53 protein-coding genes and 1 riboswitch (1 of these 54 cut by a window edge) are annotated in these 56,079 nt (G+C 65.8%); of the genes, 25 read left to right on the top strand and 28 right to left on the bottom strand.

Annotated elements, in window-relative coordinates:
- The 3 genes from J6595_RS14140 to J6595_RS14150 form a co-directional block, all read right to left on the bottom strand.
- Nucleotides 1-784 carry the beginning of a flavin-containing monooxygenase gene (locus J6595_RS14140; RefSeq protein ID WP_209595219.1) on the bottom strand. It extends 1,043 nt beyond the left edge of the window, so only the first 784 of its 1,827 coding nucleotides appear in the window; it begins with the start codon at nt 782-784; its stop codon lies beyond the left edge, outside the window.
- Between the two features lie 346 nt (nt 785-1,130).
- A complete protein-coding gene (locus J6595_RS14145; protein ID WP_209595220.1) occupies nt 1,131-1,595 on the bottom strand; it encodes a hypothetical protein in 465 nt (154 codons plus the stop codon).
- An 86-nt stretch (nt 1,596-1,681) separates the two neighbouring features.
- Nucleotides 1,682-2,071, bottom strand: a complete 390-nt coding sequence (locus tag J6595_RS14150) for a septal ring lytic transglycosylase RlpA family protein (RefSeq protein ID WP_209595221.1) — start codon at nt 2,069-2,071, stop codon at nt 1,682-1,684.
- Between the two features lie 424 nt (nt 2,072-2,495).
- On the opposite strand from J6595_RS14150, the gene J6595_RS14155 reads away from it, so the two are divergent.
- From J6595_RS14155 to J6595_RS14165, 3 genes are all read left to right on the top strand, one after another.
- A complete protein-coding gene (locus J6595_RS14155) occupies nt 2,496-3,671 on the top strand; it encodes a phosphoserine transaminase (protein ID WP_209595222.1) in 1,176 nt (391 codons plus the stop codon).
- Nucleotides 3,672-4,084: 413 nt separating this feature from the next.
- Nucleotides 4,085-5,692 carry a phosphoglycerate dehydrogenase gene (serA, locus tag J6595_RS14160; protein WP_209595223.1) on the top strand — a complete coding sequence of 536 codons (1,608 nt, stop codon included), beginning with the start codon at nt 4,085-4,087 and terminating at the stop codon, nt 5,690-5,692.
- A 175-nt stretch (nt 5,693-5,867) separates the two neighbouring features.
- Nucleotides 5,868-6,539: a GNAT family N-acetyltransferase gene (locus J6595_RS14165; protein ID WP_209595224.1), complete on the top strand. Its 672-nt coding sequence runs from the start codon at nt 5,868-5,870 to the stop codon at nt 6,537-6,539.
- Nucleotides 6,540-6,830: 291 nt separating this feature from the next.
- Here J6595_RS14165 and J6595_RS14170 read toward each other — a convergent pair whose 3' ends face one another.
- Nucleotides 6,831-7,718: a tetratricopeptide repeat protein gene (locus tag J6595_RS14170; RefSeq protein WP_209595225.1), complete on the bottom strand. Its 888-nt coding sequence runs from the start codon at nt 7,716-7,718 to the stop codon at nt 6,831-6,833.
- Nucleotides 7,719-8,078: 360 nt separating this feature from the next.
- Nucleotides 8,079-8,306, bottom strand: coding sequence for a 30S ribosomal protein S21 (gene rpsU / locus J6595_RS14175; protein WP_209595317.1), 228 nt, complete (start codon nt 8,304-8,306; stop codon nt 8,079-8,081).
- A gap of 253 nt (nt 8,307-8,559) precedes the next feature.
- Between rpsU and J6595_RS14180 the strand changes: the two genes are divergently transcribed.
- Together J6595_RS14180 and J6595_RS14185 are read left to right on the top strand one after the other, a co-directional pair.
- Complete coding sequence (locus J6595_RS14180) at nt 8,560-9,414, top strand: hypothetical protein (protein ID WP_209595226.1); 855 nt, start codon at nt 8,560-8,562, stop codon at nt 9,412-9,414.
- Nucleotides 9,415-9,546: 132 nt separating this feature from the next.
- The gene (locus J6595_RS14185) at nt 9,547-10,509 is read left to right on the top strand and encodes a hypothetical protein (protein WP_209595227.1); all 963 of its coding nucleotides are present in this window, start codon (nt 9,547-9,549) and stop codon (nt 10,507-10,509) included.
- A 386-nt stretch (nt 10,510-10,895) separates the two neighbouring features.
- On the opposite strand, the gene J6595_RS14190 is transcribed toward J6595_RS14185, so the two are convergent.
- Genes J6595_RS14190 through J6595_RS14210 form a run of 5 tightly spaced genes read right to left on the bottom strand, consistent with a single transcriptional unit; the run spans nt 10,896 to nt 14,871 of the window.
- Entirely contained in the window at nt 10,896-12,680 is a 1,785-nt protein-coding gene (locus tag J6595_RS14190; RefSeq protein ID WP_209595228.1) for a hypothetical protein, read from the bottom strand.
- On the bottom strand, nt 12,677-13,141 hold the full coding sequence (locus J6595_RS14195; RefSeq protein WP_209595229.1) for a biopolymer transporter ExbD: 465 nt from the start codon (nt 13,139-13,141) through the stop codon (nt 12,677-12,679). The genes J6595_RS14190 and J6595_RS14195 overlap by 4 nt, the downstream gene beginning before the upstream one ends.
- On the bottom strand, nt 13,138-13,545 hold the full coding sequence (locus J6595_RS14200; protein WP_209595230.1) for an ExbD/TolR family protein: 408 nt from the start codon (nt 13,543-13,545) through the stop codon (nt 13,138-13,140). The genes J6595_RS14195 and J6595_RS14200 overlap by 4 nt, the downstream gene beginning before the upstream one ends.
- Before the next feature lie 39 nt (nt 13,546-13,584).
- Entirely contained in the window at nt 13,585-14,283 is a 699-nt protein-coding gene (locus J6595_RS14205; protein ID WP_209595231.1) for a MotA/TolQ/ExbB proton channel family protein, read from the bottom strand.
- Nucleotides 14,284-14,301: 18 nt separating this feature from the next.
- Nucleotides 14,302-14,871: a hypothetical protein gene (locus J6595_RS14210; RefSeq protein ID WP_209595232.1), complete on the bottom strand. Its 570-nt coding sequence runs from the start codon at nt 14,869-14,871 to the stop codon at nt 14,302-14,304.
- A gap of 267 nt (nt 14,872-15,138) precedes the next feature.
- Between J6595_RS14210 and J6595_RS14215 the strand changes: the two genes are divergently transcribed.
- Together J6595_RS14215 and J6595_RS14220 are read left to right on the top strand one after the other, a co-directional pair.
- Complete coding sequence (locus tag J6595_RS14215) at nt 15,139-15,588, top strand: DUF1036 domain-containing protein (RefSeq protein ID WP_209595233.1); 450 nt, start codon at nt 15,139-15,141, stop codon at nt 15,586-15,588.
- Nucleotides 15,589-15,807: 219 nt separating this feature from the next.
- Nucleotides 15,808-18,249 carry a M23 family metallopeptidase gene (locus tag J6595_RS14220; RefSeq protein ID WP_209595234.1) on the top strand — a complete coding sequence of 814 codons (2,442 nt, stop codon included), beginning with the start codon at nt 15,808-15,810 and terminating at the stop codon, nt 18,247-18,249.
- Between the two features lie 16 nt (nt 18,250-18,265).
- On the opposite strand, the gene moaB is transcribed toward J6595_RS14220, so the two are convergent.
- The 5 genes from moaB to J6595_RS14245 form a co-directional block, all read right to left on the bottom strand.
- Nucleotides 18,266-18,817, bottom strand: a complete 552-nt coding sequence (moaB, locus tag J6595_RS14225; protein WP_209595235.1) for a molybdenum cofactor biosynthesis protein B — start codon at nt 18,815-18,817, stop codon at nt 18,266-18,268.
- The gene (locus J6595_RS14230; RefSeq protein WP_209595236.1) at nt 18,814-19,764 is read right to left on the bottom strand and encodes a 4-(cytidine 5'-diphospho)-2-C-methyl-D-erythritol kinase; all 951 of its coding nucleotides are present in this window, start codon (nt 19,762-19,764) and stop codon (nt 18,814-18,816) included. Before J6595_RS14230 ends, moaB begins: the two co-directional genes overlap by 4 nt.
- 33 nt (nt 19,765-19,797) lie before the next feature.
- A complete protein-coding gene (locus J6595_RS14235; RefSeq protein WP_342453200.1) occupies nt 19,798-21,699 on the bottom strand; it encodes a tetratricopeptide repeat protein in 1,902 nt (633 codons plus the stop codon).
- 206 nt (nt 21,700-21,905) lie between these two features.
- Nucleotides 21,906-22,922: a polyprenyl synthetase family protein gene (locus tag J6595_RS14240; protein ID WP_209595237.1), complete on the bottom strand. Its 1,017-nt coding sequence runs from the start codon at nt 22,920-22,922 to the stop codon at nt 21,906-21,908.
- Nucleotides 22,916-23,275 carry a hypothetical protein gene (locus tag J6595_RS14245; protein ID WP_209595325.1) on the bottom strand — a complete coding sequence of 120 codons (360 nt, stop codon included), beginning with the start codon at nt 23,273-23,275 and terminating at the stop codon, nt 22,916-22,918. Before J6595_RS14245 ends, J6595_RS14240 begins: the two co-directional genes overlap by 7 nt.
- On the opposite strand from J6595_RS14245, the gene J6595_RS14250 reads away from it, so the two are divergent.
- From J6595_RS14250 to J6595_RS14270, 5 genes are all read left to right on the top strand, one after another.
- Nucleotides 23,262-23,489, top strand: coding sequence for a putative signal transducing protein (locus J6595_RS14250; RefSeq protein ID WP_209595238.1), 228 nt, complete (start codon nt 23,262-23,264; stop codon nt 23,487-23,489). The two genes, J6595_RS14245 and J6595_RS14250, sit on opposite strands and share 14 nt — an antisense overlap.
- Nucleotides 23,490-23,532: 43 nt before the next feature.
- Nucleotides 23,533-24,366, top strand: a complete 834-nt coding sequence (locus J6595_RS14255) for a tRNA1(Val) (adenine(37)-N6)-methyltransferase (protein WP_209595239.1) — start codon at nt 23,533-23,535, stop codon at nt 24,364-24,366.
- Between the two features lie 104 nt (nt 24,367-24,470).
- Nucleotides 24,471-25,346 (top strand): S49 family peptidase, encoded by an 876-nt coding sequence (locus tag J6595_RS14260; protein WP_209595240.1) that lies wholly within the window; start codon nt 24,471-24,473, stop codon nt 25,344-25,346.
- Between the two features lie 116 nt (nt 25,347-25,462).
- Nucleotides 25,463-25,645, top strand: a complete 183-nt coding sequence (locus J6595_RS14265; RefSeq protein WP_209595241.1) for a hypothetical protein — start codon at nt 25,463-25,465, stop codon at nt 25,643-25,645.
- A gap of 134 nt (nt 25,646-25,779) precedes the next feature.
- The gene (locus J6595_RS14270) at nt 25,780-26,949 is read left to right on the top strand and encodes a zinc-dependent alcohol dehydrogenase (RefSeq protein WP_209595242.1); all 1,170 of its coding nucleotides are present in this window, start codon (nt 25,780-25,782) and stop codon (nt 26,947-26,949) included.
- An 82-nt stretch (nt 26,950-27,031) separates the two neighbouring features.
- Here J6595_RS14270 and J6595_RS14275 read toward each other — a convergent pair whose 3' ends face one another.
- Complete coding sequence (locus tag J6595_RS14275; protein ID WP_209595243.1) at nt 27,032-27,463, bottom strand: winged helix-turn-helix transcriptional regulator; 432 nt, start codon at nt 27,461-27,463, stop codon at nt 27,032-27,034.
- A gap of 108 nt (nt 27,464-27,571) precedes the next feature.
- Here J6595_RS14275 and J6595_RS14280 point away from each other — a divergent pair, with 108 nt between their 5' ends.
- On the top strand, nt 27,572-28,417 hold the full coding sequence (locus J6595_RS14280) for an SDR family oxidoreductase (RefSeq protein WP_209595244.1): 846 nt from the start codon (nt 27,572-27,574) through the stop codon (nt 28,415-28,417).
- A gap of 97 nt (nt 28,418-28,514) precedes the next feature.
- Here the strand turns inward: J6595_RS14280 and J6595_RS14285 are convergent, their stop codons facing one another.
- On the bottom strand, nt 28,515-29,411 hold the full coding sequence (locus J6595_RS14285) for a DMT family transporter (RefSeq protein ID WP_209595245.1): 897 nt from the start codon (nt 29,409-29,411) through the stop codon (nt 28,515-28,517).
- Between the two features lie 139 nt (nt 29,412-29,550).
- Between J6595_RS14285 and J6595_RS14290 the strand changes: the two genes are divergently transcribed.
- The 5 genes from J6595_RS14290 (at nt 29,551) to J6595_RS14310 (ending at nt 33,900) form a co-directional block, all read left to right on the top strand.
- Nucleotides 29,551-30,129 (top strand): bifunctional transcriptional activator/DNA repair enzyme AdaA, encoded by a 579-nt coding sequence (locus J6595_RS14290; protein ID WP_209595246.1) that lies wholly within the window; start codon nt 29,551-29,553, stop codon nt 30,127-30,129.
- 73 nt (nt 30,130-30,202) lie between these two features.
- Nucleotides 30,203-31,129, top strand: a complete 927-nt coding sequence (locus J6595_RS14295; protein WP_342453202.1) for a class I SAM-dependent methyltransferase — start codon at nt 30,203-30,205, stop codon at nt 31,127-31,129.
- Nucleotides 31,126-31,866 (top strand): pseudouridine synthase, encoded by a 741-nt coding sequence (locus J6595_RS14300; RefSeq protein WP_209595247.1) that lies wholly within the window; start codon nt 31,126-31,128, stop codon nt 31,864-31,866. Before J6595_RS14295 ends, J6595_RS14300 begins: the two co-directional genes overlap by 4 nt.
- Nucleotides 31,867-32,070: 204 nt before the next feature.
- Nucleotides 32,071-32,682 carry a LysE family translocator gene (locus J6595_RS14305; protein ID WP_209595248.1) on the top strand — a complete coding sequence of 204 codons (612 nt, stop codon included), beginning with the start codon at nt 32,071-32,073 and terminating at the stop codon, nt 32,680-32,682.
- A gap of 225 nt (nt 32,683-32,907) precedes the next feature.
- Nucleotides 32,908-33,900, top strand: coding sequence for a glycine--tRNA ligase subunit alpha (locus tag J6595_RS14310; protein WP_209595249.1), 993 nt, complete (start codon nt 32,908-32,910; stop codon nt 33,898-33,900).
- A gap of 58 nt (nt 33,901-33,958) precedes the next feature.
- On the opposite strand, the gene J6595_RS14315 is transcribed toward J6595_RS14310, so the two are convergent.
- Both J6595_RS14315 and J6595_RS14320 read right to left on the bottom strand, forming a co-directional pair.
- Complete coding sequence (locus J6595_RS14315) at nt 33,959-34,387, bottom strand: type II toxin-antitoxin system VapC family toxin (RefSeq protein WP_209595250.1); 429 nt, start codon at nt 34,385-34,387, stop codon at nt 33,959-33,961.
- Nucleotides 34,384-34,635 carry a type II toxin-antitoxin system prevent-host-death family antitoxin gene (locus tag J6595_RS14320; RefSeq protein ID WP_209595251.1) on the bottom strand — a complete coding sequence of 84 codons (252 nt, stop codon included), beginning with the start codon at nt 34,633-34,635 and terminating at the stop codon, nt 34,384-34,386. The genes J6595_RS14315 and J6595_RS14320 overlap by 4 nt, the downstream gene beginning before the upstream one ends.
- Before the next feature lie 250 nt (nt 34,636-34,885).
- Between J6595_RS14320 and J6595_RS14325 the strand changes: the two genes are divergently transcribed.
- From J6595_RS14325 to J6595_RS14345, 5 genes are all read left to right on the top strand, one after another.
- The gene (locus tag J6595_RS14325) at nt 34,886-38,308 is read left to right on the top strand and encodes a helicase-related protein (RefSeq protein WP_209595252.1); all 3,423 of its coding nucleotides are present in this window, start codon (nt 34,886-34,888) and stop codon (nt 38,306-38,308) included.
- Nucleotides 38,298-38,747: an RNA-binding S4 domain-containing protein gene (locus J6595_RS14330; RefSeq protein WP_209595253.1), complete on the top strand. Its 450-nt coding sequence runs from the start codon at nt 38,298-38,300 to the stop codon at nt 38,745-38,747. The genes J6595_RS14325 and J6595_RS14330 overlap by 11 nt, the downstream gene beginning before the upstream one ends.
- Nucleotides 38,748-38,956: 209 nt before the next feature.
- A complete protein-coding gene (fdxA, locus tag J6595_RS14335) occupies nt 38,957-39,295 on the top strand; it encodes a ferredoxin FdxA (protein WP_209595254.1) in 339 nt (112 codons plus the stop codon).
- 524 nt (nt 39,296-39,819) lie between these two features.
- A complete protein-coding gene (locus J6595_RS14340; protein WP_209595255.1) occupies nt 39,820-40,431 on the top strand; it encodes a CarD family transcriptional regulator in 612 nt (203 codons plus the stop codon).
- Nucleotides 40,432-40,763: 332 nt separating this feature from the next.
- Nucleotides 40,764-41,630: an RNA polymerase factor sigma-32 gene (locus J6595_RS14345; protein WP_209595256.1), complete on the top strand. Its 867-nt coding sequence runs from the start codon at nt 40,764-40,766 to the stop codon at nt 41,628-41,630.
- Between the two features lie 245 nt (nt 41,631-41,875).
- Here J6595_RS14345 and J6595_RS14350 read toward each other — a convergent pair whose 3' ends face one another.
- From J6595_RS14350 to thiB, 4 genes are all read right to left on the bottom strand, one after another.
- The gene (locus tag J6595_RS14350; RefSeq protein WP_209595257.1) at nt 41,876-43,390 is read right to left on the bottom strand and encodes a M48 family metalloprotease; all 1,515 of its coding nucleotides are present in this window, start codon (nt 43,388-43,390) and stop codon (nt 41,876-41,878) included.
- A 205-nt stretch (nt 43,391-43,595) separates the two neighbouring features.
- On the bottom strand, nt 43,596-44,345 hold the full coding sequence (gene thiQ / locus J6595_RS14355; protein WP_209595320.1) for a thiamine ABC transporter ATP-binding protein: 750 nt from the start codon (nt 44,343-44,345) through the stop codon (nt 43,596-43,598).
- Nucleotides 44,346-44,374: 29 nt separating this feature from the next.
- Nucleotides 44,375-46,000, bottom strand: coding sequence for a thiamine/thiamine pyrophosphate ABC transporter permease ThiP (locus tag J6595_RS14360; protein WP_209595258.1), 1,626 nt, complete (start codon nt 45,998-46,000; stop codon nt 44,375-44,377).
- Nucleotides 46,001-46,253: 253 nt separating this feature from the next.
- Nucleotides 46,254-47,297 (bottom strand): thiamine ABC transporter substrate binding subunit, encoded by a 1,044-nt coding sequence (gene thiB, locus J6595_RS14365; RefSeq protein WP_209595321.1) that lies wholly within the window; start codon nt 47,295-47,297, stop codon nt 46,254-46,256.
- A gap of 80 nt (nt 47,298-47,377) precedes the next feature.
- Nucleotides 47,378-47,477, bottom strand: a riboswitch (TPP riboswitch).
- 109 nt (nt 47,478-47,586) lie between these two features.
- Between thiB and J6595_RS14370 the strand changes: the two genes are divergently transcribed.
- Both J6595_RS14370 and J6595_RS14375 read left to right on the top strand, forming a co-directional pair.
- Nucleotides 47,587-47,904, top strand: a complete 318-nt coding sequence (locus J6595_RS14370; protein WP_342453204.1) for a hypothetical protein — start codon at nt 47,587-47,589, stop codon at nt 47,902-47,904.
- On the top strand, nt 47,901-48,182 hold the full coding sequence (locus J6595_RS14375) for a type II toxin-antitoxin system RelE/ParE family toxin (protein ID WP_209595259.1): 282 nt from the start codon (nt 47,901-47,903) through the stop codon (nt 48,180-48,182). Before J6595_RS14370 ends, J6595_RS14375 begins: the two co-directional genes overlap by 4 nt.
- Nucleotides 48,183-48,225: 43 nt before the next feature.
- Here J6595_RS14375 and edd read toward each other — a convergent pair whose 3' ends face one another.
- From edd to J6595_RS14400, 5 genes are all read right to left on the bottom strand, one after another.
- A complete protein-coding gene (edd, locus tag J6595_RS14380; protein WP_209595260.1) occupies nt 48,226-50,043 on the bottom strand; it encodes a phosphogluconate dehydratase in 1,818 nt (605 codons plus the stop codon).
- 126 nt (nt 50,044-50,169) lie between these two features.
- Complete coding sequence (pgl, locus tag J6595_RS14385; protein WP_209595261.1) at nt 50,170-50,874, bottom strand: 6-phosphogluconolactonase; 705 nt, start codon at nt 50,872-50,874, stop codon at nt 50,170-50,172.
- 72 nt (nt 50,875-50,946) lie between these two features.
- Nucleotides 50,947-52,425, bottom strand: a complete 1,479-nt coding sequence (gene zwf, locus J6595_RS14390) for a glucose-6-phosphate dehydrogenase (protein WP_209595262.1) — start codon at nt 52,423-52,425, stop codon at nt 50,947-50,949.
- Between the two features lie 245 nt (nt 52,426-52,670).
- A complete protein-coding gene (locus J6595_RS14395; protein ID WP_209595263.1) occupies nt 52,671-55,286 on the bottom strand; it encodes an HWE histidine kinase domain-containing protein in 2,616 nt (871 codons plus the stop codon).
- Entirely contained in the window at nt 55,283-55,966 is a 684-nt protein-coding gene (locus J6595_RS14400; protein WP_209595264.1) for a biliverdin-producing heme oxygenase, read from the bottom strand. Before J6595_RS14400 ends, J6595_RS14395 begins: the two co-directional genes overlap by 4 nt.
- Between the last annotated feature and the right edge of the window lie 113 nt (nt 55,967-56,079).

Raw genomic sequence — 56,079 nt, forward strand, 5'->3', positions numbered from 1 at the left:
TCAGCTCCATCACCCGCGCATACATTTCCAGCCAGTCACCGATCTTGTCCTTGGGGGCGAAGACCGGCCAGTTCTTCGGAAACTGGATGTAGGGCAGGTGGTCGTACCAGACCGGATCGTGCAGGCAGAGCGACTTGTACCGCTTGCGCCAGGAATCGCCGGGCTTGTCGTTCTTTTCGACGACGATCGTCGGAACCCCGAGCTGGCGCAGCCGCGCGGCGAGCGCGATGCCGCCCTGGCCGCCGCCGATGATCACCGTGAAAGGCTGGGTGCCATAGCCGAGATCGCGCGCCTCTGCCTCGCGCTTTTCCAGCCAGCTCTTGCGGTTGGGATCGGAGCCGTGTTCGGCACCCATAGGCCGGCGCTCGCTCATCGGCTCCTCGAAGCCCTTGAGCTCGGTCATGGCGGTGAGGAAGGTCCAGGCCTTGCCGTCCTTCAGCCGCATGACGCCTTCGCCGCGGGCGACGTCGGTCTCGAAGGTGAAGAAGCCGGTGGCGACGCCGCCCTCTTCGCTCGGCTCCTCGGAAAGCTGGAAGTTTCGCGGCTTTACGCCGTCAAGGACGGCCGTGAGCATCTCCTTGATTCCATCGGGATTTTCGACGGTCTTGATATTCCAGGTAAACGCGATGAGATCGCGCCAGAAGCTCGTCGCCGCGAACATCGACGCCGCCTTGCCGGCATCTTTCGCGGCGAGGGCCGCCTCGAAATCCGAAAGCCAGGCTTCGGCCTTCGCACGCGCAGCACTCGCCGTCCCTGCGGACGGTCGTTCCAGGGTCTCGCTCATTTTTCCTCCCCTTTGACTGATGGTGGCGCGTGGATGGACGCGCCGATCACCGGCCGGATCCCTTTTGACCATCGCCGGACCTCCGCCTATGGCTGGCGGTTTCAGGGGCCCGGCTTCTCCCGGCCGAAGGTCTTCACGAGGGGAGTTTGCGCCGACGCAGGGGCGCGCGCAAGACGGCACCGTTTCGACGGCATCGGCCCGAAAACCGGAATCGGTTTTCTGACGAGTACGATGCGGCGCTTGAGACGCTGCGAGCAACGAGTCGCCGCTGCCGAAACGAAAAAAGCGCCGCGCAAGCAACTGCACGGCGCCTCGACGGACGGACTGTGTTGGTCTTTGGCGAAGCCTACTGGCGCTCTTCAGGGAAATACACCGGACCGACGATGCGAATGCCGGTGGCGGTGCGCCGGATCTTCGGATCGGGCGATGCAACGGCGTCGATCCCGCTCCTGGTGTCTGCTCCAGAACCGATCGCCTCGGCGCGAGATGTGGGAATGGGCAGGCTGTCCAGCCGAAGACTTGAGACCTCGAAGCTTTCCTGCGAGCTTGCATCCTGTGCGTGGACGAAAGACGAAGTCGAAACCAGTACAGACGCTGCGGCAAAAAGCGTAAAAATCTTCGTATTCACTGGTAACCCCTGTTTCGTCACGGCGATGATGGACGATCGTCTTGGGGTATAAAGGCGCGTGGCGGAAGTCTGGTTCCCGCGAAAGATTGAAAGTCGGTAAAAATCGGCTCTGGAACGGCGGGCCGTGAAATTTCGGCGGTTCCAGTCGGGCGACTGGCGGGTGGGGAGCCACGGCTCACCCATCCCCCTCATGTCTCAAGAAAGACGACACCGTCGTCTCACCCCCTTTTTTCTCGGTCCTCTCGGACCGACCCCTCAGTCGACAGGTCTTAAAGAATGTCGATCTTGACCGGCGCGGTGCCGGAACGGACCATGCCGATGCGTGCGGCGGCCGCCTTCGAAAGGTCGATGACCCGGCCATGGGCATAAGGCCCGCGATCGTTGATCCTGACGACGACGGACTTGCCGTTCCGCCGGTTGGTGACGCGCACCTTGGTTCCGAACGGAAGCGATTTGTGAGCCGCCGTCATGGCGTTCATGTTGAAGCGCTCGCCATTGGCGGTGCGGCGGCCGTGGAATCGGGCGCCATAATAAGAAGCATTGCCGGCGCGGGCCTTCTTGGCCCCGGCGAAGGCCTGATCGGCGACCATCGGCGCATGGGTGATTGCCGGGGCTGCAAGGAGCGCGACCGCCAGGGCGAGGGATTTCGCGATTTTCATGGATGTCCTTTGCTGCGTTGCGTTTCCGCTGGCGGCTCTTTCGGCAACTCCTTTGACGAAACCGTGATCGAAACCCGGCGAGAGGAAGATTATTTCTGGGCAGAAGGAACCTTTTCCAGTTTGGCTCCAACTTCCTGACTTTTTGGAGAAAATTTCGCCCCTCTTTGGGCGCGAATGCGACAGGGACGTCGCAATTTGGCGAAATGTGGCAGGGTGGATGAGGGCCGGGATGGGGGGTCGGCCGTTCCGTTGACAACCATTATGGCGAGCGCATTTCGGGGCCGGCGAGCCCGCCGCCCTATTGCCGGGTATTTTCGTTTCGCACCACTTTCGAGCGCTTGCCGTGCCCCGCGCTTTGGTCTATCTGCCGCGGTGGGACACCTCTCCCCAACGAGAGGCGCCTATCTGAAAGGGTAGCTACAAGATGGCTCATATCTCCAAGCCGGACATGCGTCCGGCCAATCCCCGCTTTTCGTCCGGACCTTGCGCGAAACGACCCGGTTGGTCGCTTCAGGCGCTTGAAGATGCCGCGCTCGGTCGCTCGCATCGCGCCAAGATCGGCAAGTCCAAACTTGCCCAGGCGATCGACGAAACCCGTGAAATTCTCGGCGTTCCCGCCGACTATCGCATCGGCATCGTGCCGGCGTCGGACACCGGCGCGGTCGAGATGGCGATGTGGTCGCTGCTCGGCGCGCGCGGCGTCGATATGGTGGCCTGGGAGTCCTTCGGCTCCGGCTGGGTTACCGACGCGATCAAGCAGCTGAAGCTCGACGACGTGCGCAAGCTCGAAGCGCCCTATGGCGAGATCGTCAACTTCGCCGAGGTCGATTTCGACCGCGACGTGGTCTTCACCTGGAACGGCACCACCTCCGGCGTCAAAGTGCCGAGTGGCGACAACATTCCCGACCACCGCAAGGGCCTGACGATCTGCGACGCCACCTCGGCGGCGTTTGCCCAGGATCTGCCCTTCGACAAGCTCGATGTCGTCACCTTCTCCTGGCAGAAGGTGATGGGCGGCGAGGCGGCCCACGGCATGCTGATCCTCTCGCCGCGCGCCGTCGAGCGGCTAGAAAGCTACACCCCCGCCTGGCCGCTGCCGAAGATCTTCCGCATGACCAAGGGCGGCAAGCTGATCGAGGGCATCTTCAAGGGCGAGACGATCAACACCCCCTCGATGCTCTGCGTCGAGGACTATCTGGACGCGCTCGCCTGGGGCAAATCGGTCGGTGGCCTCGAAGGCCTGAAGGGCCGGGCCGACGCCAATCTCGCCGTCATCGAGAAATTCGTCGCGGCGAATGACTGGATCGGCTTTCTCGCCAAACGGCCGGACATCCGCTCCAACACCTCGGTGTGCCTGACCTTCACCGATCCGGACCTCGTCGCCCAGCCCGAAGACGCCCAGAACGCCTTCGCCAAGGGTGTCGCCTCGCTGCTCGAAAAAGAGGGCGTTGCCCTCGACATCGGCGCCTATCGCGATGCGCCGGCAGGCCTGCGCATCTGGTGCGGCGCGACCGTCGAGGCGTCGGACCTCGAAGCGCTGATGCCCTGGCTCGCCTGGGCCTACGAGACCCAGAAGGGCGAACTCGCCAAAGCGGCTTAAAGGCCGCGGGGCGTTTCCTCATCCCTCATCCTGAGGTGCCACCGCAGGTGGCCTCGAAGGGCGAGGGATGACGGGCGCCGAGGCTCGCCTCTCGCCCTTCGAGGCTCGCTTCGCTCGCACCTCAGGATGAGGGGCTCAGGCCTGCCGTAGTTTGCATCAGGTTTTCGCGCTTCGGCCTCCGGCCCCCAGCGACCTCCAACGCTTCGTCATCCCGGGCTTGACCCGGGATCCATGCCAAATCGCCGAACATGAACCGATCGGGCCGAGATCACCCCCGGCCGGACTGCCCGCCGAAAAGGCCGCGGAATGGATCCCGGCTCGAGGCCGGGATGACGACCAGGTTCATCGTTCGCACCCGTCATTCAGCCGGCGCTGCCTAAAGGCCAAGCGCCGCAGACAAAAGGACCAAACCCATGGCACCCCGCGTACTCGTTTCCGACGCGCTTTCCGAAACCGCCGTGCAGATCTTCAAGGATCGCGGCATCGAGGTCGATTTCCAGCCGCAGCTCGGCAAGGACAAGGACAAGCTCGCCGAGATCATCGGCCAGTATGACGGCCTCGCCATCCGCTCGGCCACCAAGGCGACCGAAAAGCTCATCGAGGCGGCGACCAATCTGAAGGTCATCGGCCGCGCTGGCATCGGCGTCGACAACGTCGACATCCCGGCGGCAAGCCGTAAGGGCATCATCGTGATGAACACGCCCTTCGGCAATTCGATCACTACCGCCGAACACGCCATCGCGCTGATGTTCGCCGTCGCCCGCGAGCTGCCCGCCGCCGATGCCTCGACCCAGGCCGGCAAGTGGGAGAAGAACCGCTTCATGGGCGTCGAGATCACCGGCAAGACCCTCGGCATCATCGGCTGCGGCAATATCGGCTCGATCGTCGCCTCGCGCGGTGTCGGCCTGAAGATGCGCGTCGTCGCCTTCGATCCGTTCCTGTCGGCCGAGCGCGCCGCGCAGATGGGCATCGAGAAGGTCGAGCTCGACGAGCTCTTCAAGCGCTCCGACTTCATCACGCTGCACACGCCGATGACCGACAAGACCCGCGGCATCATCAACAAGGCGGCGATCGCCAAGATGAAGGACGGCGTGCGCATCATCAACTGCGCCCGTGGCGGCCTCGTCGTCGAGGCGGATCTCGCCGAGGCGCTGAAATCCGGCAAGGTGGCGGGTGCCGGTGTCGACGTCTTCGAGACCGAACCGGCCAAGGAGAGCGTGCTCTTCGGCCTGCCGAACGTCGTCTGCACGCCGCATCTCGGCGCTTCCACCTCGGAGGCTCAGGAGAACGTCGCGCTCCAGGTCGCCGAGCAGATGTCCGACTATCTCCTTCGCGGTGCCGTTTCCAACGCCATCAACATGCCGTCGATCACCGCCGAGGAGGCGCCGATCCTGACGCCCTTCGTCAAGCTCGCCGAGTGCCTCGGCGCCTTTGTCGGCCAGGTCACGGAAGAGCCGATCAAGTCGGTGGAGATCGTCTATGACGGCACCGTCGCGACGATGAACACCAAGGCGCTGACCTCGGCGGCGCTCGCCGGGCTGATGAAGAGCCAGGTCGCCGACATCAACATGGTCTCGGCGCCGGTGATGGCGAAGGAGCGGGGCATTCAGGTGACCGAATCGCGCCGCGACCAGTCCGGCGTCTTCGAGACCTATATCCGGCTCCAGATCACCACCGAGAAGCAGACCCGGGACGTTGCCGGCACCGTGTTCTCAGACGGCAAGCCGCGCTTCATCCAGATCAAGGGCATCAATCTCGACGCCGAGATCGGCCGCTACATGGTCTACACCACCAACAACGACGCGCCCGGTATCATCGGCCTGCTCGGCACGGTGTTTGGCCAGGCGGACGTCAACATCGCCAACTTCCAGCTCGGCCGCAACCGGCCCGGCGGCGATGCGATCGCGCTGCTCTATGTCGATTCTCCCGTGTCGGAAGAGGTGCTCGACAAGGTCCGCTCGCACAAGGCGATCGCCAGCGCCAAGCCGCTGGTCTTCGACGTGGCCGAAGCGACGGCCTGAGCCGCCGAAGTCTCTGACATCGTCCTCCCATGACGACCTTGTGCCGGCGACATTCCTTCGTGTCGCCGGCACATTTTTATGCATGCGGCCTGCCGGGTCGGTTGCTATCCGTCATCGTGACCGGGCTGCCGGTCTGGCAGCCGGGGTTTTCGGCGAGAGGCACAGGATGTCCAGCATGACCCGATCAGGCGAGCTCCCCATCCGCGTCCCGGCGACGATGCCTGAGCGAACCGTGCTCGACGGCCGGTATGCCCGGCTCGAACCGCTCGATCCGGCCCGCCACGCCGACGCCCTCTTCGCGGCGATCCGCACGGACGCCGAGGCCCGCCATCGCTATCTCTTCGACGTTCCGCCTTTGAGCGCTGCGGCCCTGCGCGAATGGGCCGAGGGCGCCGTAGCCGCGGCCGATCCGTTGTTCTTCGCCGTCGTCGACAAGGCGAGCGGGCGTGCCGGGGGCCGGCAGTCGCTGATGCGGATCGCGCCCGAACACGGCGTGATCGAGATCGGCAACATTCTCTGGGGCGAGGGCATCGCCGGGACGCGGGTCGCCGCCGATGCGCTCTTCCTCACCGCGGCCTATGTGTTCGAGACCCTCGGCTATCGTCGCTTCGAATGGAAATGCAACGACGCGAACGTGCCCTCGAAGCGCGCGGCGATAAGGTTCGGCTTCACTTTCGAGGGCGTCTTTCGCCAGCACATGGTGGTAAAGGGAGAAAACCGCGACACGGCCTGGTTCGCGATGCTCGACCGCGAATGGCCACGGCTGAAGGCGGGATATGAGGCATGGCTCGACCCGGACAATTTCGACGGCGGGGGGAGGCAGAGGACGCCCCTGCGCTTCATGTGAGCATTTGCGCCGAGGCGACGACGCTCCGTTCCTGAGAAGCCGTCGCCCCGCGGCGCTTCTGCGGGACCCGCCGTCATCCTAGGCCCCCCGTGCCGAGGGTCTACCTTCTGTCGTCCCGCCCGGTCCGCAGGCGGAAATGCGTCATCGGCATCGGTCCATCGCCTCACTGGCAGGAGATCCTCGACACAAGGCCGAGGATGAGAGGGCGTGGCCGTCTTTGGATGACGCGGCGGGGCCAACGTATCGATGCCAGCCGCGATGCGTCTGCCGTCTATGCGCGGGCCGGCTGCATCAGCCCCTGGTGCGGGCCATGCCGTCCTTGGCCGGCTGGTATTTCGGGTTGAGCTGCGCAGCGCGCGCATAGGACTTGAAGGCCCGGCTTCTGTCGCCCTTGCGCTCATAGGCGAGCGCCTGGTTGGTCCAGTATTCGGCCTTGGTGTCGTCGAGCCGGAGCGCGGTGTTGAAGTCCTCGAAGGCGTTGTCGTCGTCGCCGGTCGCCAGATAGGAGACGCCCCTTGCCGAATAGGGCTCGGCGGCGTTCGGCTGCAGGGAGATCGCGCGGGAAAAATCCTCGATCGCCAGCTTGTGCTGGCCGTCGAGCTGATAGAGCAGGCCGCGATTGTGATAGGCGCGCGGATCGGAGGTGCCGAGATCGATCGCCTTCTGGAAGTAACCCAGCGCTTCCCGGTTTCGTCCCGCCACCCGGTAGACGTTGCCAAGGCCGATATAGGCCGAGGCGTAATTCGGATTGATCTGGATCGCCTTGTTGTAGTCGGCGGCGGCCTTGGCCGGATCGTTGATCTGCCGGTAGATCAGCGCCCTGTTGGCATAGGCCTGATAGAAGTTCGGATCGAGCTGGATCGCGCGGTTGAAATCGGCAAGGGCGGCCTGATAGTCGCCCGCCCGGCCATAGGCGGTGCCGCGAACGTTGTATCCCTCGGGGTCTGACGGGTTGGCGTTGACCGTCGCCGTCAGGGAATCGATGTTCTGCTCGAGGCCCTGGTTCTTGTCGAGGGAGATCGCCTGGATGGCCGCGATGTCGTCTCCGGTCTGACATCCGGCGATCGCCGTCATGCCGCAAAGCAGAGCCGCGAATGTGCCCGAACGGCGCTTGGCGGGAGACAGCGGGAAACGCGGCAGGCGGATGGCGACTGTCGGGAGGCGATCGGTGATCGGCATATCGGTGGTTATTCGTCCGGCTGTTTCAGGAGATATCTCGCCTCTATCTCGCACAAGCGGCCAGAATTTGAAATCATTCAAGTCACAGAGCGCGACATGAGGTCCGCAGCTGGTGCTTTTGCGCCATGAAAGGCGTGAGATGCGATGCTTTCGGTGCTGCAAAGACCGTCTGCGACGCGATGCAAGACCTGATCGGTCGCAGCGAGAGGCGAGTGGGCGGGCCAGCAACGGCAAACCGCCTTTGTCGCAGTCATCACGCGAATGTCATCGGTACTGCAGGGTCAAGTGGCAGTTTGCCGGTGGCGGTGCCGGCCGTCCTGAAGATCTGCGTCGTCTGGTTTGCAGGCCTGCGGCGCTTCGTCAGCTCGCGACGCGCCCGCCGCTTGCCAGGCCTTCGCGCTGCGCACGCTTGCGGGCGAGTTTGCGGGCCCGTCGCACGGCCTCGGCCTTTTCGCGAGCTCGCTTCTCCGAAGGCTTTTCGTAGAAGTTCCGCATCTTCATCTCGCGGAGAATGCCCTCGCGCTGCATCTTTTTCTTCAAGGCACGCAGCGCCTGATCGACGTTGTTGTCGCGGACGAGTATCTGCACCGAGTTTTCCGTTCGTAGTGCTTGGAAAGCGGGGTTCCGAAAGCAGTTTCTCTCTCGCGAAGCGCCGTTGCCTGCAAGATGCGTCCCGTTATCAGATTGCAGTCTTCTTGTCGAGGTGCAAAGCAGCCGCCGCCGCTGCGTTTTATCAGCAAGCCATGGTCGGTTGCTGGCGTTTCTCACCCGAACTCGCTAGTCACAGTGGCAAGAACTTGAATGACGTCAACACACTGGACTTGGTGGGCCGTTGAGACAGGTGAAGAGTTTAGCCGGGCGAAGGGGCGCTGCCTTAATTGCGCCGCGCGCGATCGACTGGGAGGCCATCGCCGCCGGCGCGTTCCTCGCGATCGTGATCGAGTTCGCGGCGTCGCTGGCGGGTTTCGGCCTGTTCGAGCAGCTTTCCAGCGTCCCTCTCGGGGCGATCTCGGGGCCGGTTTTTTCGGCGGCCGGACTTTTCGCGGTTGCCGGCACGGCGGTTGCGCTCTTCGTCGGCGGTTTCGCCAGCGCACGTCTGGCCGGGACGAGAGAGGCTGGCGATGCGGTTCTGTGCGGCACGCTGACATTCTGCCTTGCTTCGCTTGTCACCGTCGTCCTTCTGACCGCGAACCCGCCGACGCTCCTCGATCGTGGGCTTGGCCCGGTCAGCGCCGCCGTCTCGGCGCTTTCGGCGGCGAGGGACCGCTCGCCGCAGCCCCGGAGCGGCGAGCGCCAAACGACGCGCGACGAAATCCAGCGCTTCCTGGACGATGCGGATGCCTTAAGGGGCGGCGGGCGCAGCCAGCGGGACATGGCGAGCGACCTCGCCGCGATCCTTCGAGGCGTCGACGAGACGGCAAGCCCCGACGCCGAGGGCCGGGCCCTGGAGGCAATCACCACGGCCTCCGGCGTGACGGAGCCTGTCGCAGAGCGCCGGCTGATCGAATGGCAGCGGGCGAACGATCTTGCCCTTGCCGACGCCCGCCGCGCCTCCGGCGCCGTTGCGGGCGATCTTGCCGCCAGCTGTTTTGCCGCCTTCGTCGCCCTCTTTGCGGCCCTGTTGGCCGCCATGGCGGGGGCGATCGTCGGCAGGCCGCGCCGTGAGCTGCCGGGCCTTCTTCCCGCATGGCGCTGAGCGGGCGGAACGCGTGTCGCGCGCGGTGAGCGACCGGGCCGCGAGCTTTCCGGTCGTGGATGCCGCAGGCGCTCAGTGGATCAACCGTTGCGCTCTCGGCCCAATGGTATATTGCACCAGCCAATTCATCGAATGGAGGCAGGCATCGCCGATCTGTCAGGAACCGGCCGGGAGAAACGTCTCGCCGACAGCCGCATCGCCGAACTCGGCCGTGACCGCGCGTCCGCGCCCGCAGCGACCCTGAAACGGATCTCCTGGGGCGGGATTCTCGCCGGGGCGATCCTGGCGCTGATGATCCAGTTCATGCTCGGCCTGTTCGGGCTCGGCATCGGATTGTCGTCGCCGATGGGCGGATCGGCCGGTGTTTTCTCGGTCGCTGGCCTGTGGGCCGTCCTCGTCGTTCTCGTCGGCGTCTTTGCCGGCGCGTTTGCGGCCGCCCGCTTTGCCGGCATTCCCTCGCGGATCGACGGCGTTCTGCATGGCGTCGTCACCTGGGCGGTGACCGGCCTGCTCGCGCTTTACCTCCTCACCAGCGGTGCGGCGGCACTTGTCGGCGGCGCCTTCGGCGTTCTCGGCCAGTCGGTCGACGACATGACGCGGGCAGCGCAAGCCCTGACCTCGAACGCGTCCTCGCTTGGGCAGACCCTGAGGCCCGGATCCGGCCGCCTGTTCATGCCTGCTCCCGCCAGCAATGCTGGCGAGGCAGCCGGGCAGGTATCGTCCGACACGCCGGCTCCCGCCGCGCCGGCTGCTCCCGCACCCTCTGCCGCCGATCGCGACGCCGCCTATGCTCAGGTCGTTGCGGGCGCGGCGAAGGACGCCGAGCCCGAAGCGCGCGCCGCCGCGGTGGATGCGATCGCCGAGACCGCTGGCGTTGCAAGGCCGGAAGCCGAACGCCGCTTCGATACCTTTGCCGAGCGCTACGCCAAGGCGCGGAGCGATATGGAAACGAGCCGCGACGCCGCCGCGCGCGACCTCGGCCGAGCCTCCCTTGCCGCCTTCGTCGCCATGGTGCTCGGCATGCTCGTCGGCGCCGTTGGCGGGCTTCTGGGAACGCCGGGCCGATTGGCCGAGGCCAGAGCGCCGCGCCATTAGAGCGCCCCCGCGTCCGATTGGACGCCATGGTGGACGACAGATTCATCGAACGGCGGATATTGAGGGCGCGGCAATCAGAGATCAGGCGTCCGCTTTTTCGCGCTCGTCATGCTCGGGCCCCGTCCCGAGCATCCAGTGCGCCGTTTAAGCCTTTGTTGTGTCGAGTGTTTCTAGATTCTCGGGACGGGGCCCGAGAATGACGAAGCGTCGAATGGTGCGCCTTCTCGATCAAGCCGTGGCCGGCCCGAGCATCGTTTGGTGCACACTGATTGCACGCAGAAAGAACGCCCTCACTCTCTGAATCGACACATCGAGCTTTCCGAAGATCGATTCCGGTTCTCGGGCCGATGTCGTAAGCGTCGGGAAACGGCGCCTCGCACCATCGATCAGCGGGCGATGTCGACGAAATGGGCGATGGCGGCTTGGCTTTCGATGCGCTGAGAGGCCAGGGCATCGGCGAGAGCCGTAAAGAACGGGCCTGCCGGTTCGCCGCCGCGACCATCGGCATGAATGAGCGCTTTCGGCAGCGCCAGCGCAATTAGGAGCTGCGCGCTGCGAACCTCGTCGCCGGCGGTATTGACGGCGAGAGCGAAGCGGGCCGCCGAGCCGTCCCGCGTGAGGAAATTCGAGAGCGACTGCACCAGACCCTCGTCGTCGACGAGGAGGAGGTCGAGTTCGTCGCTCTGCGAGAAGCCTTCTATCGTGCCGCTCAGCGTTCCACCGTTTCTCACCCTGCGATCATCGACCGTCAGTTTCAGCCGGTAAGCCGGATAGCCGGAGAGGCCGCGCAGGAATTGCAGGGCATGGCATTGCGCTTCGACGACGGCGCCGCTGTCGATCGCGATCGTCTCAAAATCCGCTGCCCGTGCGTTGCCGGTCAGCGTTTCGGCAAGACCCTCCAGCCGTTCCGGCTCGTCCGACAGCGCGGTGATGCGCACCTCGCCTAAGGCCGTCTCGGGCTGGGTGAGCGCGGCGAAGCAGTTGCCGGCGTCGTAGGACGCGACGAGTTCGGCGACCGTTTGGCGGGGGAGATCGTCTTGGCTCTCGAAGCTGTCCTCCCCGGGGATTTCCAGGCTTTCGGGCGTCATGCCGGCGATCGTTTCCGACCGGCGCGGCGAGAGTGCGGCGATCTCGCTCTTCGCGGCGTCTGCGGCGGGATCGGCCTCGATCGGGGCGACCCGGCTGATCGGAGCAGGGGGGATGGCCGCCGGTTCGGCGCTGGAGGAGCTGAGCGCAGCGCCCGTTGTCGCGGCCGTTGCCGTGCCCGGTGTCGTATTCGCGGGCGCAGCCTCGTCTCGTGAAGCCGGTCGGAGAGCAGGGCTCGGCGCGACGGCCTTGGCCGCTGCGCGTGACGGCGCGGATGATGTGCCGTTGGTTCCGACACGGCCGGTGATCGTCCACGGCTTTGCGGCTGTCGGAGCCGTGCTTTTCGGCGAGACGGTGGCGCCGGCAATGTCCGGCTGAAGCGGCGGCGCGATCACCATGCGCTCGGGTGCGGCGGGTGTCGCGATCCCGGGTGCCCTTTCGGCTTTGGCGGGCGGTGCCGGTTCGATCGCGCGTGGCGCCACCGGCGGGGCCGCTGTCGCCATCTTGGCGGGGCCGGGCGATGACCGCGCCGGTGTCGGACGCGGGGGTGTGTCGGAAGACGGGGCCAGTGGCAGCGGGCGAACGGATGTCGTCGCCGTCGCCGGTGTCGGTGTCTGTGTCGGCGGCCGTGGTGTGACGGATTGCGGCTCGGACGGTCCCTGCCCGCGCGATGCCGGGGACGCGGCGAGGGCCGCCTGTGCCTTGCGGGCGGAGAGGGCGGTCGCCGGCTCGCGCGTTTGCGGCGCTTCGATCGGGTCGGGCTGCCGGGCCGATGGCTGCGGATTTTGCGGCCGGGCATCACCGGCCGCAATCGGCTCCGGCGTCTCGAAGACTGGCGCGGTGGGGCGTTGCGGCGCGGGCTCGGCGGTCCTGGCCGAGACGGCGGCGACCGCCTCGGGGCGGGCAGGGGATGGGGTCGCCACTCCGGCCACGTCCATCTGAGCCATCTCGACGGTGATCGCGGTTTCCTGAGCTTTACCGCTGTCGCGGTCGGGCAGCGCCACGACGAGCAGCGCGCCGAGCCCGGCATGGGCAAACAGCGAGGCAAAGCCGGCAAGGATCCACAGCCGCGTTCCCTGTTTCATGGCCGCGTCCGCTCGCCCGGCCTGTCGGCCTTGAGCACGACGAGGCTCGTTGCGGCACCGGCGGCGGATATCTCACCGAGCGCCCAGACGAGTGTGTCCGCCGGCAGGTCGCGCGCGGCAAGGACGTGGATCACCGGTCTTTTCCCATCGCTCTGCCGCGCGAGCTCCGCCACGGCGGCCCCGAGCCCGTCGCGGGATATGCTTTGACCGTCGAGCCCGAGCGCTGCGTCCGTCGTGATCGTCAGAAGCGGGCGCGGGAGGCGGCCGCCGGGGCCGTCGCCGGTCCTTGCGGGATCGATCGCGGCCTCCTGCGGCGCGGTGACCGTGCCGGCGAGTATGAAGAAAAGAAGCAGCAGGAAGACGACGTTGATCGTCGGGATCGCCGGATCGCTGCGCGGCCTCCGGCGCTTTCGGGACAGGGACAGGCCGCCGCCCGCCGCCTTCGCACGGCGGGACATCATGGCGAGGCCCCTGTCTGGCTCGTCGCGGCGCCGGAGGGCCGGCCGACGAGACGGACATTGCCGATGCCGGCGAGCCTCAGGGCGTTTAGCGCTTGCGCCACATCCTCGGCAAGCGCCCTGCGCGAGGTGACGACGAGGACGGAGCCGGTGCCGGCCTCGCGCATCGAGGTGGCCGCCGGCGCGAGGTCACCCAGAGCGATGATGCGTGAGCCGGCCCGAACCGTGCCATGGGACAGGACGAGCACCGTCTGCGCGTCTGACGCGCGCCGTTCGGCTGCCGCTTCGCGATCCGCCGGTGCCTCCTGATGGCCCGAGACGGGGATCAGTCCGAAGGGCGCGATGCGCGATGAGAGCGCGAAGAAGATGACGAGCAGGAAGATGACGTCGACCAGCGGCGTCAGCACGAAGCGGCGCCGCAACTTCCGCCCCGCGCCCCGCATGGTTCAGCGCGGCCGCGCCAGCGTCCCGCCCGCGAGGCCGCCGGCGGTTGCGGGAAGAGGGGCCGCCTCCGGCCGGTTCGCCGGCGCTGCCTGCGTGGCGCGAGGCGGCTCGCCATGGATCGTTCTAAGGATCATCGCTTCGATCGCCCTTGTCTCGCTGTCGAGGGCGGCATCGAAATAGGCGGCTATGAAGAAGAACGGAATGGCGACGACGAGGCCGGCGGCCGTCGTCAGCAACGCGGCGAAGATGCCCCCGGACAGGAGCGCCGGATCGATCGCCCCGTCCGTGCCGGACATGGTGGAGAACACCTCGATCATGCCGAAGACCGTGCCGAGAAGGCCGAGCATCGGCGCTGCCTGGACGATGGCGTCGAGAAGCGGCAGATGGCGCGACAGGCGGCCAAGCCCTTCGATCGCGGCTTCCTCGGCAAGGGCGCCTGCCCGCTCGCGCGCGTCACGCCCGCCGGCTCCGGCGGCGAGCGCATCCCTTGCGACAGCGCGAATGCGCGCGCGGATCGGCGCCGGGCCGCCCGGCCTGTCGCGGCCGGGCGACGTCCCGCCGGCCGCACGGCCGACGCCTTGGCCGCGAAACTCGGTGAACTTGACGATGGCGACGGCAAGGCCGGCAATCGACAGGAGAAGCAGCGCGAGGAGGATGGGGCCGGCGCTCGAGCGCAGCTGGGTGTCGACGATGTCCCACATGATGCGCCGCCCGCCTGTCTAGGTGTCGAACTTGATCGTGGTCCGCGATGTCGGCTGCAGCGCATCCATGCAGATCGTGGCGCTGCCGGCCGCCGTCTCGCATTCCGAAACGTCGTTGACGAGGATCCGCGAAATTCCAGAGCAGGGCTGGTCGGCGAGATCGAACTGCACGACCTTCGTCTTGCCTTCGGGCAGTTGCCCGAACTGCAGCACGAGGAAGCTCGAGACCCGCCCCTCGCCGTCGAAGACGACGACATCGTAGGAGACTTTTTCCAGTGGCTCGCCCGTGCCGTTCACCGCGACATAGGACAGCCGGCAAAGGCCGGTCTCGTCCACGGCGTTGTTGAGTTCGAGGCCGAGACCGCCGCTGCCGCCGGCCGGCCGTTGCATCTGGCTGCCGCCAGTCGATCCGCCGGCATCCTGGCCGGAGGCGGGCCGGGGCGCATTGCAAAGCCCTGCGAAAAGCGCCAGCGCAGCCATGGCGGCAGACAGGCTGTGCTTCACGGGGCGATAAAGCGATGCGTCGTTCCTCGTCCGCATGGTTTTCGAAGGGGCCGAAACGCTCTTGGGAATGACGATGCTCTGCATTCTGCCGCTACTGCCTCTCAGATGATCCGATTGCACCTTGTGCGTTGGGACAATGCCAGAGGCAATTGCCTGACGCAAAGGACGGCTCGCAGGGACCAAAGGGCTTTCAATTCGCGACCGGCCTTTCGCGGGAGGGGAGACAGATGGCCGGATCGACGGATCACTAGCCATGACGATGCAATCTTTGGTAGAAACATCTATCACGATGGCTGCGGCTGGTACAGGGAGGCGATGGCGCTGTTGCGGGCTGGAAGGAGACGATCCCCGATGCCGTGGCGCATCATCCTCGGCCGGTGGCCCGGGCGGGCCATTCGCGCATCCTGCGCCGCCCTCCTCTTCGCCCTCGCGCTCCTCGCGGGCCGGGGTGCCCAGGCCCAGTTCGTCGTCTGCAACCAGACCCTCGACGTCGTCAACGTGGCGATCGGCAGCGACGGCGGTTCCGGCTTTACCACCGAAGGCTGGTGGATCGTCGGGGCGAATCGCTGTGCGACGACCCTTCGGGACGAGCTTGAGGCGCGATACGTCTATGTCTATGCCAACGACGTTTTCGGCCGATCGGTGCTCTACGGCTCGACCCCCATGTGCGTCGGCCAGAAGGGCTTTCGCATCGTCGGCACCGATGCCTGTTACCAGCGGGGATATCGGCCGGCGAAGTTTCTCGAGGTCGATACCAGGGCCGTTTCCCGCTGGACGCTGTTCCTGTCGCCGCGATCCTGACTGAGCCGGGTTTGCTCGCGAATTGCAATCAAAGGTAGAAAATCGCTCGCACCCGGCATAAAATGGCATCCGGCTTCAACGCCGCGGATCGGCAGGATGGGAACGCGCGAAGGATGAGCCCGGCGACGATATGTCCGGCAAAGGCAGGCCGAACGGCCGTTCCGCAAGGCGGCGCAGCCCTCGTGGCGCGCGCCGCTCCGGCGTGCTGAGGCGGCGGCGATGGCGACACCCGACGAAGCGACATCGGGCGAAGCCGGGTCTCACCGCATCGACCCGGCATTTCGCGCCGATCGCCAGCGCCTCGCCAGGCGGCGGGGTGCGCGGCGGCTCCGGCAGCGCATCGTCGCCGGCGGGTTCGCGGCAGCTGCCGCGATCGGGGCCGCCTGCTATGTCTGGCTTTCGCCTCAAGGATCGATCCCGATCGATGCCGAGCTTGCCGCCGTCGCCGTCGACGAGGCGGCCCGGGCGGAAGTCGAGAGCGGGCTCGCCGCAGCCGAGATCGCCAGGCCGATGATGCTCGACCTGCCGGGCGATCCCTTGATGGTGACGCTGGGGGGCGGCGCGGGACGTACGACCCGGTTGCGGGTGCTCGACCGGCCGGAGGGCCTGAAAGAGACCGTGGCCGCATCACGGCTCGCGCTTTTGTCCGATCGCCTCTTGAGCGCTGGCGAACGCCTGATGGTGCAGATCCCGTCGAGCCAGGCGGATTTTGCCTTCTTTCAGGCCCAGCGCTTGGACCCGGCGGGCGAGGGCGGGATGAATTCCGCCGAAGAAGCCGAGGCAGTTGTCGGCGACCTGTCGGCCGCGTCCGGCGAGGCGACGGAGATCGAAAATTCCGAGGCGGCGGGCTGGGGCGAGACCGTCGAGGCGGGAGCCTCGCCCCTGCCGGAGTTCGAGAAGACCGCGATCGAGGATACGACGAGCATCGCCCGGCTGCGGCCGGAGGACGAGCGGTTCACCGAAACCGAGAGTCTGGTCGAGCGCCTTCTTGCGCCGGTGCCGCTCGCCCGCATCTTGATCGAGCGCGGGCTTCAGCCCGAAAGCGCCAAAGCCGTCGCCGATGCCGCCCGTGATCGCCTCGGCGTCGAAGGGCTGGCGGCGGGGATGGTCATGGGGGTGAATGCCCGCCGTCCAAGCCGCGATGCCGGGCTCGAGGTCGCCCAGCTGTCCCTTTACGCCGGCGAAAGATATCTCGGCACCTTGTCCCGGAACGAGGCCGGCGTCTTCGTTCCCGGCGCCGATCCCTTTGCCGGCCAGGACCTCCTGTCGAGAACCGGGGCGCAACAGACGCAAGGCCGGCAGTACCGGCTTCTCGATGCGGTCTATTCGGCGGCCATGCGCAACGGCGTGCCGATGCAGGTGGTGGGAGAGGCGATCATGCTTCTGTCCCGCGATCACGATCTCGACGCCATCGCAACGCCGGAGGACCGTTTCGACCTTCTCTACGAGGCGCCTTCGTCCGGCGGTTCCGCCGGGGGGGAAGCGCCCCGGGTTCGCTATGCCGCGCTTCGTCGCCGTGAGGGGCCGATCGCCTGTTTCGTCTTTGATCCGTCATCGCAGACGCCATCCTGCCACGGCAAAGACGCGGACTCCGGCGGCGGCGCCGCTTCCGCGGCAGGGCCCTCCGGAATGATCGTGCCGGTCAAGGGCGTTCTGACCTCGACCTTCGGCCCGCGGCGCCATCCGATCTTGAAGAAAGTCCGCATCCACAAGGGCGTGGACTTCGCCGCGCCGATCGGCACGAAGGTGCATGCCGCCTTTGCCGGCACGATCGTCTATGCCGGCGACGGCAAGGGCTATGGCAACCTCCTGCGCATCGATCACGGCGGCGGCCGCGAGACGCGATACGCCCATCTCGACCGCTTCGCGCCGGGCGCCAAGCCAGGCCGCAAGGTCGCCGCCGGGGAGCTGATCGGCACGATAGGAACGACCGGGCTTTCGACCGGGCCGCATTTGCATTTCGAGATGTATCTCTCCGGCAAGGCCGTCGATCCGTTGGCCCGCGAAGCGCAGGCCGCGCCCGCAAAGCTCTCGGCGACCGGCGGGTCGGCGGTGTCAGGCGATGGCGCGGTGGACCAGCTGGTCGGCTGGATCGTCAGGGTCGAGAGCGGCGGCAATGCGCGGGCGAAGAACCCGCTGTCGAGCGCGACCGGGCTCGGGCAGTTCATCTCATCGACATGGTTGCGGATGGTCCGCGACTACCGACCCGATCTTGCGACGAGCCTGTCCAGGACGGAGATCCTCGATCTGAGATACGATCCGACCCTGTCGCGCGAGATGATCCGCCATCTCGCCCGGGAGGGCGAGGCCTATCTCGTGCGTCGCGGCCACCGGATCACCGCCGGCCGCCTTTATCTGGCGCATTTCCTCGGCATGGACGGCGCCCACAAGGTGTTGTCGGCGGATGAGGACGCCGCGGTCGTCGACGTCGTCGGCGCCGGGGTGATCAGGGCCAATCCGTTTCTGGCAGGAAAGAACGTGCGCAACGTCATCGACTGGGCCGAACTGAAGATGCGGTCAGCCGGGCGCGGGGGGCGCTCGCGCTCGGAACCGGCCGTCTCCACCGTTCGGCCGGCGGTGGCGAACAAGCCGGATCCGGCTTTTGCTGCCTATCGCAAGGCGATCCTCGCTTTCCTCGAGGCGAACGGCGTTCCGTCCTGATCGGTGCGAGGCGCCGTCAGGCGCTGCCGCCGCCGCCCCGGCGCAGATGCTCGTCGAGACGCGGCATGATCTCGACGAAGTTGCACGGCGCATGGCGATAGTCGAGCTGGTCCTTCAGGATATGATCCCAGCCGTCCCGGCAGGCGCCGGGCGAGCCGGGCAAAACGAAGACGAAGGTGGCCGCGATCACGCCGCCGGTCGCCCGGGACTGGATCGTGGAGACGCCGATCTTTTCGAAGGACACGCGGTGGAAGATCGCGGAAAAGCCGTCCATCCGCTTTTCGAACAGCGGTTCCAGCGCTTCCGGCGTCACGTCGCGACCGGTGAAGCCGGTCCCGCCCGTGGTGATGACCACGTCGACGTCCGGCCGCTCGCACCAGGCCGTCACCACCGCGCGGATGGCCTCGACGTCGTCGGCGACGATCCTGCGGTCGGCAAGGTGGTGGCCGGCGACGGTCAGCCGGTCGCTCAGGGTCTGGCCCGAGCGGTCATCCTTAAAGCTGCGGCTGTCCGAGACCGTGAGGACGGCGATCGAAAGGGGCACGAAGGCGCGTTCGCCTTGGCTCATCGGGTGGTCCTTTGCGTTTCGGTATCGGTGTTTCGCGACAGCCACCAGCCCGGCTCGTCGCGGGCGATTCGCCGGCCGGCCTCATCGCGCGCATCGTCGTCGGCAAACAGCCCGAACACGGTGGCGCCGGAGCCGGACATGCGGGCAAACAGCGCGCCCGCCTCGATCAGCCTTCCCCGGGCCCTCTCGATTTCGGGCGCGAGCGACCCCGCGGCAAGGGCGAGATCGTTGCGGCATTCCGACAGAAACGAAACGAGGTCGTCGAGACCGGCGAAGCCATGGCCCGGAAGCGAGGGCATCGCAGGGTTCTCGCGGCTCGCCAGCATCCGGAAGACCGAGGCGGTCTCGACCGCGATGCCGGGATTGACGAGCAGCATCGAGAGCTTCGGCATGCCGGCAAGAGGGGTGATCGTCTCGCCGATGCCGGTGACGAGCGCCGGCCGGTTGGCAAGACACATCGGCACGTCCGCGCCCAGACGCACCGCTTTTTCGCCGAGAGCCGCCCGCAGATCTTCTGAAGCGCTGGCCGAAACCAGGCCGAGAAGAGCCGCCGCGTCGGCCGAACCGCCGCCGATGCCGGCGGCGACGGGCAGGTTCTTCGAAAGCCTGATGTCGAGGGGGGGCAGATCGATCCCGAAACCGGCGAATTCCTCCCGGGCGAGAGCTGCCGCCTTCAAAAGGATGTTGTCCGCGCCGAGGGGAACGCTTTGCGCAAATGGCCCGTCGACGCTCAGCCGGTCCGTTGCCCCTTGCGCAGGGGCGCCAGGATCGGAGGATGGCTGATCGACAAGCGGTGAGGCCATGACCGTGTCGCCCGCCGTCTCGTCAAAGACGACGAGACTTTCGAGGCGGTGGTAGCCGTCGTCCCTCTGCCCGACGATGTGCAGCGCGAGATTGACCTTGGCGGGGGCAAAGCGCGTCCTGGACCCAACGGTGGCGGCATGCATCGGGCAGAGAACCCCGTTCGTTCGCTGCGATGGTCAGTTGGTCGTCTGCGGTGCCGTGTCAGGCTCGGCCGCAGGCGTTTCGGCCTCGGGGGTCTCGGAAGCCCCCGCCGGCGTTCCCGCGGGCATCTTGTCGGCGTCCGCCTTGGTGCGGGGCGCACTCTCGCCGCTGTCCGCCTCGGCCCTGATGGTCGTCGCCGAAGGATCGTCGAGACCATTCTTCAGCTTGGCCTCGATTTCCTTGCGCTGCTCCTCAGTGGCCTCGGGCTTGCCGACGAGCGCGCGCTCCCACTGGAATCTCGCTTCGCGACGGCGGCCGACATGCCAGTAGGCATCGCCCAGATGGTCGTTGATGGTCGGATCCATCGGAGTGATCAGAACCGCCCGCTCGAGCTGCTCGACGGCGTCCTCGTAGCGGCCGAGGCGGTAATAGGCCCAGCCCAGACTGTCGATGATGTAGCCGTCATTGGGCCGCAGTTCGACGGCCCGCTTGATCATGTCGAGGCCCTGATCGAGATTGCGGTTCATGTCGACCCAGGAATAGCCGAGATAGTTCAGAACCTGCGGCTGGTCGGGCGAAAGCTCCAGCGCCTTCTTGAAGTCGGGCTCGGCCTTGTCCCACATCTTCTGCCGCTCGTAGGCGATGCCGCGCTGGTAGTAGAGGTTCCAGTCGGCCGAATTGTCGGCCTTCGCAAGCTCGATCGCCTTGTTCAGGGCGTCGGCCGCCTCGGCGTAGTTCTTGTCGGCCGACAGGACGTCGGCAAGGGCGGTGTAGGCTCGCTTGTCGTTCGGATAGTCGCGCACGGCGCGGCGAAGATGCGTCTTCGCCTCGTCCTTCTTGTCGGCGTACCACAGATCGAGGCCGATCTGCAGATCGGCCGTCCGCCGGTAGGCCGAGTTTTCGGGCACTTCCTTGTAGTAGGAAATGGCGAGGTCGAGCTGGTCCGCCTGCTCGGCGATTCCCGCCAGCGCGATGAGGAGCGCGGGGTTGCGCGGCGACAGCGACCGCGCGAGCTGGAAATACAGAAGCGCCACGTCGCGGCCGTCGCCGCGATTGATCGCCTGGCCGAGCACGTAGAGGGTTTCGGACGCGCCTTCCTGGACGGACGCCGCCGCAGGCTCGATTGTCTCGCCGCGATCGATCCGGTCGCGCAGGAAGGACAGGGGCGTATAGTTCGGCGCAATGGCGAGCCCGGCATCGACAGCCTTGAGCGCGGCGTCCTTGTTGCCCTCTCTCGCCTCCAGGCGGGCCAGCGCGGAGGCTGCTCCGAGATAGGCGTCCGGCGAGGTGCGGGCGAGCGTCTGATCCTTCAGGATGCCTTCCAGCGAGGCGCGAGCCACCTCGGGACGGCCGCTGACGTCCGCGAGCAGACCCTTCTGATAGGCGTTGAAGATCTGATACCAGGGCGCGCCCTTGGTCTGGTCTATGCGCGAAAGCGCTTCGTCGATCCGGCCCGCGCCGACTTCCGACCATGCGGTCAGATGCGCCAGGAGAAGCGCGTCGAGGTCGCTCGGATTGACGATGTCGAATTCGGCGATCGCGGCATCGAAGTCGCCCTTGCGCAGCGCATCGACGCCCAGAGTGATGCGGGCGACCTTGGCGACGCTCGCCTCGTCGCGCAACTTGGCGGCCAGATCGACGCCGTCCTTGAAGCGGCCATCCGCCAGATAGGCGAACATCGCATCCTGCTGCAGGGTTTCGGAGGTCGGATCGATCGACAGGGCCTGGGTGTAAAAATCCGTCGCCGTGTCGAGATCACCCGCAGCCTGGGCGGTCTTGGCCGCGAGATAGGCGCCGGACAGCGAACCGGCGTTGGCGACGGGCGGCTTCGGCACCGGCGGCATCGCGTCCTGGCCGGCCGCAAGGGCCGCTCCGGCGCTCGACAGCGCGATCGCGGCCGAGGCCGACAGGGTGATGAGAAGGCGCGAAAGCGTCACGATGGATCCTTTCCTCCGGCATGAGCCGGTGCGGTTGTCCTTACAGGCGGCCCGATTGCGGCGCCCTTGCCCGAATGTCTTCGCGAGGTGAAGCGAAGCAGGCGCACTATGCAAGTCTCTTCGGCGTGTTGCACAAAGACATTGTTCGCATTGCGACGCGGCGGCGGCTGCGAGTCGTGGTCTCACGCAGCCGTGTCCGCATCGCGTCAATTCAACCGATCGATGCAGAAATCCACGACGCCGAGCATCGCCTCGCGCGCCGGCGACGGCGGCAGGCTGGCAGCAGCGCCATAGGCGGCTTCGCCATAGGTCCTTGCGCGCCCGATCGTCGCCTCGAGGGCGCCGTGGCGCTGCATCAGCTCCTTGGCGTGGAGGAGAGCCGCGTCGTCGTTCTGGCCGGTTTCCATCGCAGCCTGCCAGAAGGTCCGTTCTTCCTCGTCGCCCTTCTCATAGGCGAGGATCACCGGCAGGGTGATCTTGCCCTCGCGAAAGTCGTCGCCGGTGTTCTTGCCGAGATCGGCGGCGTTGCCGCCATAGTCGAGGACGTCGTCGACGAGCTGGAAGGCGAGCCCCAGCGAGCGGCCGTATTCGCGCATCGCCCGGCGCTCGGCCTCGCCCTTGCCGGCGATGACCGGGCCGACTTCGGTGGCGGCGGAAAACAGCGCGGCGGTCTTGGCGTCGATGACGGCGATGTAATCGGCCTCGCTGGTGGTCATCTTCTTGGCGGCGGCGAGCTGCCAGACCTCACCCTCGGCGATCACCGCCGAAGCTGCGGACAGGATCGCCAGAGCATCGAGCGAACCGACCTCGACCATCATCTTGAAGGCCTGGCCGAGAAGGAAATCGCCGACGAGGACGCTCGCCTGATTGCCCCAGATCGTCCGGGCCGTGCTCTTGCCGCGGCGCATGTCGCTCTCGTCGACGACGTCGTCATGGAGCAGCGTCGCGGTGTGCATGAATTCGACGGAGGCGGCGAGCTTGACGTGGTCCTCGCCCGAATAGCCGTGGGCCAGCGCCGAGGCGATGGTCAGCATCGGCCGCAGGCGCTTGCCGCCCGAGGAGATCAGGTGCTCGGCGATTTCCGGGATCAGTTCGACATTCGAGCCCGCCATCGCCAGGATGAGATCGTTGACGCGCGCCATGTCGTCCTTGCTCAGCGCGAGTATCGGATCGATCGACCCTCGGGTCTGCCGCTGTGCGGCGCGGATGGCCAAGCTCACCATGCTTCTCCGTTGATTCGAGCACTCAGCGCCGGTTCTGGTGCGCTGCAATAGGGCCTTGACGCATCGTCCGGCAAGTCCGGTTTCAGCCCGATGCCATCATTGGCGGCCGGACGGTCTTTGAAGGCGAAGATGGCACGATCGGGCCACACGTCCATTCGATCCGTTCGGGGCGAAGCAAATGTACCGCCGCAAGCGGCCGTCGCGAAGGGCTCACCGCTTGATGCATATGGTCGCTTGAGCGCCGTGTCGAAGCATTCGCCCTCGACAAGCGGCGCAGCCACGCCGAAAGATGGCGGGTGTTTCGCCCGGCCCGGCGAAGACGAGCGGGAGAATATTTCCATGAAGGAACTCATGCGGTCCAATGATGCGGTTCTCATATCCTTCGTTGACGCGTTGCTCAACGACGCGGACATCCCGCATTTCGTCGCCGATTCGCATATGAGTATCCTCGACGGCTCGATCGGCGTCCTGCCGCGCCGGGTTCTGGTCGATCCCGACCACGTCGACCAGGCGCGCCGGATCCTGCGCGATGCCGATCTCGGCCACGAACTGCCCGAGGCCAGCTGAAGCGGTGGAACGTTCGGACGCCGAGACGGAGAGGCTGGCAGGAATGAGCGAAACGCCGGCAACGAAAGCCGAGGCGGTCGCGCCGGTCACAGCTCGGATCGACGGCCGGCCGGTGCGGCTCGACGCCTTTTATGACGGGGCTTTCGCCGTTTTCCAGCCGCAGGGCTGGGGTTACCGGTCCGGGCTCGATGCGCTTCTTCTGGCCGCCTGCGTTCCCCATGAAAGGGCCGGCCGCATCGCTGATCTCGGCGCCGGGTCGGGCGTCGTCGGCTTTGCCGCGGCCCACCGCGCGCCCGGCGCCGCGGTGATGCTCGCCGAGGCCGAGCCGGTGATGGTCGAACTCTGCCGCAGTTCGATCGACCAGCCGCAAAACCTGAAGCTTTCATCGCGTCTGTCAGTTGCGACGATCGACATCGGCGCGCCGCGAAAGATCCGGGAGGCCGCCGGCCTTCCCGATTCGGCCTTCGACCTCGTCCTCACCAATCCGCCCTTTCACCCGGCCAATCATCGCCGGACGCCCGATCCGGTGCGCGACCGCGCGTTGTTCGCTTCCGCCGACATGACGCTCGATCGATGGGTTGCCGTTGCGGCCGCACTCCTTGCTCCGGGGGGACGGCTGGTGACGGTGTTGCGGGGCGATCTCCTCGCCGGCGCGCTGAAAGCGCTGAGGGGAGGGCTCGGCGGGCTGACGATCCTGCCCGTCCACACCAAGGAAGGCGCCCCCGCCGAGCGGGTCGTGATCGCTGCGAAGAAGGGCTCACGGGCGCCTTTGAAGCTGCTTGCCGGCATCGTCCTCAATGACGCGGCCGGCCGTCCGACGGCACTCTGTCAGGATATTTCCAAGGGCACCGCGACGCTCGATCTCGCGCGCAGCTGAGCGGCGTTCGGTCGCAACCCGGGCGCTCTGCCGGCAGCCGGCGTTTGCGAAGGCCCGGCGAGTGCTTAGATGGATGGGACCTATCGTCGAACCCAACCGAAGGCATGGCCTTGCGAAACCTCTTCAAGAAACTCGTCCCGAAACGCTTCCGCAAGGAGGGCGTGACAATTCCGGTCGTCAGGCTTTCCGGCATGATCGCCGCCTCCAGCTCGCCGCTTCGGCAGGGTCTTTCCATCGCCACTGCCGCGCCGCTTCTCGAAAAGGCCTTCGGCGAGAAGAGCGCGCCGGCCGTCGCCATCGTTGTCAATTCGCCGGGCGGCTCGCCCGTCCAGTCGCGGCTGATCTTCAAGCGGATCCGCGATCTCGCGGCGGAGAAGGAAAAGACCGTTCTCGTCTTTGTCGAGGACGTGGCGGCGTCCGGCGGCTACATGATCGCCTGTGCGGGCGACGAGATCATCGCCGATCCCTCCTCGATCGTCGGCTCGATCGGCGTGGTTTCCGGCTCCTTTGGCTTCGTCGAGGCGATCGCCAAGCTCGGGATCGAGCGCCGCGTCCACACGGCCGGCCAGAACAAGGCGACGCTCGATCCGTTCCAGCCCGAGAAACCCGAGGACGTCGCCCATCTGAAATCGCTGCAGCTCGAGGTGCACGACACCTTCATCGATCTCGTCAAATCCCGCCGTGGCGCAAAGCTCAAGGAAGACGACCAGATGTTCTCCGGCCTGTTCTGGTCCGGCAAGCGAGGCCTCGACCTCGGGCTCGTCGACAGCCTGGGTGATCTGCGCGAGACACTGCGTTCGCGCTATGGCGAGAACGTCCGGATCGATCTCGTCTCACAGGGCCGCTCGCTTTTCGGCCGCAAGCCGAAGGGGATCACCGCCGGCTTCGAGCCGGATCTCGCCGGCATCGGCGCCGGCTTCGCCGATCGGGTGGTCTCGATCGCCGAGGAGCGGGCGCTCTGGGGCAGATACGGGCTCTGACGAGTTGGGCGCAAGATCTGCAGTGGAGCAGCCTGCGCCGCAGATGGTGAATTGCCGCAACCGGTCCGAGAGCGCATAATGATCGATGAAGGTGCTTTTCGGAGATGATGGAAGCGATGCCCCAGCTCATTCTTCTGGGCCTCGTCAGTGCAGCCGCCTGGCTCGGCTACAAGCAGATGGCGAAGGATGCCGAGAAAGTGTCCGAACGCAATCGGCAGTCGGAGGCGGAGGTGCGCAACGGCGCACAGGGCACGCTCGTGCGCGGGCCGGACGGCATTTATCGTGTCCGAAAGGACTGAGGGTTTCCTGAAGCTGCCTTGCCTGGTAGCCGCCCACCCGTAGCCGCCTGCACAAACAGCAGGGACAATAGGGGAACATGACGGTTCGCCTTGGGATTGCTCTTCCCGGATATTGAAACCCCCGGAGTTGAGCAATGAAAGCTATTACCTGGCACGGCAAGCACGACATGCGCTGCGAGACCGTTCCCGATCCAAAGATCGAGGATGGGCGCGACGTCATCATCAAGATGACGGCCTGCGCGATCTGCGGCTCGGACCTGCATTTTTACGACGGCTTCATGCCCGGCATGGAATCGGGCGACATCGTCGGCCATGAATTCATGGGCGAGGTGATCGAGACTGGCCGCGATACCACGAAACTGAAGGTCGGCGACCGCGTGGTCGTGCCCTTTACCATCGTCTGCGGCGAATGCGACCAGTGCAAGCGCGGCAATTTTTCCGTTTGCGAGCGGTCCAACCGCAATGCCGAGATGGCGGCAAAGATGTTCGGCCACCCAACTGCCGGCCTGTACGGCTATTCGCATCTGACCGGTGGCTATTCCGGCGGACAGGCTGAGTATGTCCGAGTGCCCTATGCCGATGTCGGCCCGGTGAAGATCCCGGACGGACTGTCGGACGAGGAGGTGCTGTTCCTCGGCGACATCCTGCCGACGGGTTGGCAGGGCGCCAAGAACTGCGACATCAAGCCGACCGACACGGTCGCCATCTGGGGTGCCGGCCCGGTCGGCCTGTTTGCCCTGCAAAGCGCCATTATTCAGGGAGCGAGGCAGGTCGTCATGATCGATGAAGTGCCCGAGCGCCTCGCGATTGCCCAGCGGATGGGCGCGATCACCATCGACTTTCAGAACGAGAGCACGGTCGAGCGGCTAAATGAGTTGACCGGCGGCAAGGGGCCGGACGCCTGCATCGACTGTGTCGGCATGGAGGCCCATTCAGGCTACGAGGCCGAGCATCTTTACGACCGTGCCAAGCAGATGATCATGGCCGAGACCGACCGGCCGCATGTGCTGCGCGAGATGATCTATGTCTGCCGTCCGGGCGGAGTCATCTCGGTGCCGGGCGTCTATGGCGGCCTGGTCGACAAGATCCCCTTCGGTGCGGCGATGAACAAGTCGCTGACCTTCAGGATGGGACAGACCCATGTCAACAAATGGGCGGACGATCTCCTCGGCCGTATCCAGGAAGGCCAGTTCGACACGACCTCATTCATCAGCCATCGCGGCACGCTGGAGGACGGGCCGGAGCTCTACAAGACTTTCCGGGACAAGACTGACAACTGCACCAAGGTAGTGCTGACGGCCTGATCCGTCGAAGCTCATCGATTGCAGGCAAAAAAGCGGCGGATGCCCCACGTGTCCATCCGCCGCTTCGGTTTTTCACTACGATCTACTCGGCCGCGAACGTCTGATCGCCCCTCATCGCGGCGATCTTCGGCATCGCCGTCTCGATCCATTCGGCCAGCGCCGTCACCCGCTCCGATGCCTCCTGGCCGAGCGGCGTCAGGCTGTATTCGACATGGGGCGGCACGACGTCGCGGGCGACACGGTCGATCATTCCATCCGCTTCCAGCCATTGCAGTGTCTGGGCCAGCATCCGTTCGCTGATGCCGCCGATGGCGCGGCGCAGCTCGCTGAAACGGTGAGTGCCCGTACCCAGAACCATCAGCACCAGGACGCCCCACCGGCTGGTGACATGTTTCAGCACCTCTCGGGAGGGGCAGGCTGCGGCAAGGACGTCGCCACGCATCAGGCGCTCGGCCAGCGGCCCGTCGCTCGCAGCGTGAGCAGTTGGCGGTCGGTACTGGACAGGGCGGGACATCCGGAAAGCCTTCAAGGAAAAAATTGACGCTTACAGAAATGTACGTACTTACGAAAAATTAGCAAGGCGACTATCTCGGCTCGATCGTCAACGAAGGAGATCGATCCCATGACCCTCGCAATCACCGGCGTCACTGGCCAGCTCGGCCGTCTGGTCGTCGCCGCCCTGAAAAAGAACGGTGTGTCAGAGCCGATCGTCGGCATCGCTCGCTCGCCGGAAAAGGCCGCCGACCTCCCGGTCGAGGTGCGCGCCGGCGATTACGGCGACAAGGAAGCGCTTGAGGCAGCCCTTGCGGGCGTCGACACCCTGCTCCTGATCTCGTCGAGTGAAGTCGGCAGCCGCGTCGCGCAGCATCGCAATGTGATCGAGGCGGCCAAGGCCGCCGGCGTCAAACGCATCGCCTATACCAGCATCCTCCATGCCGACACCTCGCCCCTGGGCCTGGCCGAGGAACACCGCGCGACGGAGGCTTTGATCCGGGAATCCGGCATGGCCTACACCTTGCTCAGAAACGGCTGGTACACCGAGAACTATGCCGCCTCGATCCCCGGGGCTCTTCAGGCGGGTGCTTTTGTCGGAAGTGCCGGCGAGGGCCGGATCGCCTCGGCGGCGCGGGCCGACTATGCCGAGGCCGCTGCCGCCGTCCTCGCCGGCCCGGGCCACGACGATGCGGTCTACGAGCTGGCGGGTGAGGGCGCCTATACGCTCAGCGAATTTGCCGCGGAGATCTCCCGCCGAGCCGGCCGCGAAATCCCCTATCGCGACCTGCCCCAGGCCGATTATGCGGCGCTGCTCGTCTCGGTCGGGCTGCCGGAGCCCCTCGCCGCGATGCTCGCCGACAGCGATGCCGGCGCGGCGAAGGGCGGCCTTTACGGCAACGAGCCCGACCTCGCGCGGCTGATCGGCCGGCCGACGACACCGATGGCCAAGGTCGTCGAAGCGGCGATGGCCTGACGCGGCCAGCCGAAGACATCGCTGGAAACAAGGCGGCGGCGGCAGAAATGCCGCTGCCGGCCGGTAATGACGCAGCGGATTTCGTCGATCGGCATTGTCAGGGCCTGCCTCGAAGCCTCGCCAGAACAGGCTCGAGCAAACCGGCCGACGTGATCAGAGCGACGCCGCCAAACTCGCGCAAGCCGAACGGCTCTCTTGCCCAGATGGCAGCCGTCACGGTGCCGGCGCTGATCTCCGTCATGAACAGGATCGCCAGAAGGCCCGGGCTGAGAACGGTCGCGCCCCACATGATCGCGAAGGCCGGGGGAATGACGAGGACGAGGACGACCGGAACGATCCACGGCAGGACCGCGCGGATCGACTGCCAATCGGGAAAATGCGTTGATCCTTCGAGAGGCAGCGCGGTCAGGGCAAGCGCCGCGACGCTTCCCCAGATGAAGTAGGACAGAGCGAAATCGATGCCGTTGCCGCCTTCGTCCGACTTCATCCAGACCGCGGCGATGGCCCAGACGACACCAGATGCCAGGCCCATGAAGTCGCCGGGTCCGAGCGTGACGGCAAATCCCGTGTCGACCTTCAGAATCAGGAGGAGGCCGATCAACCCCAGGCCGATCGTGCCCCAGCGCGCCCCGGTGATCGCCTCGCCGATCACGATCCGCGCCAGGAGCGTGCTCCACAGCGGCGTCAGATAATAGAAGAGCAAGGCCCGGACGACATCCGTGAAGACGAGCGAAGCCGCATAGAGGACCAGCGCGGAGCCGGCGAACATGCCGGCGAGATGCAGCGACCATCCGCCCGCCATCAGCCGGCGCCGACGCCACAGGATGATCGGCGCCACGAGGATTGTCGGCAGGAGATAGAACAGGACGATCGCCCAGACGCCCGCGATCCCGTTCTGATCGAGGGCTCTCAGCGGAATCCAGAAGCTCCCCCAGACGAGGCCTGACAGGGCGACGGCCAGCATCGCCAGATGTTCGGTGCCGGATCTTGTCACGAAGGGCAGCTCCACGGATCGTCACGCAACGCGGTTCGGTTCGTCTGTTCGCATGGATGGGCCCCGCAAGCTGGCGGTTTTCGGACCTTGAAATCGATCGGGTTTCGACAAGCCGGCAGTGATCGGATAGCCATGTGCCATGCTGGATTTTCAGACCTGCGAGGCAGCGAGGCTTTCGCGCGATCCAAGGTTCGACGGGGTGTTCTTCGTCGGCGTCAAGACGTCGAAGATCTACTGCCGCACCGTATGTCCGGTCCGGCAGCCCTTGGCGAAGAATGTCGTCTATCTGCCGACGGCGTCGGCGGCCGAGGCCAAAGGCTTTCGGCCCTGCCGAAGATGCCGGCCGGAAACGGCGCCCCGATCTGCCGCCTGGAACGGCACTATGTCGACCGTCGCGCGCGCCCTGAAGCTGATCGAGGAGGGGGCGCTGAACGAGGCGGGTGTCGCGGCGTTCGCGGAGCGGCTCGGCATCGGCGAGCGGCATCTGTCGCGGCTGTTTGCCCGGCATGTGGGGGCAACGCCGCTTCAGGCGGCCAGAAACTCGCGCCTCAAACAGGCCAAGCGGCTGTTGGACGAAAGCGACCTGAAGATCGCCGAGATCGCCTTTCAGGCCGGGTTCGGCAGCGTTCGCCAGTTCAACGCGACTTTTGCGGCAAAATACCGTTGCTCGCCATCGAGGTACCGGAAGGAGCGCGGCAACGGGTCTCGCACGGGCTGAGAACGCTATGAGCAATCGTCCGTCGATGGTGACGGGCTTTTTGCAAAGCCGCCAAAGCTGCTATGGCAGGCGCGTGACCGAACTTGCCCCCAATCCCTCGCCCCGCAGCGCCGTTTATGGCGCGCCGCCCCTCGACCTCGTGGACGTCCCCGACGGCGCCGTGCAGCTCTCGCCGCTGAGGCCCGGCGCGGCGGCGCTGGAGAGCCTGCCCGACGGCAGCATCGATGACCTCGTGATCGCGGCACCCGCCGGCTCGATCGAGCGGCGCTTCGTGCTCGCCCATGGGCTGCGCGCGCTTTCGGCCGGCGGCACGCTGACGGTCTCGGCGGCGAAAGACAAGGGCGGCCAGCGCCTTCGCGCCGAACTCGAAGCCTTCGGCTGCGACGTCGCCGAGCGCTTCAAGGCAAGGCAGCGCATATGCTCCGTCCAGCGTCCCGAGGCGCCGCAAGGACTTGCCGAGGCGATCGCAGCGGGCGCGCCGGTCACGCTTGAGGACATCGGCCTTCGCTCCCAGCCCGGCATCTTCTCCTGGAACCGGGTGGATCCGGGCTCGGCCCTGCTCGTCCGTCACCTCCCGGAACTGGCGGGTCGCGGCGCCGATCTCGGCGCGGGGCTGGGCATCCTGTCGATCGCCGTCCTGAAATCTGCGGCCGTCACGGAACTGACCCTCGTCGAGATTGATCGCCGCGCCGTCGAGGCAGCAGGGGCGAATGTCACCGATCCTCGGGCAAAATTTGCCTGGTCGGACGCGCGCGAGACGCCGCTCACCGAGCTTGATTTCGTCGTCTCCAATCCTCCGTTCCACGCGGAGGGGATCGAGGATCGCGGCCTTGGCAAGGCCTTCATCGCCGCCGCCGGCCGGATGCTGCGCCGCTCCGGCACGCTCTATCTCGTCGCCAACCGGCACATGCCCTATGAGGAGGGCCTGCGCGCCGCCTTCCGGAGCGTGACCACGGTGGCGGACGAGGCCGGCTACAAGATCTTCGAGGCCCGCAAGTGACGAAGACGCCGACCTCGCGGCTCGACAAGCTTCTGGCCAATATGGGCTACGCCTCGCGGCGCGAAATCCAGATGCTCGCCAAAAACGGCCATATCCTGCTGGACGGCGCTCCCGTCGCGAAAGCCGACACGCGCATTGCTCTCACGCCCGACCTCGAAACCCGCCTTGTGGTCGACGAAGAGCCGCTCGATCCCCTGCCGGGCTTTGCCCTGATGGTGAACAAGCCGCTCGGCGTCACCTGCTCCCACAAGGAGGCGGGGCCGTTGATCTACGATCTCCTGCCGCCCCGTTGGCGGCGGCGCGACCCCGCCATCTCGACGGTCGGCCGGCTCGACAAGGGGACCTCCGGCCTCCTGTTGATGACCGACGACGGCGCGCTGCTCCACCGCATCATTTCGCCGAAACACCATGTCGCCAAACGCTACCGCGCCCGTCTCGCCCGGCCGCTGACCGGCTCGGAAGTCGACCTCTTCGCCGCCGGCACGCTGATGCTGGAGGGCGAGGAAAAGCCGCTCGCCCCGGCACAGCTGGAGGTCGTCGGCCCGCAGGAGGCGCTTTTGACGGTGCACGAGGGCCGCTACCACCAGGTCCGCCGCATGTTCGCCGCCACCGGCAACCACGTCGAGACGCTCCACCGGGAGTCTGTCGGGGGCTTGGGGCTGCCGGTCGATCTGGAGCCGGGCGCGTTTCGCCGGCTGGGCGAGGCGGATCTGGCGGCGATTTTCGCTGCCGGGTAGGGCGGCGGCCGAGGCTCTGGACAAAGACAATGGATGCCTTATCCGCCCGCGGCGTCGGTTCGGGTTTGCTTTGCGTGATGGGCCGACCGTTTCCGACCCATTAGAGACGTTCACAGGGCGCGGTACGAACGGCCGCTTAGAGCCCCATGATGTCTTTCGTAGCTTCTTCACTATAATGTTCTCTCGGGTGAACAGGATGCGGTTATGACGCTTGAGCAGCTTCTCCTTTTTCTTCCGGCAGCGCTGCTTCTGGGAGCATCGCCGGGAGCGAACAATCTGCTGGCCTTCGTTTCGGCAACAAAGGCTGGATGGCTTCCGGCTGCCAAAGGCATTTTCGGTCGGTTGACGGCCTGGGCGGTTCTTGTCGTCTTGGTCTCTTTGGGGCTCGACGTGTTGCTACGCACGTCCGAGGTCGCCTTCGTCGCCCTGAAGTGGGTCGGCGTCGCGTATCTTCTCTACCTCGCATGGCAATTCTGGACTGCGGATGTGTCAATAGAGATAGAAGCTCCTGAGGTGCCTACACTTATGCGTCGCGAGGCTCTAACGCTAATGGGCAACCCCAAGGCCTACCTCTTGCTGACCGCCTTCCTTCCTCAGTTTGTGAACGATGGCGTCACTCTCATGCCGCAGCTATTCGCGCTTGGTGCGATCTACCTGCTGGTGGAAGGCGTGGCCGCGCTTCTATGGGTTTCGGCGGGGAGTTTAGTCGGAGCGCATGCCCTTACCCCTCTACGGCGCAGGATCATCAACCGCGCCTCGGCTGGATTGATGGGGACTGCCGCTCTCCTGCTTGCGCGAGCGGAGAAGGCAGCATAGCGGCGACGCGCGGGCGTTCGCATCGTTAGCTTGAACAGCTCCGTCCGCATTGCTGCCATTGGTTGATGTACCTACCAATGACAGGTTTCCACCCATCGCAGCCATCCGGCGGGCCGCACCCGCCCACCCAAACCTTGACCCGCCTCCCGCCACCATGGCAACTCGCGTCCGACCCTTCTCGCCCGCCGCGCTCGTTCCGCGGGCTCCAAGCCGGACCGCTTCGAAATGTCAGATATCGCCCCCCACATGGACCCGCGCCGTTCCTTCCAGGCGCTGATCCTGACGCTGCATCGCTACTGGGCCGATTACGGCTGCGTGGTGCTGCAGCCCTACGACATGGAGGTCGGCGCCGGGACGTTTCATCCGGCGACGACGCTGCGCGCCTTGGGTCCGCGGCCGTGGAACGCCGCCTATGTCCAGCCGTCGCGGCGGCCGAAGGACGGGCGCTATGGCGAAAACCCTAACCGGCTGCAGCATTATTATCAGTATCAGGTGATCCTGAAGCCCAACCCGTCGAACCTGCAGGAGCTTTATCTCGGCTCCCTCAAGGCGATCGGCGTCGACACGGCGCTGCATGACATCCGCTTCGTCGAGGACGACTGGGAGAGCCCGACGCTCGGCGCCTGGGGGCTCGGCTGGGAGTGCTGGTGCGACGGCATGGAGGTCTCGCAGTTCACCTACTTCCAGCAGGTCTGCGGCATCGAATGCGCCCCCGTCGCCGGCGAGCTGACCTACGGGCTCGAGCGTCTGGCGATGTATGTCCAGAACGTCGATAACGTCTACGACCTCAACTTCAACGGCCGCGAGGGCGCGGAAAAGGTCACCTATGGCGACGTCTTCCTGCAGGCCGAGCAGGAATATTCCCGGTTCAATTTCGAGATCGCCGACACGAAGATCCTGCACCAGCACTTCATCGACGCGGAAAACGAGTGCAAGGCGATCCTGGCGGCGGGGGACCCTTCGAGGCTCGCTTTGCTCGCACCTCAGGGTGGGGAGGGCGAAGTGGCAGACGGCGGCGCGGCGCTGCTTCATCGCTGCGTGCTGCCGGCCTACGACCAGTGCATCAAGGCCTCCCACGTCTTCAACCTGCTCGATGCCCGCGGCGTCATCTCGGTGACCGAGCGCCAGAGCTACATCCTGCGGGTCCGCAATCTCGCCAAGGCCTGCGGCGAGGCGTTTCTCAAGACCGATGCGGGCGGGGCGAACTGGCAGGGCTGAGATAAATGGAAGCAGATCGACACGTCCTGCCGGGCGGTGTTCCTGCAGTGCTGGTCGCCTAACTCGGACTCTGCACGAACGGATCAATCACGGTGACCTCGGGAAAGCGAAAATCCCGCATGTTCCTGGTGAGCACCACGAGTCCATGGACTGCCGCCGTCGCGCCAATCAGGCTGTCATAGCTCTCGGTGCCCGCCTCGGCCTGCATGGCGCCGCAGAGCATCGCCTCCGTCGCGCCGAACGGCAGGATGCGGCCGTTATAGGCAGGCAGGACGCTGCCGGCGAGCCAGCGGTCCAGGACGGCCGCATCGTCGGGTGAGCGGCGCGCGAGGCGCAGGATGCCCCGGCGGATCTCCAGGATGGTGATCGCCGACAGGTAGAAGGCGCGCGGTGGAACTTCCACGAACCACCGCTGCATGAGCGGATCGGCCCGACACCCCTTGCGCGCTTCCGAGAGGACGATCGTGTCGACGAGGTACGTCGTCAAAAGGTGACGTCCCGGCCAACAAGGGCAGGGCGCTCGAAGTCGAAGTCGATGCCGGCGGCCTCCTCGCTGGCGAGAAGATCGAGCATGGTAGGCCCGGCCTTCTCGCCGCTCATCCGCCGGAATTCCGCGTGGGTCATCAGGACGAAGGCGGGTCTGCCCCGATCGGTGATGACGACCGGCGCGACAGCGGCGGCGCGCTTTGCCGCCCCGATGTCCTGATTGAGCTCACGTGACGAGATCGTGGCCATTTCCGCCTCCTTGTAGTAACAAAATAATATGTTACTACACTTTATCGGTCAAGTGGGTCGGTCGTGACCGAAGATGCGAGCGGCCCCTCGCCGTGGTGTCGGCGTGCTGCATCCGTGCGTGCGGCGAGTCGTAATATCGGCTTGCATCGTCGTCGAGGCTTTTGCATTGCCCTCCAACGCACTAGGTAAGTGAAACACCAGCGAGAGCCTTTTCCTCGCTGACCCGCCGCGATCCGCAATCGACGGGCTCATGAACCGACTGACGTTTCCACAGCCGATACCCGCAAGCCGCCCCTCCGACGCCACCGTTACGGCCGTGCTCGGGCCGACCAACACCGGCAAGACGCATCTCGCCATCGAGCGGATGATCGCCCATGGCTCGGGCACCATCGGCCTGCCGCTCAGGCTCTTGGCGCGGGAGGTCTATCAGAAGGTCTGCGACCGGGTCGGCGTCGCCCATGTCGCGCTGATCACCGGCGAGGAGAAGATCCGGCCGCCCAAGGCGCGCTATTTCGTCTGCACCGTCGAGGCGATGCCGCGCAATCCGGGCACCGCCTTCGTCGCCATCGACGAGGTGCAGCTCGCCAGCGATCTCGAACGCGGCCACGTCTTTACCGATCGCATCCTGACGGCGCGGGGTTTTCAGGAGACTCTGCTCCTCGGCGCCTCGACCATGCAAGGGGTGTTGCGTCAGCTGATCCCCGGCCTCGGGACGCAGACGCGGCCGAGGCTGTCGAACCTCGTCTATGCCGGCTCGAAGAAGATCACCCGGCTGCCGCGCCGTTCGGCGATCGTCGCCTTCTCGGCCGACGAGGTCTACGCCATCGCCGAGCTGATCCGCCGGCAGCGCGGTGGTGCGGCGGTGGTTCTCGGCGCGCTGAGCCCACGCACCCGCAACGCCCAGGTCGAGCTCTACCAGAATGGCGAAGTGGACTATCTCGTCGCCACCGACGCCATCGGCATGGGCCTCAATCTCGACGTCGATCACGTCGCCTTTGCCCAGGACTGGAAATATGACGGCTTTCAGTACCGCCAGCTGACGGCGGCCGAATACGGCCAGATCGCGGGGCGCGCCGGCCGCCACGTGCGCGACGGCACCTTCGGCGTGACCGGCAAGGTCGATCCCTTGCCGGACGAGCTTGTGGAGGCGCTGGAGGCGCATTCCTTCGCTTCGGTGAAGGTCCTGCAGTGGCGCAGCGGCGAGCACGACTTCTCCTCGCTCGATGCCCTGAAGGACAGCCTGGAGCGTCCGCCGCCGAGCGAATCGCTGACCAAGGCGCTGCCGTCGGTCGATCAGCGGGCGCTGGAATTTCTGTCGAAGGTTCCCGATATCGCCCAGCGGGCGCGGGGCGCGAAACGTGTCGAGCTCCTCTGGGAGACCTGCAAGCTTCCCGACTATCGCCGCATCGCGCCGGCCCAGCACGCCGAGATCATCGCCTCGATCTATACCGACGTCGCCGAGAACGGGCGTGTCTCGGAAGACTACATGGCGGCCCAGGTCAAAAGGGCCGATCGCACCGAGGGCGATCTCGACACCCTGTCCCAGCGCATCGCCGAAATCCGGACCTGGACCTATATTTCACACCGCCCGGACTGGCTTGCCGATCCGACACACTGGCAGGAAAAGACGCGCGACATCGAAAATCGTCTGTCCGACGCTCTTCACGACAGGTTGACGAAACGGTTCGTAGACCGCAGGACAAGCGTCTTGATGAAGCGGCTGAGAGAGAACGCATTCATGGAAGCAGAGATCGCCGGCGATGGAACGGTGTCGGTCGAGGGCCACGCCGTGGGCGAACTGCAGGCTTTCCGCTTCTCCGCCGACACCAAGGCGGAAGGCGCGGACGGTCGTGCCGTGAGGACGGCGGCGCAGAAGGCGCTGGCCGGCGAATTCGAAAAGCGCGCCGAGCGTTTTGCCAATTCTCCGAACGGTGATCTGGCGCTCGGCTCGGATGGGCTGGTGCGCTGGCTCGGCGCACCGGTGGCGACGCTGACGGCCGGCGAGGATCCGCTGAAGCCGCGCGTGGTGCTGCTGGCCGACGAACAGCTGACGGGCCCGATGCGCGACATGGTGGCGAACCGTGTCGAGCGCTACGTGACCTATCAGGTCTCGACCGTTCTGAAGCCGCTCGCCGATCTCAAGCAGGCCGAGGGGCTCGAAGGGGTCGCGCGCGGCCTCGCCTATCGCCTCGTCGAGGAATACGGCATTCTTCAGCGCCGCGACGTCGCCGAGGAAGTGCGCGCCCTCGATCAGGCGGCTCGTGCGGCGCTGCGCCGCTATGGGGTTCGTTTCGGCGCCTATCATATTTTCGTGCCGCTTCTCATCAAGCCGGCGCCGGCGAGCCTTCTGACGCTGCTCTGGGCAATACAGAACGACGGCCGTGAACGGCCGGGCTTCGGCGACGTCACACATCTGCTTTCGACGGGCCGCACCTCGGCCGTCGCGGATACGAACTTCGATCCGATCTTCTACAAGCTCGCGGGCTACCGGCTGCTCGGCCGGCGCGCCGTGCGCGTCGACATTCTGGAGCGGCTGGCCGATCTCATCCGCCCGGCTTTGTCCTGGAAGCCCGGCTCCGGCAAACGGCCCGAGGGCGGCTATAACGGTTCGCAGTTCCTGGTCACTCCGGCGATGATGTCGATCCTCGGCGCGACAGCCGACGACATGGACGAAATCCTCAAGGGCCTCGGCTACCGGCCGCAGCCCATGCAGGCCGAGTCCGTCGAAGCCGAGCTGTCGCGTCTCGACGACGAGGCGATCGCCAGGGAAGCGGCGGAACAGGCCGAGGCTGCGCGAAAGGCAGCGGAGGCCGCGGCCAGCGCCGAGGCGCCACAGGTGCCCGATGTCGCAGCCGAGAGCGGCGAAGCCTCTGTGGAAGCCGGCAGCAGTGACGCTGTCGCGGCATCTGAGGACGCAGCGCCGAGCGCGCCGGCAGAAGACGCCACACAGGCCATCGCCGCTGCCCAGTCGGGTGATGCCGATGGGCAGGCCGCGCAAGCGGCTGCGGCGTCCGGCGCGGAGGTTGCTTCCGCAGACGCGGACGCTGCTTCGGCGGACGCTCCCGCGAGCGAGCCTGCCGGGGTGGAAACCGCACCGGCCGGTGAGGCCGCCGCGCCTGCTGCCGCCGCCGAGCCGGCAGTGCCCTTTGCCGATAGGGCTTCGGATGCTGCCAGCGAGACACAGCCGGCAGCTGACATCGAAGCCACGCCCGGCGACGCGGCGGCAGAGACTGCCGCCACCGCGGCGGCCGAGGCTCCGGCGGAACCGGCCGAGCCGAGGATCGTCCAGGTCTGGCGGCCGCATCGCGGCGATCGCCAGCCGGGCCAGAACCGCAACAATCGGCGCACACGCGGCTCCGGCCCGGGACGTCAGGGCCATCAGGGTCAGGGCGAAGCGGGCGACGGGGCCGCCGATGCCGGGCAGAGCCGGGGTCGGCAGAGATTTGCCCGCCGTCACGAAAATGCCGACGGCGAGGGCCGCCAGCAACGCTTCGGCAAGGGCGGACCAAAGGGCAAGGACCAGAAGGGCAAGGATTTCGGCGACCGGGGCAACCGCGGTCCGAACCGCGACAAGGGCGACGGCGGCAACCGCCGGGACAAGGCGCCGCAGCGGATCGATCCCGATTCGCCCTTCGCCAAGCTCGCGGCTTTGAAGGAAAAGCTTGGCCGCTGACGAGAACGAGCCGGGCGCGGGTGGCCCTGTCGGCGGCGCCGGTTCGCAGCGTCTCGACAAGTGGCTGTTCTTCACCCGCATCGTGAAGTCCCGAACGCTCGCCCAGAAGCTGGTCTCGTCCGGCGGCGTGCGCGTCAATCGCGACAAGATCACCAATCCGGCCCGTCAGCTGCGGGTCGGTGACACGCTGACGATTTCCTATGCGAATGCGGTCAGGGTACTGAAGGTGCTTGGTCCCGGTGCAAGGCGGGGCCCGGCCAGCGAGGCGGTTCTGCTTTACGAGGACCTTGCGCCTCCGGACGCGGACCGTCGCGCCGGCGCGTCCGGCGACGACAAAGTGTCCGCGCGGCGGCCGGACGCTCCGGAGGCTGGAAATCCGCGGCCTTCGAAGAAGGATCGTCGGGCGCTGGCAAGGCTGAAGGGCGGCGGACCGGCATAGTCCTTTGCGCGGATGTGCCGCCCGGCGGGGCGGACGGCCCGGCGGGAACAAGTTTGCCGCATCGGCCGAAAGAACGAAATGCTTTGCGCTTGCAAGCCAAAAGGCGAGTGGCTAGGTCCAGAAGCGATTGATGACGCCGGTTGCACATGGCCGGCTTGGGCAAGTGGGTGGCTGGCCATTTCGGGCAGGCAGCCTCGAGAGGAAGACACATGACTTACGTCGTGACCGACAATTGCATTCGCTGCAAATACATGGACTGCGTCGAGGTTTGTCCGGTCGACTGCTTCTACGAAGGCGACAACATGCTCGTCATCCATCCGGACGAGTGCATCGATTGCGGCGTCTGCGAGCCCGAATGCCCGGCCGAGGCGATCAAGCCGGACACCGAGCCGGCCCTCGACAAATGGCTGACGCTGAATGCGGAATATGCCGACAAGTGGCCGAACATCACGATCAAGCGCGACGGCCCCGAAGACGGCCCGAAATTCGACGGCGAAGAGGGCAAGCTGGAGAAGTATTTCTCTCCCGAACCCGGCCAGGGCGACTGACGCCGTGACGGGCCGATCCCGTCGCCCTCAGATGGCGGTCGGCGATTGACGGGGTAACGCGACGGTCGCGGCCGGCGGGCTAGCCGGCGGCCGCTTTTGTCGGCCTATTCTCGGGGCGTGGTTAAGATCACGCGTGTCGTCAGCAGCCGAGTCGTCCGGAATACGGGCGATTCGCTCGCTGCAATGCAAACATGCGACATCCCCCCGAAATCCTTGAATTTTCCGGCGGATTATTGTAAGCTGTCAAATACAGTCGGGTGCTACGGCACTGCAACGCCCATCTCCATGCTGGGAAGGAGCGTTATTCCGAAAGGATGTTTCCCCCGCGCAGCCTCAGTCGGCGGTTCTTCGAGCGAACCGATCGTTGCGACGTTGCCTGCGTCAAGCCGGGAAGCTTCGTGCCGTCGCACGACTGCGATCTGTCGATCCTTCTGGAGGGATCGTCGCAAACCGGTGACCCTCGAGCCACCGCCCGTGTCTAGCGGCTGTTTCGGCCCGGCACAACAGGGAGTTAGAAAAAGCGTATGAGCAGTCCCAAGAAGGCAACGGCAAGCCAGGGTTTCAAGACTGGCGAGAGCATCGTCTACCCGGCACATGGTGTTGGCGAGATCGTCGCGATCGAGGAGCAGGTGGTTGCGGGCATGACGCTCGAGCTGTTCGTCATCGACTTCGAAAAAGACAAAATGCGACTGAAGGTCCCGGTTGCCAAGGCGAAATCCGTCGGCATGCGCAAGCTCTCGGAGACCGATTTCGTCGAGCGTTCGCTGAAGGTTGTCCAGGGCCGTGCGCGCGTGAAGAAGACCATGTGGAGCCGCCGCGCGCAGGAATACGACGCCAAGATCAACTCCGGCGACCTGATCCAGATCGCCGAGGTGGTTCGCGATCTGTATCGCGCCGAAAGCCAGCCCGAGCAGTCCTATTCAGAGCGTCAGCTCTACGAGGCGGCCCTCGGCCGGATGGCGCGGGAACTCGCCGCCGTCAACGAGGTCTCCGAGACCGAGGCCGTGCAGCTGATCGAGGTCAACCTGAACAAGGGGCCGAAGCGCGGACCGAAGGGCGCGGAGGCTGATGAGGCCGACGACGGCGATGAGGCCGAGGAGGCGACGACCGCCACGACCCAGGAAGAGGCCGCCTGAGCTTCTGGCCGGTCCCGGTCCGAGGCCGCTGAGCGCTGTTCGGCGGATCCGGCGGGGTGAAGGCGCCGGTACGAGAATCCGGGATGCGAAATCGAGACCGGCCGCTTTCGAAGCGGCCGGTCTTTTTTTTGTCGTGCGGTAATGTTACAAACATTGAAGAAAGCGTTATCGCAATGAAACGCTTGCCTTTTCCCCCTCCCTCCCTACATCGCTCCAAAAAGTTTTCCGTTTGTGGAACGTTTGGAAGCCGTCCGCGTTATTCCGGAACCCGGAGCGTGTGTCCCCCACACGCCAGAGGCATCAAAAGCCGTTCTGACCGACCGGAGGGTCCTATGAAATCTCAGTCTGCTCGTCGCACCATGATCCGCGCCGCGATGGCCGCACCCTATCTGCAGAGGGAAGAGGAGTACGATCTCGCCGTGCGCTGGAAGGAGCAGGGCGATCAGGAAGCCCTGCACAAGATCACCTCCGCCCATATGCGTCTCGTGATTTCCATGGCCTCGAAATTCCGGCATTTCGGTTTGGCGATGAGCGACCTGATCCAGGAGGGCCATGTCGGGCTTCTCGAAGCCGCCGCCCGGTTCGAGCCGGAGCGCGAGGTGCGCTTCTCCACTTACGCCACCTGGTGGATCCGGGCCTCCATCCAGGACTACATCCTGCGCAACTGGTCGATCGTGCGCGGCGGCACCTCTTCGGCTCAAAAAGCTCTGTTCTTCAATCTGCGCCGTCTGCGCGCCCGGCTCAGCCAGGGCTCCGAGAGCCTTTCCGGCACGGCGATGTATCGCGAGATCGCGACAGCCCTGAAGGTTTCCGAAGGTGATGTCGCGCTGATGGATTCGCGTCTGTCCGGTCCCGATTCTTCGCTGAACGCGCCGCTCATCGAAGATGAATCCGGCTCGGCAGATCGCCAGGACTTCCTCGTTTCCGACGCGCCGCTGCCCGATGAGATGGTCTCGACCTCCATCGACGACGAGCGCCGCGTCACCTGGCTGAAAAGCGCGCTCGACGTTCTGTCCGAGCGCGAACTCAAGATCATCCGCGAACGCCGGCTCCAGGACGACGGCGCGACGCTGGAAGCGCTCGGCACCAAGCTCGGCATTTCCAAGGAGCGCGTCCGCCAGATCGAGACCCGGGCACTGGAGAAGCTGCGCATCGCGCTGCTCGAGACCAATGCCGACCGCGCGGCTTATGTCGCCTGAATGAGCTGATCTGACCTATCCGATTGCGCAAAAGGCGGGGCGTTCGGCATCGAACGCCCCGCCTTTTGTTTGGATCACTGCCGACCGCCTCGGTCGTCTCGCGCCGGGCGATGTCACCGATCTCACCGTCAAGCTCGTCCTCCTCGTCCTCGCTCCATCTCGGGCATAGAGGGCCGATGGGTGGCTATGAGCGACGCCATGCCGGGAGGAGAATTGCCGCGTCTCGAGGGGCGCCGCGCCGGCGGCTATTCCGCGACGATCTTGTATTTCTCGCCGCTTTTCACGGCGTCGTCGGGGCCGAGCTCGTTCAGGAGGCGGAACATGCCCTCCTTGCCCTCGACGCCCATCATCCGGGACGAGAGCGTGTCGGCGGTGTCGCCCGGGCGCGCCTGGACGATGCGGATGCGCAAGGGCTTCAGCTCCGCCTTTTCCTGCGCCGAAAGCTGGTGGAACGTATCGGCGGTCTGCGAGGCGATCTGGCTGGCGTTCACGGAGGATTTCGCCGGAACGGCCGTCAGGAAACGATAGACCTGGCCGCCAAGGCGCACGACCGTGACGTCGAAATTGTATTCGCCGCCCCGCGCTTTGGCCGACACCGCTTCGAGGCCATGGATCTGGCGCTGGCGCACACTGCCGGGCTCGAGCCCGCCGATCCATCCCGAATTGACGTATTCGACGAGGCTGCGGTTCTGCGGCAGCGCCACGCCGTCGAAGCGGATCGCCGTGTCGTCCGGCCCGGTCGCCATGACCGCCTCGGCGGTGTTGTCGAGGGAAAAGCCCTTGGGCACGGTGAAGGTGATGCCGAGGCCGGGATGCAGGAAGGTGCGCTCTCGCACATAGCCCTCGACCGCCGAATCGCCGAACAGCATCCCGTCGATGCCCGCGAGATAGCGGTCGCGATCACGCTTGCCGGTGCCGGGAGGGCCCTCGGTGCGCGCCAGCCGCTCGGCCAGCTCGATCCGCTGCGGCGCAGAGGGATGCGAGGCGAGGAAATCGAGATTGGGGTTCGACGCCTGAAAGGCGTTGCGCATCTTCGAATAGGCGTCCATCGCCCGCAGGAACCGCGCGGCCGCGAATGGATCGTAGCCGGCCCGCGCGACATGCTTGATGCCGAGAGCGTCCGCCTGGAGTTCCTGCTGCCGGGAGAACTGGGCCAGGCTGAGCTTGCCCTTGGCCAGCGCGATCTGCCCGGCCGATTCGTTGTCCAGCACTTCCGAGACGACGCGGCTCGCAAGCTCCGCCGCCTGTTCGCGCTGCTGTCGCTGGATGCCGTGATTGGCGGTGATGTGTCCCATCTCGTGGCCGATCACCGCCGCCACCTCCGACGAATCGTTGGCAAGAGCGAGAAGGCCGCGCGTGATGTAGACATAGCCGCCCGGCAGGGCGAAGGCGTTGATGTTGGGCGAGTTCAGAATCGTGATGCGGTAGGCCCGGTTCGGATCGTCGGTCGCCGCCGCCAGCCTGCCGACGATGCCGGCCAGGGTCTGCTCGAGCTTGGGGTCTGAATAGGCCCCGCCATAGGCCGCGAGGATCTTCGGATGCTGGGTGCGGCCGATGACCGACTGGGGGTCGCCCTCCTGCGCGGTCTCGAAGGTGATCGGCTGACGCGTGGAGGTATAGCCCGCCTGCAGGCTCTCGGTCTTTTCGTTGGGGCCGAGATTGTCCAGGCCGGCCTCGATGGTCGTGCAGCCGGACGCGATGGCGAGCACAGCCAAGGCGGCAAGTCGCAGGAGCGCCCGCAGATTCTGCCCGATCGTCATGTTATGCCGTGATGCTGTCATCGACGCGATTGACGCCTCGTCCGTCCCGACCGCGACTGCAAATTCGCCGCACTGCTTCTTGCAACTAAACGAATCGGCCGCCTCCACGAAAGCGCGGAAAGGCAACATGGCCAAACAATTCGCGGAAAGGAATCCCCTCGCTTCCCTCGACTTGGCAGTAGAGAAGAATTCCGCCGGAAATGCGTCACACATTTTCTCCCGGCAAGCCGAGATAACGTGAGACGCGGGCGTCCGCACCGCCAGACAACATCTGCCTCGCCGGTCCGATCGCCACGATCTCGCCCTGCTCGAGATAGGCGACGCGATCGGCATGGGTGGCGGCATCCTCCGGGTGATGCGTCACCATGACGACGGTCTTCGGCATGCCGCCGCCGCGCCGGCGCAGCTCGGCCAGGAGTTTCAGCATGTCGGCGCGCAGGGCCGGGCCGAGGGCCGCAAAGGGCTCGTCGAGCAGGATCAGCGGCTGTTCGCGCAGAAAGGCCCGGGCCAGCGCCACCCGCTGGCGCTCCCCGCCGGACATCTCGGACGGCAGCCTTTTGCCGTAGCCCTCAAGGCCGACGGATGCGAGTGCTGCCTCCACCGCGCGCCGATCGGCTTTCGAGATCCACAGGCGCGGCGAGATGCCGAGCGCGACGTTGCGGAAGGCGTCGAGGCCGGGAAACAGGTTGTTTTCCTGAAACAGCATCGAGAGCGGCCGCTCGGCGGGCGCAAGCTCTGTGACGTCGCTGCCGGCGATCCGGACCTGACCGGACGCCGGCCTCAGAAACCCGGCGACGAGATCGAGCAGCGTCGATTTGCCGGCTCCGCTCGGCCCGATGAGAGCGAGCCACTCGCCGGCTGAGACCCGAAGATCGAAATCCATCCGCGTCTCACCATGGGCGAACCGCACTCCGTCGAGAAGGAGCGCGGGCTCGCAGCCGTCATTTCGCGGCATCCCGCCATCCATTTCCTGCGCCGCCATCGTCACGCTGCCACGTCCTTTCGATGCGCAAATCCGCGTTCGACGGTCGCCATCACGCAGACGGCGATCAGGCCGAGAATGAGGGCGAGGCCGGCGGCGTCGGCTGTCCGGTAGCTGCCCATGCGCTGGAGCAGGAGATAGGGCAGGGTGACGAAGTCGTTCGAGCCGTAAAGCGCGATCGCGCCAAGATCGCCGAAGGACAGCGCCGCGGCGAAGGCAAAGGCAAGCGCCAGCGGCCGGCGCATGGCCGGCCAGTCGACGAAGGCGAGACGGGCAAAGCCCGTGAGGCCGACGCTCTCGGTGAGCTTTCCAGTGTCGGCATTGGCCTGCCGAAGCGCCGGGCCGACGATCCGCACGATGAACGGCATTGCCATCACCGCATTGGTCGCCACCACGACATAGGGGCCGGCAGCCAGAACGTCGGTGACCTGGCGCAGCGCCAGGAACCAGCCTGCGCCGACGATCACCGGCGAGACGACGAGAACGAGGCTCGTCGCGGTTTCGAGCGAGATCCGGATGAAACGGCGAAGAACGCCTGGCCGCTTGGCATGGGCGAGCGCTTCGATCGCGAGGAGAACGAGAACCGAGACGAAGAGGGAAAGGCTGGCCGCGGCGAGCGAGACGCCAAGGCTCGTCAATGCGGCGCGCTGGACCGCGCCTTCCGTGACGAGGCGCGGCAGATCGGCGGCAAGGCCGGACAGGACGATGGCGATGAAGGGCGCCGCGACGAACAGCGTTCCCAAGGTAACGAGTGCGGTATCGAGGCTGCCGCGAACGTGGCTTTTGACATCGAAGCGCCGGGACTTTCCACCGAGGCCGAAGCCGCCGGCCGGATCGCGGCCGAGAAGAAGCGTTGCCAGAAGGACGAGTGTCGTCAGGACGATCTGGATCACCGACAGGCCGATCGCCCGGGCCGGATCGAAATCGTAGCGCAGCGCCTGATAGACCGCGACCTCCAGCGTCGTCGCCGCCGGCCCGCCGCCGAGGACGAGGACGATGGTGAAGCTCGTCACGCACAGCATGAAGATCAGCGCCGCAGCGCCCGGAAGCGTCTGCCGCAATGCCGGCCACTCGACGAGGCGAAAGACCGTGAGCGGCGGCAGCGCCAGCTGGCCGCAGAGCTTCCAGCTTTCGGCCGGCACCCGGTCGAGGGCGGCGACGATGAGCCTTGCGGCAAGCGGCATGTTGAAGAAGACATGGGCGATGAGGATGCCGGTGAGACCATAGACCTCAAGACGCCCGAAGCCGATGCTCGCAAGGGCGCGGGAGACGACGCCGTTCTGGCCCCAGATCGTGATGATCGCCAGGGCGCCGACGAGGACCGGCAGCGCCTGGGGGAGCAGAAACAGACGCAGGATCAGCGGCTTGCCGAAAAACCGCGCACGATGCAGCGCCAGCGCGAAGGGGATCGCGATGAGAACCGACAGAAGCGTCGAGAGCCCGGCCTGAAGAAGCGTGAAGCCGAGAATCGCGCGGACATAGGCATCGCCGAGAAGGTCGGCGAAATCCGGCGCTTGGTCGCCGGCACCAAGCAGCACGACGAAGCCGCCGAGGAGAAAGGCGATCGCGAGAATGGCCGCGGCGATGCCCGCGCCGATGCGAATGCTGCGGTCGGTGCTGGTGTTCATGGGAGGCTGGAGGGCGTTGAGGATGTGCTGGCGTGAGGGACCCCCCTCTGCCTGCCGGCATCTCCCCCACAAGGGGGGAGATCGATAATCGGAATGGCCCCAGCCTTCCTCGTCGTCTGATCGTTCAAGGTTTGGCGGGCAGCGTCGAACGAGTTGCGATCTCCCCCCTTGTGGGGGAGATGTCCGGCAGGACAGAGGGGGGCACGCCGCCGCGACGTATCGGCCGCCCAAAGTTGCAGCATCATGCCCGAAGTCACCGCGCCCCGACCGCCTGCAGCCATTCGTCGGTCCAGGCGCGGCGGTTCTTGGCCACAGTCTCCGCATCGATCAGAAGCGGCTTGTCCACCTTCACGAGATTGGAGAACGCCTCCGGCAAGTCGACGTCGTCGCGAACCGGCAGCGTCCAGTTGGTGGTGGGCAGAACCTCCTGCGCCTGCTTGGACACCAGGAACGACAGAAACTTTCGCGCAAGCGCCTGATGCTGCGAGCCCTTGAGAATGCCCGCCACCTCGATCTGCAGATACTGGCCTTCGGCGAAAGCCGCCGCCTGATAGCGATCGGTCTTTTCCTCGATCTCGTGATAGGCCGGCGAGGTCGTGTAGGAGAGCACCATCGGCACCTCACCCTTGGTGAACAGGCCATAGGCCTCGCTCCAGCCGGGGGTGACGGTGAGGATGCGGCGGTTCAGTTGCTTCCACTTGTCGGCCGCCTCCTCGCCATAGACCGCCTTCATCCAGAGCAGGAAGCTCAGTCCCGGCGTCGAGGTGCGCGGATCCTCGATGACGATCTTCTGCGAGGGGTCGCCGGAGACCAGCTCGTCGAGGCTTTTCGGCGGGTTTTTGACGGTCTCCGTGTCGTAGACGAAGGCGAGATAGGAATAGTCGTAGGGCACGAAGACAGGGTCGGAAAAGCCGGTCGGCACCGTCAGGTCGGAGGTGTCGACGCCGCTTTCCGTGAACATGCCCGTCGCCTTGGCCTCGGGTATGAGGTCAGTGGTGAGACCGAGCGCGACGTCTGCCTTGGTCGACGGTCCCTCGAGCTTCAGCCGGTTGAGGATGGCGACGCCGTCCTCCAGCCCGACGAAATCGAGCGTGCAGCCGCAGGTCGCTTCGAAGGCCGACTTCAGCTGCGGGCCGGGGCCCCAGTCGGCCGAGAAGCTGTCATATGTGTAGACGGTGAGGGTGGGCTTTTCGCCAGTTTGCGCGGCAGCGGGCCCGGCCAGCGCGGCAAGGCCGGCGGCCAGAAAGGCGCCGAAGGCCAGAGATGGCAGCGCTTGGCAGGCGGGCTGCAAAAACATCTCGCGGAGGTGGCGGCGGGCTGGCATCGGCGGCGCTTTCGTCTCGCCAGCTTCGGCAAAGCGCCCGCGTCTCAGGTCTCTCCCGGCCGCGCCCGCAATCCCTCCGCCGGCATGATCCGGATCAGGTTCGACGGGTTGGCATCTCGCCTCTCAGCCTTCTCGGCACCCCGTGTGAGCTCAGCGGGAAGGTAACGGGTGGCGGGATGATTGCAAGGGGTGTGAAATCTTGGAACCCCATTGCTCGCTCCCGTCGTTTTCCGGATCCGTCATCGCAAACCCGGTTCCCATCTTGCTGGATGAAGCTCGGCCGGAGCGCTGGCGATGGCGTCGCCGCCGAGTGGTCTTTCCTCCAACACCAACGGGAGGCATAATACGTCCCATGACAGAGCTTCTCGATCAGGCGATCAGACGCATCCGTGATCTGCCGGCGGAAACGCAGGATGATCTGGCGCGCGTTCTCTTGAGATTGGCGGGCGAAGATGGGCCAGTTTACGAGTTGACGGACGAAGAAGAGGCGGATCTGAGGCAGGCCGATGGCGAAATTGCCCGCGGCGAGTTTGCGACGGATGAGGAGGTTGCTGCTGTCCTTTCGAAGCACGCCCTTTGAAGCTGCGTTACACGACAACGGCGCTTCGCCAGATTGACGACGCTCTCGCCTATGTCGCGGACCATTCGCCCCAAGGGGCGTCCAATCTTCGCAAGCGTCTCGTTTCAGTCCTCGCGCTATTGCAAGATCATCCACTCGCCGGACAAGCGACGAGCCGGCCCCAGGCTCGCCGTGTGGTGCTGGCGCCGTATCCCTATGTTCTGTTCTACCGAATTGGGTCCGGCGAAATTGTCGTGACGAGATTTCGCCATGCCGCTCGAAAGAACCGGGTCGGCTAACAGACCTCCGGGTCAGCGTGTCCGGCGTCGCAACGCTTGGTTCTCAAAACACGCTCGCCCCATGCTCGGCATCGCCCACCGCCGAGCGGAACGCGGCGAAGAGCTCGCGGCCGAGGCCGAATTCGTTGCCGGAAAGGTCCGGCGTCTCGGGCGCGCGGGCGTCGAGTTCGGCCGCGTCGACGAGGACTTCCAGCGTTCCGGTCTCGCCGTCGAGGCGGATCATGTCGCCGTCCTTGACCCTTGCGATCGGACCGCCGCTCTTGGCTTCGGGCGTCACGTGGATCGCCGCCGGCACCTTGCCGGACGCGCCGGACATGCGCCCGTCGGTGACGAGGGCGACTTTGTGGCCGCGATCCTGCAACACGCCGAGGAGGGGGGTGAGCTTGTGCAGCTCCGGCATGCCGTTCGACTTCGGGCCCTGGAACCTGACGACGGCGATGAAATCGCGATCGAGTTCGCCGGCGTCGAAGGCGACTTTCAGTTCGTTCTGGTCGTGGAAGATCTTGGCCGGCGCCTCGACGACGCGGCGCTCCGGCTTGACGGCGGAGACCTTGATCACCGCCTTGCCGAGATTGCCTTTCAGCATTCTGAGGCCGCCATTGGAGGAAAACGGCTTGTCTGCCGTCGTCAGCACCTTCGGATCGCCGCTTTCCTTCGGCGCGTCGTGGCGGACCACCTGCTCGCCGTCGGCGGACAGCTTCGCCTCGATGGCATAGGCTCTCAGGCCGCGGCCCCAGGCGGTGCGCACATCCTCGTGCAGGAGGCCACGATCGAGAAGCTCGCGGATCAAGAAGCCCATGCCGCCGGCGGCGTTGAAATGGTTCACGTCGGCGAGACCGTTCGGATAGACGCGGGCGAGAAGGGGCGTGATGTCGGAAAGGTCCGAAATGTCCTGCCAGGTGAGCTGGATGCCGGCCGCCGCGGCGATGGCGACGAGGTGCATCGTGTGGTTGGTCGAGCCGCCGGTGGCGTGCAGGCCGACGACACCGTTGACGACGGCGCGCTCGTCCACCACCAGCCCGGCCGGGGTGTATTCGTTGCCGAGCGCGGTGATCGCCAGCGCCCGCTTGGTCGCTTCCTTGGTGAGGGCATCACGCAGGGGCGTGTTCGGATTGACGAAGGACGAGCCCGGCGTGTGCAGGCCCATGATCTCCATCAGCATCTGGTTGGAATTGGCCGTGCCGTAGAAGGTGCAGGTGCCCGGCCCGTGATAGGAGGCCGATTCCGCCTTCAGGAGTTCGTCGCGGCCGACCTTGCCCTCGGCATAGAGCTGGCGGATGCGGCTCTTCTCGTCATTGGGAAGGCCCGAGGTCATCGGGCCGGCCGGCACGAAGATCGCCGGTAGGTGGCCGAAGGTGAGGGCGGCGATGGCAAGCCCCGGCACGATCTTGTCGCAGACGCCGAGATAGACCGCCGCGTCGAACATGTCGTGGGAGAGGCCGACGGCGGTCGCCATGGCGATGACGTCGCGCGAGAACAGCGACAGCTCCATGCCGGTCTGGCCCTGGGTGACGCCGTCGCACATTGCCGGAACGCCGCCTGCCACCTGCGCCGTGCAGCCGACCTCGCGGGCCGCTTCCCGGATGAGCTCGGGATAGCGCTCGAAGGGCTGATGGGCCGAGAGCATGTCGTTATAGGCGGTGATGATGCCGAGATTGGCGCTCACGGCGCCGGACAGCCGCTCCTTGTCGAGCGGGCCGCAGGCGGCAAAGCCGTGGGCGAGATTGCCGCAGGTGAGCGTCGAGCGCTTCGGCCCCTCGGCGCCCTTGGCGCGGATGCGGTCGAGATAGGGCTCGCGCGTAGGCGCGGAGCGCTCGCGAATGCGGTCGGTGATCTCTTCGATGCGACGGTCTGCGGTCATCGTTCGGCCCTTTGTCAGATTGCGGAAGTCGAATGATGGAAATGCACCGAACGAAGCATGCATCCGGCTATCGACAACTTTAAGTCCTGCGTGCCGGGGAGCCAATCGGCCGGCCCCGGCAAACTCTCATGGCGCCCAGAACACGGCGAACGGTGGGTCTCGATCGGCCCGAAGTACCGCGCGCACTGGCATTGCCTCGACCGGTCCCTCGGCTTTGGCTGCCTCGAAGCTGCGCAGTTTGTCCTCCCCCTCGATGTGCAGGGCGAGGAAGCGCGCGTCGATGATCATCGGAAAGGTCAGCGTCGCGCGGGCCTCGTAGCCGTCGTTGGGATGGACGATGGCAACGGAATTCTCCGTCTGCGGATCGAGGCTCTCCGTCAGCCCCGGCGCATGCGGGAACCACGAGGCCGTGTGACCGTCGGTTCCCATGCCGAGAATGGCCGCATCGAAGCCGTGGCCGATGCGATGAAAGCGATCGTTCAGCCTGTCGAAGACCTCTTCGGGGATCTCGCTCGGCTCGTACAGAGGCACGAACTGGGCAGCGGCGGCCGGACCGGTGAGAAGATGGTCGCGCAGCATCGCCGCGTTCGAGCGCGTATGGCTCTCAGGCACCCAGCGCTCGTCCACCAGCGTGATCGTGACCGCGTGCCAGTCGATTTCGGTCGCCGCGAGCTTTTCGAAAAAGAGCTTCGGGGTCGAGCCGCCGGAGACTGCAAGCCGCGCCGTGCCCTCGGTGGCGATCGCACCGGCGAGCACGGCCGCAACGCCGGACGCCAGCGCCTCGGCGAGGGCCTCGCGGGTCTCGTAGCGATGGAACACCGGCTCGCTCATGATCGCGTCGCTCCCTTGCTTTGTGGCTTGCATGGGCAAGACGTCGGGAGACGCCGCACCCTCGGCCTGCCGTCAATCCGGCTCGTGCCAGGTCCGGCCGTCCCGCTCGATCAGCGCCACCGAGGCAGACGGGCCCCAGGTGCCGGCGGTATAGCCCTGCGGCTTCACCGCCTTCTCGTCCCAGGCCTTGAGGATGGGATCGATCCACTCCCACGCGGCCTCGACCTCGTCGCGGCGCATGAACAGGGTCTGGTTGCCGCGGATGACGTCCATCAAGAGCCGCTCATAGGCGTCCGGATTGCGGGTGCGGAAGGATTCGGCGAAGGTCATGTCGAGCGGCACGTGCTTCAGCCGCATGCCGCCGGGCCCCGGATCCTTGATCATCAGCCACTGCTTGACGCCCTCGTCGGGCTGCAGGCGCATGACGAGCTGGTTCTGGGCGATCTTGCCGGCGGCGCTTTCGAACATCGAGTGAGGGATCGGCCGGAAGGTGACGACGATCTCCGACATGCGTTCCGACAGGCGCTTGCCGGTGCGCAGGTAGAAGGGCACGCCGGCCCAGCGCCAGTTGCCGATCTCGGCCTTGATGGCGACGAAGGTCTCGGTGTCGCTGTCGCCATTGCCGAGATCGTCGACATAGCTCTTCACCGCGTTGCCGCCGGAAGCCCCCGCCTTGTACTGGCCGCGCACCGTGCTCGCCTCGACATTGGTGGTGTCGATCTTCTTCAGTGCCCGCAGGACCTTCAGCTTCTCGTCGCGCAGCGCGTCGGCGTCCATCGCCGAGGGCGGCTCGAGGGCAACGAGACACATCAGCTGGACGATATGGTTCTGCACCATGTCGCGCAGGGCGCCGGCCTTGTCGTAATAGCCGGCGCGGCCTTCGAGGCCGACCGATTCGGCGACGGTGATCTGGACGTGGTCGATATGGGTCGAGTTCCAGACCGGCTCGTAGAGCGCGTTGGCGAAGCGCAGCGCCATCAGGTTCTGCACCGTCTCCTTGCCGAGATAGTGGTCGATGCGGAAGATCTGATCTTCCTCGAAATGGGCACCGATCGTCGCGTTCAGAGCTCTCGCCGAATCGAGATCGCGGCCCACGGGCTTTTCGACGACGAGCCGCGAGCGCTCGTTGGACAGGCCCTTGCCGCTGATCCGCTCGGCGATCGGCGCGAACAGCGAGGGACCGACGGCCAGATAGAAGGCGCGGATGCGCCTGTCGTCGGCCTCGTCGAGCAACGCACGCAATTCGTCCCAGCCGCCGTCCGCCTGGGCGTCGATCGTGCGGTAATGAAGCCGCGACAGGAAACGGTCGAGGGAGACCTCGTGGATATCCTCCGGCTTCACATGCTTGGTCAGGGCCTCGCGGGCGAAATCGCGAAAGGCATCGTCGGAGAGATCGGACCGCGAAGCGCCGATGATGCGCGATTGCGGCGGGATCTGACCGTCGTGATCGCGGTGATACAAGGCGGGCAGCAATTTGCGTTCCGCAAGATCGCCATTGCCGCCGAAAACGACGTAGTCGAACGGATCAACGGGGATGATCTGGCTGGACATCGGTCAATTCCTGATGCGGTTTGAAGCGCGGCCGAACCCCGATTGACGAGGCGGTGACGCGGCTTTGTTGGCGATGCTCTAGTCTAATCGATTGAATTTTTCCAGTGCCGAGAAAAATTCCGGAAGCCCGGTGTTCCGGGGGCGGGGACCGAACGGGTTTGAGGTGCTTGCGGTGCATCCGGAATGCATCTATCGCGCTCGCCGGAGCGAGCAAGCGGTGCCGCAGGCCTGAGATCGTCGCTGCCTCAGCCGCCGCTGCGGGCGATGGCGCGCTCCAATGCCTCGATCAGCTGGTCTGCCGCGAACGGCTTCTTGATCGCCTCGACCCCGGCATTGACGGTTTCCGGCAGGTCCAGCTTTTCGCCATAGCCGGTGACGAACACGAAGGGGATGCCCTTTTCCTGCAGCGCCGGGACCAGCGCGAAGCTCGTCTCGCTCCCCAGATTGACGTCGAGCAATGCCACATGGATCGCCTCGTTCTCGATGATCCGTCGGGCTTCGCTGACATTCATGGCAGTGAGAACCCGCGAGGCGCCCTGGTCGAGAAGGATCTGCTCGGCATCGAGCGAGATGATCATGTTGTCCTCGACGACGAGGCCGGACTTTCCGCTCAAGGCAGACAAGGCGGTGTCTTCGACGATATCGGCAGTTTGACCGTTCACTTGGTCGCTTTCCTTGCCATGATTGTGCGCATCGAGCTTTTCCTCGTCGAGCCAGAAGACCTGCGGCGGGAGCAGGAACCGGGCGCGAACGCCGCTCAGCTGGTAGTCGACGGAGACCTCGCCGCCAAGATCGTGCGGGATCGACCGCTCGATGATCGTCGAGCCGAATCCGCGCCGCGTTGGCGGTTGGACGGGCGGCCCGTCGCTCTCGCGCCAGAGGATTTCGCAGGCCTCGTGCTCGTCGATCCGCCACCGGATGTCGATCGACCCGCGCGAGTCGGACAGGCCACCATATTTGGCGGAATTCGTCACCATTTCATGGAAGACGAGGGCGAGGGTCGAGAACGCCTTGGCATCGACGAGAATGGGCGGGCCGTCGAGATGCACCCGGCTGACCTTGTGGCCGATATAGGCCTCGATCTCGGTCTGGATGATCGCGCGCAAGCTCTGCGCCTGATAATGGTCGTTGGTGATCTGGTCGTGAGCGCGCGCCAGGGCCTGGATCCGGCCACCGATAATCTTGGCAAATTCGTCGACCGTCTTGGCGCCCGCGCGGCTCTGCACGACGAGGGCGCGCATCAGGCTCAGGATGTTGCGGACCCGATGGTTGAGCTCAGCGATCAAAAGTTCCTGGTTCTGGGTCGCGCGCTGCTGCTGGCGCTCGGCCTCCTCGTTGAAGCGCAGAAGCACCTCGAGGATCGAGACCCGAAGCGCCTCGGCCGCCCGCATGTCCGCGAGCGACCACGGTGTCGATTTGCCGCGTACGGTCTCCTGCCACGTCTCGAAGCTCTTGCGGGGCGTCAGCCTCGGCCCGTTCGGCCCGTATTCCACGGGCTTGTCGTCCGGCCGCCCGGCCCAGGAGACGGTCTCGACGATCTCCTTGCGGAAGAAGATCAGGTAGTCGCGCGGTGAACGCGAGATCGGTATCGCCAGAAGTCCGGCCGCACGGTCGGTGAATTCCTGCGCCTTGGGATAGACCGAGGAGAGATCATCGGTGGCGTAGACGCGGCTTGCCGCCGCGCGGTTAAGAAAACGCGAGATCCCCGGCATCTCGTCGGGGAACGGGCACCGGCCGACGGTGCGCACGACGTCCTTCGCCCAGACGGCGAATCCGTCGCAGGGGATGAGTTCGCGAAAGTCGTCGGCGAAGTCGATCAGCTCTTCCATCGTCGGCGAGGTCGCGACGAGGCGCCCGACGACGCGGTCGTGGGCATCGCGGGCCTCTTCCTCGATCCGGCGCATCTGCTTGGCCAGCCGACCCTCGATGACGAGCGAGATGATCTCGCCGAACAGATCCAGCGTCGAGCGCATCTCCATTGCGAGATGGCGCGGCGAGTAATGATGCAGGGCGAAGAGACCCCACAGCTTGTCGTCGATGACGATCGAGATCGAGAACGAGGCGCACACGCCCATGTTCTTCAGATATTCGATGTGGATCGGCGAGACGGCCCTGGTGACGGAGAGAGACAGATCGAGCGGCGCGCCCGTGGGGCTCGTCGGCGGCACGACATCGACGTCGACCGCATCGACGTTCGAAATGATCCGGATGCGGTTCTTGAGGTAGAGACGGCGTGCCTGGCGGGGAATATCGCTCGCCGGATAGTTCAGGCCGTGGAACGGCTCCAGCCCGCGGTTCAAGGCTTCGGCGACGACGCTGCCCGAGCCGCCATCGGCAAAGCGGTAAAGCATGACGCGGTCGAAACCGGTCGCGGCCTTCAGCTGGCGGACGCATTCGTTGAACAGGGCTTCGTTCGTCGAGCAGCGCTGGATGCGCGCGATCATCGCCTTGATCAGCGAGCCGGGATTGATCGTGTGCATCGAGGCGTCGTCGGCAACTTCCAGCTCGATGACGATCGAGCTGTCGGAGATGTGGACGGCGAGGTCGAAGTGCCGGCCATCCTCCAGAAGGTCGATGCTGAAGGCGCGCTCCGAGCCCTCGTTCGGAGACAGGAGCTGCAGCCGGCCGCGAATGGTGTGGATGGCCGATGCAGGCAGGAGCTCCGCAAGCGGCATGCCGAGAAGGTCGTCCGGCCCCTGGCCGAAGACATCCTCCACATTCGCCGAGACGTGCTGGATGATCCAGTCCATCGACATCGCGACGAGATAGCCGAAGCGCTGGACCCGGCCGAGCATATGAATGGGTTCACGGTCGCAATTGGAAAGATCAACCTCGGGAGAGGACGTCTCGCGGAAATTCATCGCGACGATTCCTTTTTGTCCCGGGTTGCGACGACATGATCGAGAGAACGCTCGAACAGAGCGAATGTTGCGATGGCTGCGTTCACGGCCCGCCCGCGGGGGCCGTCTTCGTCTTCGACCTGCGAGGCGAGAGCTGCGAAGATCGGCATCGGCCCCGGCCTGTCCGCCGGTGCCCTGTCGGTGGGCTCGAACGCGCTTGCAAGAAACACGGCGGAAATTCCGGTCTCCGGCGCCAGCAGACCCGCCTTCACGAGACGGCGATGGATGACCTTGGCGCCGAGCTTCGAGCCCTCGAGAACATAGGCGAGACCGGCGGCCTCCGGCGTCTGGTAGGACGGCAGATCAAAGCCAAGTTGGCCGTCGCAATCGATCCCCATCGACCGGGCATCGTTTTCGAGACGATCGAGGCCGGCTTTCGTCATCGCCGCCACGGGCCCGGTTTCGCCATGCGACCGAGAGCTGACGAAGCGCGACAGCGCCCGATAGGCGACGAGGTTCATCAGGATGAAGCGATGGTGATCGTCTGCCGTCGGGGCAGAGGCAACCGCCCCCAATCTGCCGTCGAGCCGTGCATGGCCGTCTGCCGTGCGGGCGCGCAAAAACGTCCGGAGGTCATCTGATCCGATGGTCCTGCGAATTCTGGGCATGTCTGTGACGGTGAGAGCGGCAAACTCGTTCATCGAAATCCGAATTGTGTTTCTTTTTATGCCCTTGCAAGGCCCTGCGCGTTTTCGTGCGAAGGTCAGTCTGAAAGCGTGTGGCGACTTGTCCTTGAAATCTCTGAACGATCGCC

Origin of the sequence: Jiella mangrovi, assembly GCF_017815135.1 — a bacterium.
GTDB lineage: Bacteria > Pseudomonadota > Alphaproteobacteria > Rhizobiales > Rhizobiaceae > Jiella > Jiella mangrovi.

What these genes read in the sequence shown, in the direction of transcription:
- J6595_RS14145 (WP_209595220.1), bottom strand. Translation starts at nt 1,595, where the DNA reads ATGGGTGAGCCGTGGCTCCCCACCCGCCAGTCGCCCGACTGGAACCGC.
- J6595_RS14150 (WP_209595221.1), bottom strand. Translation starts at nt 2,071, where the DNA reads ATGAAAATCGCGAAATCCCTCGCCCTGGCGGTCGCGCTCCTTGCAGCC.
- J6595_RS14155 (WP_209595222.1), top strand. Translation starts at nt 2,496, where the DNA reads ATGGCTCATATCTCCAAGCCGGACATGCGTCCGGCCAATCCCCGCTTT.
- serA (WP_209595223.1), top strand. Translation starts at nt 4,085, where the DNA reads ATGGCACCCCGCGTACTCGTTTCCGACGCGCTTTCCGAAACCGCCGTG.
- J6595_RS14165 (WP_209595224.1), top strand. Translation starts at nt 5,868, where the DNA reads ATGACCCGATCAGGCGAGCTCCCCATCCGCGTCCCGGCGACGATGCCT.
- J6595_RS14170 (WP_209595225.1), bottom strand. Translation starts at nt 7,718, where the DNA reads ATGCCGATCACCGATCGCCTCCCGACAGTCGCCATCCGCCTGCCGCGT.
- J6595_RS14185 (WP_209595227.1), top strand. Translation starts at nt 9,547, where the DNA reads ATGGAGGCAGGCATCGCCGATCTGTCAGGAACCGGCCGGGAGAAACGT.
- J6595_RS14190 (WP_209595228.1), bottom strand. Translation starts at nt 12,680, where the DNA reads ATGAAACAGGGAACGCGGCTGTGGATCCTTGCCGGCTTTGCCTCGCTG.
- J6595_RS14195 (WP_209595229.1), bottom strand. Translation starts at nt 13,141, where the DNA reads ATGATGTCCCGCCGTGCGAAGGCGGCGGGCGGCGGCCTGTCCCTGTCC.
- J6595_RS14205 (WP_209595231.1), bottom strand. Translation starts at nt 14,283, where the DNA reads ATGTGGGACATCGTCGACACCCAGCTGCGCTCGAGCGCCGGCCCCATC.
- J6595_RS14210 (WP_209595232.1), bottom strand. Translation starts at nt 14,871, where the DNA reads ATGCAGAGCATCGTCATTCCCAAGAGCGTTTCGGCCCCTTCGAAAACC.
- J6595_RS14215 (WP_209595233.1), top strand. Translation starts at nt 15,139, where the DNA reads ATGCCGTGGCGCATCATCCTCGGCCGGTGGCCCGGGCGGGCCATTCGC.
- J6595_RS14220 (WP_209595234.1), top strand. Translation starts at nt 15,808, where the DNA reads ATGGCGACACCCGACGAAGCGACATCGGGCGAAGCCGGGTCTCACCGC.
- moaB (WP_209595235.1), bottom strand. Translation starts at nt 18,817, where the DNA reads ATGAGCCAAGGCGAACGCGCCTTCGTGCCCCTTTCGATCGCCGTCCTC.
- J6595_RS14230 (WP_209595236.1), bottom strand. Translation starts at nt 19,764, where the DNA reads ATGCATGCCGCCACCGTTGGGTCCAGGACGCGCTTTGCCCCCGCCAAG.
- J6595_RS14240 (WP_209595237.1), bottom strand. Translation starts at nt 22,922, where the DNA reads ATGGTGAGCTTGGCCATCCGCGCCGCACAGCGGCAGACCCGAGGGTCG.
- J6595_RS14250 (WP_209595238.1), top strand. Translation starts at nt 23,262, where the DNA reads ATGAAGGAACTCATGCGGTCCAATGATGCGGTTCTCATATCCTTCGTT.
- J6595_RS14245 (WP_209595325.1), bottom strand. Translation starts at nt 23,275, where the DNA reads ATGAGTTCCTTCATGGAAATATTCTCCCGCTCGTCTTCGCCGGGCCGG.
- J6595_RS14255 (WP_209595239.1), top strand. Translation starts at nt 23,533, where the DNA reads ATGAGCGAAACGCCGGCAACGAAAGCCGAGGCGGTCGCGCCGGTCACA.
- J6595_RS14260 (WP_209595240.1), top strand. Translation starts at nt 24,471, where the DNA reads ATGGCCTTGCGAAACCTCTTCAAGAAACTCGTCCCGAAACGCTTCCGC.
- J6595_RS14265 (WP_209595241.1), top strand. Translation starts at nt 25,463, where the DNA reads ATGCCCCAGCTCATTCTTCTGGGCCTCGTCAGTGCAGCCGCCTGGCTC.
- J6595_RS14270 (WP_209595242.1), top strand. Translation starts at nt 25,780, where the DNA reads ATGAAAGCTATTACCTGGCACGGCAAGCACGACATGCGCTGCGAGACC.
- J6595_RS14275 (WP_209595243.1), bottom strand. Translation starts at nt 27,463, where the DNA reads ATGTCCCGCCCTGTCCAGTACCGACCGCCAACTGCTCACGCTGCGAGC.
- J6595_RS14280 (WP_209595244.1), top strand. Translation starts at nt 27,572, where the DNA reads ATGACCCTCGCAATCACCGGCGTCACTGGCCAGCTCGGCCGTCTGGTC.
- J6595_RS14290 (WP_209595246.1), top strand. Translation starts at nt 29,551, where the DNA reads ATGCTGGATTTTCAGACCTGCGAGGCAGCGAGGCTTTCGCGCGATCCA.
- J6595_RS14305 (WP_209595248.1), top strand. Translation starts at nt 32,071, where the DNA reads ATGACGCTTGAGCAGCTTCTCCTTTTTCTTCCGGCAGCGCTGCTTCTG.
- J6595_RS14310 (WP_209595249.1), top strand. Translation starts at nt 32,908, where the DNA reads ATGTCAGATATCGCCCCCCACATGGACCCGCGCCGTTCCTTCCAGGCG.
- J6595_RS14320 (WP_209595251.1), bottom strand. Translation starts at nt 34,635, where the DNA reads ATGGCCACGATCTCGTCACGTGAGCTCAATCAGGACATCGGGGCGGCA.
- J6595_RS14325 (WP_209595252.1), top strand. Translation starts at nt 34,886, where the DNA reads ATGAACCGACTGACGTTTCCACAGCCGATACCCGCAAGCCGCCCCTCC.
- fdxA (WP_209595254.1), top strand. Translation starts at nt 38,957, where the DNA reads ATGACTTACGTCGTGACCGACAATTGCATTCGCTGCAAATACATGGAC.
- J6595_RS14340 (WP_209595255.1), top strand. Translation starts at nt 39,820, where the DNA reads ATGAGCAGTCCCAAGAAGGCAACGGCAAGCCAGGGTTTCAAGACTGGC.
- J6595_RS14345 (WP_209595256.1), top strand. Translation starts at nt 40,764, where the DNA reads ATGAAATCTCAGTCTGCTCGTCGCACCATGATCCGCGCCGCGATGGCC.
- J6595_RS14350 (WP_209595257.1), bottom strand. Translation starts at nt 43,390, where the DNA reads ATGACGATCGGGCAGAATCTGCGGGCGCTCCTGCGACTTGCCGCCTTG.
- thiQ (WP_209595320.1), bottom strand. Translation starts at nt 44,345, where the DNA reads ATGCCGCGAAATGACGGCTGCGAGCCCGCGCTCCTTCTCGACGGAGTG.
- J6595_RS14360 (WP_209595258.1), bottom strand. Translation starts at nt 46,000, where the DNA reads ATGAACACCAGCACCGACCGCAGCATTCGCATCGGCGCGGGCATCGCC.
- thiB (WP_209595321.1), bottom strand. Translation starts at nt 47,297, where the DNA reads ATGTTTTTGCAGCCCGCCTGCCAAGCGCTGCCATCTCTGGCCTTCGGC.
- edd (WP_209595260.1), bottom strand. Translation starts at nt 50,043, where the DNA reads ATGACCGCAGACCGTCGCATCGAAGAGATCACCGACCGCATTCGCGAG.
- pgl (WP_209595261.1), bottom strand. Translation starts at nt 50,874, where the DNA reads ATGAGCGAGCCGGTGTTCCATCGCTACGAGACCCGCGAGGCCCTCGCC.
- zwf (WP_209595262.1), bottom strand. Translation starts at nt 52,425, where the DNA reads ATGTCCAGCCAGATCATCCCCGTTGATCCGTTCGACTACGTCGTTTTC.
- J6595_RS14395 (WP_209595263.1), bottom strand. Translation starts at nt 55,286, where the DNA reads ATGAATTTCCGCGAGACGTCCTCTCCCGAGGTTGATCTTTCCAATTGC.
- J6595_RS14400 (WP_209595264.1), bottom strand. Translation starts at nt 55,966, where the DNA reads ATGAACGAGTTTGCCGCTCTCACCGTCACAGACATGCCCAGAATTCGC.